44 protein-coding genes are annotated in these 44,632 nt (G+C 72.2%); 29 read left to right on the top strand and 15 right to left on the bottom strand.

Annotated features, from left to right (window positions below):
- Positions 1-76: 76 nt before the first annotated feature.
- The gene (locus ACFV9T_RS37730) at positions 77-901 is read right to left on the bottom strand and encodes an alpha/beta fold hydrolase (protein WP_385447197.1); all 825 of its coding nucleotides are present in this window, start codon (positions 899-901) and stop codon (positions 77-79) included.
- 160 nt (positions 902-1,061) lie between these two features.
- On the bottom strand, positions 1,062-1,694 hold the full coding sequence (locus tag ACFV9T_RS37735) for a lysophospholipid acyltransferase family protein (protein ID WP_385447199.1): 633 nt from the start codon (positions 1,692-1,694) through the stop codon (positions 1,062-1,064).
- Between the two features lie 303 nt (positions 1,695-1,997).
- Between ACFV9T_RS37735 and ACFV9T_RS37740 the strand changes: the two genes are divergently transcribed.
- From ACFV9T_RS37740 to ACFV9T_RS37750, 3 genes are all read left to right on the top strand, one after another.
- Complete coding sequence (locus tag ACFV9T_RS37740) at positions 1,998-3,155, top strand: glycerophosphodiester phosphodiesterase (protein WP_385447123.1); 1,158 nt, start codon at positions 1,998-2,000, stop codon at positions 3,153-3,155.
- A 118-nt stretch (positions 3,156-3,273) separates the two neighbouring features.
- Positions 3,274-3,795, top strand: a complete 522-nt coding sequence (locus ACFV9T_RS37745) for a sigma-70 family RNA polymerase sigma factor (protein ID WP_385447124.1) — start codon at positions 3,274-3,276, stop codon at positions 3,793-3,795.
- A 118-nt stretch (positions 3,796-3,913) separates the two neighbouring features.
- Complete coding sequence (locus tag ACFV9T_RS37750) at positions 3,914-4,420, top strand: GNAT family N-acetyltransferase (protein ID WP_385447126.1); 507 nt, start codon at positions 3,914-3,916, stop codon at positions 4,418-4,420.
- Between the two features lie 312 nt (positions 4,421-4,732).
- On the opposite strand, the gene ACFV9T_RS37755 is transcribed toward ACFV9T_RS37750, so the two are convergent.
- Together ACFV9T_RS37755 and ACFV9T_RS37760 are read right to left on the bottom strand one after the other, a co-directional pair.
- Positions 4,733-5,152, bottom strand: a complete 420-nt coding sequence (locus ACFV9T_RS37755; RefSeq protein WP_385447127.1) for a hypothetical protein — start codon at positions 5,150-5,152, stop codon at positions 4,733-4,735.
- On the bottom strand, positions 5,145-5,513 hold the full coding sequence (locus ACFV9T_RS37760) for a hypothetical protein (RefSeq protein ID WP_385447129.1): 369 nt from the start codon (positions 5,511-5,513) through the stop codon (positions 5,145-5,147). Before ACFV9T_RS37760 ends, ACFV9T_RS37755 begins: the two co-directional genes overlap by 8 nt.
- A gap of 121 nt (positions 5,514-5,634) precedes the next feature.
- Here ACFV9T_RS37760 and ACFV9T_RS37765 point away from each other — a divergent pair, with 121 nt between their 5' ends.
- From ACFV9T_RS37765 to ACFV9T_RS37810, 10 genes are all read left to right on the top strand, one after another.
- Entirely contained in the window at positions 5,635-6,279 is a 645-nt protein-coding gene (locus ACFV9T_RS37765) for an HAD-IA family hydrolase (RefSeq protein WP_385447131.1), read from the top strand.
- Between the two features lie 411 nt (positions 6,280-6,690).
- The gene (locus ACFV9T_RS37770) at positions 6,691-7,734 is read left to right on the top strand and encodes a methionine ABC transporter ATP-binding protein (RefSeq protein WP_385447133.1); all 1,044 of its coding nucleotides are present in this window, start codon (positions 6,691-6,693) and stop codon (positions 7,732-7,734) included.
- On the top strand, positions 7,731-8,525 hold the full coding sequence (locus ACFV9T_RS37775) for a methionine ABC transporter permease (protein ID WP_385447135.1): 795 nt from the start codon (positions 7,731-7,733) through the stop codon (positions 8,523-8,525). Before ACFV9T_RS37770 ends, ACFV9T_RS37775 begins: the two co-directional genes overlap by 4 nt.
- A gap of 28 nt (positions 8,526-8,553) precedes the next feature.
- Positions 8,554-9,381: a MetQ/NlpA family ABC transporter substrate-binding protein gene (locus tag ACFV9T_RS37780; RefSeq protein ID WP_385447137.1), complete on the top strand. Its 828-nt coding sequence runs from the start codon at positions 8,554-8,556 to the stop codon at positions 9,379-9,381.
- Positions 9,382-9,551: 170 nt separating this feature from the next.
- Positions 9,552-10,208, top strand: coding sequence for a GNAT family N-acetyltransferase (locus tag ACFV9T_RS37785; protein WP_385447139.1), 657 nt, complete (start codon positions 9,552-9,554; stop codon positions 10,206-10,208).
- Positions 10,209-10,357: 149 nt separating this feature from the next.
- Positions 10,358-11,611 carry a precorrin-6y C5,15-methyltransferase (decarboxylating) subunit CbiE gene (cbiE, locus tag ACFV9T_RS37790; protein ID WP_385447141.1) on the top strand — a complete coding sequence of 418 codons (1,254 nt, stop codon included), beginning with the start codon at positions 10,358-10,360 and terminating at the stop codon, positions 11,609-11,611.
- A 278-nt stretch (positions 11,612-11,889) separates the two neighbouring features.
- On the top strand, positions 11,890-17,142 hold the full coding sequence (cobT, locus tag ACFV9T_RS37795) for a nicotinate-nucleotide--dimethylbenzimidazole phosphoribosyltransferase (RefSeq protein WP_385447143.1): 5,253 nt from the start codon (positions 11,890-11,892) through the stop codon (positions 17,140-17,142).
- Positions 17,143-17,277: 135 nt separating this feature from the next.
- Entirely contained in the window at positions 17,278-18,489 is a 1,212-nt protein-coding gene (gene cobA, locus ACFV9T_RS37800; protein ID WP_385447145.1) for a uroporphyrinogen-III C-methyltransferase, read from the top strand.
- A 69-nt stretch (positions 18,490-18,558) separates the two neighbouring features.
- Positions 18,559-19,377 carry a TrmH family RNA methyltransferase gene (locus ACFV9T_RS37805; protein WP_385447146.1) on the top strand — a complete coding sequence of 273 codons (819 nt, stop codon included), beginning with the start codon at positions 18,559-18,561 and terminating at the stop codon, positions 19,375-19,377.
- Between the two features lie 735 nt (positions 19,378-20,112).
- Positions 20,113-21,813, top strand: coding sequence for a phospho-sugar mutase (locus ACFV9T_RS37810; protein ID WP_385447148.1), 1,701 nt, complete (start codon positions 20,113-20,115; stop codon positions 21,811-21,813).
- Between the two features lie 13 nt (positions 21,814-21,826).
- On the opposite strand, the gene ACFV9T_RS37815 is transcribed toward ACFV9T_RS37810, so the two are convergent.
- Positions 21,827-22,471 (bottom strand): PH domain-containing protein, encoded by a 645-nt coding sequence (locus ACFV9T_RS37815; RefSeq protein ID WP_385447149.1) that lies wholly within the window; start codon positions 22,469-22,471, stop codon positions 21,827-21,829.
- A gap of 174 nt (positions 22,472-22,645) precedes the next feature.
- Between ACFV9T_RS37815 and deoC the strand changes: the two genes are divergently transcribed.
- Genes deoC through ACFV9T_RS37830 form a run of 3 tightly spaced genes read left to right on the top strand, consistent with a single transcriptional unit; the run spans position 22,646 to position 25,940 of the window.
- Positions 22,646-23,647 carry a deoxyribose-phosphate aldolase gene (gene deoC / locus ACFV9T_RS37820; protein WP_385447151.1) on the top strand — a complete coding sequence of 334 codons (1,002 nt, stop codon included), beginning with the start codon at positions 22,646-22,648 and terminating at the stop codon, positions 23,645-23,647.
- Between the two features lie 6 nt (positions 23,648-23,653).
- Positions 23,654-25,087, top strand: coding sequence for an aldehyde dehydrogenase family protein (locus ACFV9T_RS37825; protein ID WP_385447153.1), 1,434 nt, complete (start codon positions 23,654-23,656; stop codon positions 25,085-25,087).
- A complete protein-coding gene (locus ACFV9T_RS37830; protein WP_385447155.1) occupies positions 25,080-25,940 on the top strand; it encodes an aldehyde dehydrogenase family protein in 861 nt (286 codons plus the stop codon). The genes ACFV9T_RS37825 and ACFV9T_RS37830 overlap by 8 nt, the downstream gene beginning before the upstream one ends.
- Positions 25,941-26,031: 91 nt before the next feature.
- On the opposite strand, the gene ACFV9T_RS37835 is transcribed toward ACFV9T_RS37830, so the two are convergent.
- The 5 genes from ACFV9T_RS37835 to ACFV9T_RS37855 form a co-directional block, all read right to left on the bottom strand.
- A complete protein-coding gene (locus ACFV9T_RS37835) occupies positions 26,032-26,424 on the bottom strand; it encodes a glyoxalase (protein ID WP_385447157.1) in 393 nt (130 codons plus the stop codon).
- Between the two features lie 137 nt (positions 26,425-26,561).
- A complete protein-coding gene (locus tag ACFV9T_RS37840) occupies positions 26,562-27,005 on the bottom strand; it encodes a PaaI family thioesterase (RefSeq protein WP_385447159.1) in 444 nt (147 codons plus the stop codon).
- A 29-nt stretch (positions 27,006-27,034) separates the two neighbouring features.
- Positions 27,035-27,706, bottom strand: coding sequence for an enoyl-CoA hydratase-related protein (locus ACFV9T_RS37845; RefSeq protein WP_385447161.1), 672 nt, complete (start codon positions 27,704-27,706; stop codon positions 27,035-27,037).
- Positions 27,707-27,717: 11 nt separating this feature from the next.
- The gene (locus tag ACFV9T_RS37850; RefSeq protein WP_385447163.1) at positions 27,718-27,873 is read right to left on the bottom strand and encodes a hypothetical protein; all 156 of its coding nucleotides are present in this window, start codon (positions 27,871-27,873) and stop codon (positions 27,718-27,720) included.
- An 82-nt stretch (positions 27,874-27,955) separates the two neighbouring features.
- Positions 27,956-28,888 (bottom strand): helix-turn-helix transcriptional regulator, encoded by a 933-nt coding sequence (locus ACFV9T_RS37855; RefSeq protein WP_385447165.1) that lies wholly within the window; start codon positions 28,886-28,888, stop codon positions 27,956-27,958.
- Between the two features lie 205 nt (positions 28,889-29,093).
- On the opposite strand from ACFV9T_RS37855, the gene ACFV9T_RS37860 reads away from it, so the two are divergent.
- A complete protein-coding gene (locus ACFV9T_RS37860) occupies positions 29,094-29,933 on the top strand; it encodes an SDR family NAD(P)-dependent oxidoreductase (RefSeq protein ID WP_385447167.1) in 840 nt (279 codons plus the stop codon).
- Between the two features lie 77 nt (positions 29,934-30,010).
- Here ACFV9T_RS37860 and ACFV9T_RS37865 read toward each other — a convergent pair whose 3' ends face one another.
- The gene (locus tag ACFV9T_RS37865) at positions 30,011-30,370 is read right to left on the bottom strand and encodes a GNAT family N-acetyltransferase (protein WP_385447169.1); all 360 of its coding nucleotides are present in this window, start codon (positions 30,368-30,370) and stop codon (positions 30,011-30,013) included.
- A gap of 271 nt (positions 30,371-30,641) precedes the next feature.
- Between ACFV9T_RS37865 and ACFV9T_RS37870 the strand changes: the two genes are divergently transcribed.
- The 5 genes from ACFV9T_RS37870 (at position 30,642) to ACFV9T_RS37890 (ending at position 34,926) form a co-directional block, all read left to right on the top strand.
- The gene (locus ACFV9T_RS37870) at positions 30,642-31,973 is read left to right on the top strand and encodes a tetratricopeptide repeat protein (protein WP_385447171.1); all 1,332 of its coding nucleotides are present in this window, start codon (positions 30,642-30,644) and stop codon (positions 31,971-31,973) included.
- 3 nt (positions 31,974-31,976) lie between these two features.
- Complete coding sequence (locus ACFV9T_RS37875) at positions 31,977-32,447, top strand: NUDIX hydrolase (RefSeq protein ID WP_385447173.1); 471 nt, start codon at positions 31,977-31,979, stop codon at positions 32,445-32,447.
- A 240-nt stretch (positions 32,448-32,687) separates the two neighbouring features.
- Complete coding sequence (locus tag ACFV9T_RS37880; RefSeq protein ID WP_385447175.1) at positions 32,688-33,536, top strand: oxidoreductase; 849 nt, start codon at positions 32,688-32,690, stop codon at positions 33,534-33,536.
- Positions 33,536-34,150 carry a TetR/AcrR family transcriptional regulator gene (locus ACFV9T_RS37885; RefSeq protein WP_385447177.1) on the top strand — a complete coding sequence of 205 codons (615 nt, stop codon included), beginning with the start codon at positions 33,536-33,538 and terminating at the stop codon, positions 34,148-34,150. The genes ACFV9T_RS37880 and ACFV9T_RS37885 overlap by 1 nt, the downstream gene beginning before the upstream one ends.
- A 143-nt stretch (positions 34,151-34,293) precedes the next feature.
- Positions 34,294-34,926 (top strand): uridine kinase, encoded by a 633-nt coding sequence (locus ACFV9T_RS37890; protein WP_385447179.1) that lies wholly within the window; start codon positions 34,294-34,296, stop codon positions 34,924-34,926.
- A gap of 13 nt (positions 34,927-34,939) precedes the next feature.
- On the opposite strand, the gene ACFV9T_RS37895 is transcribed toward ACFV9T_RS37890, so the two are convergent.
- Positions 34,940-35,245: an SCO4225 family membrane protein gene (locus ACFV9T_RS37895; RefSeq protein ID WP_385447181.1), complete on the bottom strand. Its 306-nt coding sequence runs from the start codon at positions 35,243-35,245 to the stop codon at positions 34,940-34,942.
- Between the two features lie 225 nt (positions 35,246-35,470).
- Positions 35,471-36,265, bottom strand: coding sequence for a SigE family RNA polymerase sigma factor (locus tag ACFV9T_RS37900; protein ID WP_385447183.1), 795 nt, complete (start codon positions 36,263-36,265; stop codon positions 35,471-35,473).
- Positions 36,266-36,462: 197 nt separating this feature from the next.
- On the opposite strand from ACFV9T_RS37900, the gene afsQ1 reads away from it, so the two are divergent.
- The 4 genes from afsQ1 to ACFV9T_RS37920 all read left to right on the top strand — a co-directional run bounded on the left by afsQ1 (position 36,463) and on the right by ACFV9T_RS37920 (position 40,195).
- The gene (gene afsQ1 / locus ACFV9T_RS37905; RefSeq protein WP_009717259.1) at positions 36,463-37,140 is read left to right on the top strand and encodes a two-component system response regulator AfsQ1; all 678 of its coding nucleotides are present in this window, start codon (positions 36,463-36,465) and stop codon (positions 37,138-37,140) included.
- Between the two features lie 145 nt (positions 37,141-37,285).
- Entirely contained in the window at positions 37,286-38,812 is a 1,527-nt protein-coding gene (locus ACFV9T_RS37910; RefSeq protein WP_385447201.1) for an ATP-binding protein, read from the top strand.
- Entirely contained in the window at positions 38,809-39,435 is a 627-nt protein-coding gene (locus tag ACFV9T_RS37915) for a hypothetical protein (protein WP_385447184.1), read from the top strand. The genes ACFV9T_RS37910 and ACFV9T_RS37915 overlap by 4 nt, the downstream gene beginning before the upstream one ends.
- 184 nt (positions 39,436-39,619) lie before the next feature.
- Positions 39,620-40,195: a VanZ family protein gene (locus tag ACFV9T_RS37920; protein ID WP_385447186.1), complete on the top strand. Its 576-nt coding sequence runs from the start codon at positions 39,620-39,622 to the stop codon at positions 40,193-40,195.
- Positions 40,196-40,262: 67 nt separating this feature from the next.
- Here ACFV9T_RS37920 and ACFV9T_RS37925 read toward each other — a convergent pair whose 3' ends face one another.
- Entirely contained in the window at positions 40,263-40,592 is a 330-nt protein-coding gene (locus tag ACFV9T_RS37925) for an ATP-binding protein (RefSeq protein WP_385447188.1), read from the bottom strand.
- Between the two features lie 138 nt (positions 40,593-40,730).
- Positions 40,731-41,897: an adenosine deaminase gene (locus ACFV9T_RS37930; RefSeq protein WP_385447189.1), complete on the bottom strand. Its 1,167-nt coding sequence runs from the start codon at positions 41,895-41,897 to the stop codon at positions 40,731-40,733.
- 115 nt (positions 41,898-42,012) lie between these two features.
- On the opposite strand from ACFV9T_RS37930, the gene ACFV9T_RS37935 reads away from it, so the two are divergent.
- From ACFV9T_RS37935 to ACFV9T_RS37945, 3 genes are all read left to right on the top strand, one after another.
- The gene (locus ACFV9T_RS37935; RefSeq protein WP_385447191.1) at positions 42,013-42,780 is read left to right on the top strand and encodes an alpha/beta hydrolase; all 768 of its coding nucleotides are present in this window, start codon (positions 42,013-42,015) and stop codon (positions 42,778-42,780) included.
- Positions 42,781-43,007: 227 nt separating this feature from the next.
- Positions 43,008-44,342, top strand: coding sequence for a S8 family serine peptidase (locus tag ACFV9T_RS37940; protein WP_385447193.1), 1,335 nt, complete (start codon positions 43,008-43,010; stop codon positions 44,340-44,342).
- A 17-nt stretch (positions 44,343-44,359) separates the two neighbouring features.
- Entirely contained in the window at positions 44,360-44,605 is a 246-nt protein-coding gene (locus ACFV9T_RS37945) for a hypothetical protein (protein ID WP_385447195.1), read from the top strand.
- Positions 44,606-44,632: the final 27 nt, after the last annotated feature.

The following is a 44,632-nucleotide window of genomic DNA, read 5'->3' on the forward strand; positions in this document are numbered from 1 at the left end:
GCCCCTCCCCGACCCCGGGGCAGCGCCCCGGTTCGGGAAGGGGCGGGGTGGGGACAAACCCCCGGTCAGGGATCCGCTACGCGTCGTCCGCCGCCAGCGAATCCAGGAAGCGCCCCACCGCCCACGCGTACTCCTTCGGCGCGTCATCGTGAATCCAATGCCCACACCCCGCGAACTCCCGCAACGTCGTACGCGGCCGCCGCCGAGCCATCTCCCGCGCATGCCCCTGCGGCAGCAGCGAAGAGTGCTCGCCGTGCATCAGCAGCGCAGGACACGCCGACCCCAGCCACTCCGCCCAGAAATCGCCCCGCATGGCCTCCTGCGAGGCCATCATGTGCGCGGGTTCGAACAGCAGGCGCCACCCACCCGTCGCCCGATCCCGCTCCGCGCTGTCGAGGAAGTACGACGCGTCGTGGATGCCACGGGACTCGATCTGGGCGCGCAGCCCCTCCCGGTCGGCGGCCCAGGTCGGCCAGCCGGAGACGTCGAGCACGGGGTGGGCGACCACCGGACGGTCCGTCACCGCGCCGATGTCCTCGACGACGAGGGCGCTCACCAGCTCCGGATGCCGCGCGGCGAGCGCGTACGCGGCGACCGCGCCCGTCGAGTGGGCGACGACCGGCACCGGACCCGGACGGCGCAGCTCGTCCAGCAGGGCGGCCGCGTCGGCGACGTACTCGTCCAGGGTGAACGGCCCGCCGCCCCCGGTCAGCCCGTGCCCCCGCTGGTCGAGCGCTATCACCCGGTACGCGGGGGCCAGGGCGGCGGCCAGCGGGGCGTACATCCGGCCGCGGCCGAAGTGCCCGTGCAGGGCGAGGACCGGGGTGCCCGGTCCGCCGAAGTCGGTGACGGCGAACCGACGACCGCGGAGGGACACGAAGTCGGGGGAGGGCACGGTCATTGTCGTCACCCGCGGCACGGTAGTGGCCGTCCCGGGCGCGAGACCAGTACATCGGGACGCCCTACCGACGGTGACAGGCCAATGACCGGAACAGACAGAAGAAGGGCAGAAGCTGACACTTCGATGTCAGCTTCCGCCCACCTCACACGCCCCGCCCGCTTCAGGCCGCCGCCTTCGCCTTCGTCGCGTAGATGTCCACGTACTCCTGCCCGGAGAGCCGCATGACCTCGCTCATGACCTCGTCGGTCACCGCCCGCAGCACGTACCGGTCGCGGTCCATGCCCTCGTAGCGGGTGAACTCCAGCGGTTCACCGAACCGCACCACCACCCGGCCGGGCCGCGGCAGCCCCTTGCCGCCCGGCTGGAGCCGGTCGGTGCCGATCATCGCGAACGGCACCACCGGCGCGCCGGTCATCAGGGTGAGCCGGGCGATACCGGTGCGGCCACGGTAGAGGCGGCCGTCGGGGGAGCGGGTGCCCTCGGGGTAGATGCCGAAGACCCGGCCCTCCTCCAGCACCCGGCGCCCGGTCATCAGCGCGGCGACGCCGCCGTGCCCGCCGTCCCGGTCGACCGGGATCATGCCGACGCCGGTGAAGAACCAGGCCATCAGGCGGCCCTTGAGGCCCTTGCCGGTCACGTACTCGTCCTTGCCGATGAAGAAGACCTGACGGTCACAGACGAGCGGCAGCACGAACGAGTCGATGAACGTGAGGTGGTTCCCGGCGAGGATCACCGGACCGGAGCCGGGAATGCGCTCCACGCCCTCGACCCGTGGACGGAACATCAGGCGCATCAGCGGACCGAGTACTGCCTTCAGGAACACGAAACGGGACAACGGGCCCTCCGGTCGGGGTCAAGGTCGGGGGCGTCCCGCCGTACGGTCCGTCAACCCGGTACCGCACAGAAACGCCGATGAGGACGATACTCGCCGGTCATGTCACCCCGCACACCGGGTTCACCCACCTGATACGCAGTGTTGACACCCGTTTCCCACGCGTTTCGCCGCAGGTCTCCCGTAGGAAAGGCCTACCCACCTACCATCAGCCCGTTCTCTGACAGGAATTGACGGTGCTGGACACCAGAGCGAGGAGTGCTCATGGAGCGCGAACAGCGCGAGCAAAAGCCCGGGCGGCGCGCCCTGCTGGGGGCCGCGGCCCTCGGCGCGGGAGCGGTGGCCCTGGGTGGCGCGGGCACGGCCGCCGCCGCGGAGGCGGGTGCCGGGGGGAAGCCCGGGCCGGTGCGCGGGCTGCCGGTGCCGACGGTGATCGGCCACCGGGGCGCCTCGGGCTACCGCCCCGAGCACACGCTCGGCTCGTACCAGCTCGCGCTGGACATGGGCGCGGACATCGTGGAGCAGGACCTCGTCCCCACCAAGGACGGGCATCTGGTGTGCCGTCACGAGAACGACATCACGGCCACCACCGACGTCTCCGCCCACCCGGAGTTCGCCGACCGCAAGACCACCAAGACGGTCGACGGCACCAAGCTGACCGGCTGGTTCACCGAGGACTTCACGCTCGCCGAGCTGAAGACGCTGCGCGCCAAGGAGCGCATCCCCGGCACCCGTCAGCGCAACACGCTCTACGACGGCCGCTGGGAGGTGCCCACCTTCGAAGAGGTGCTCCAGTGGGCCGAGCGCGAGGGCCGCAAGCGGGGCCGCAAGGTCTGGCTGTACGTCGAGACCAAGCACCCCACGTACTTCCGTAAGCTCGGCCTCGGGCTGGAGGATCGGGTCGCCAAGCTGCTCCGTAAGTACGGACGCCACAAGAAGGACGCGGCGCTCTTCCTCCAGTCCTTCGAGCCGAGCAGCATCCAGCGGCTGCGCAAGCTGGTCGACACGCCGTCCGTCGTGCTGCTGTCGACCATGACCAGCCGCCCGTGGGACTTCGTCGAGGCGAACGACCCGCGTACGGTCGCGGACCTCGTCAAGCCCGAGGGCCTGAAGTGGATCGCGAGCTTCGCCCAGGGCATCGGCCCCGACCTGTCGGTGATCATCCCGCGCACGCCCGACGGCAAGCTCGGCACGCCGACGAATGTGGTCAAGGACGCCCACGCGGCCGGGCTGATCCTGCACCCGTACACCATGCGCAACGAGAACACGTTCCTGCCGGTGGACTTCCGGCGCGGTAGCGACGTGAACGCGTACGGGGACGCCTTCGGCGTCTTCAAGGCGTACTTCGAGACCGGCATCGACGGGATCTTCTCCGACAACCCGGACACCGCGCTGCTCGCGGCGGCGGACTTCCGCAAGTAAGGGGTCCGGCGGGTTCGGCGGGCCGGGGACCGTCAATCCACGGCCCGCCGCCTCCCCGGACGGGTGACAGACCCGCGCCCCGGCAACCGGGTGCCGAGCGCGCCACGTCCCGCCCGGCATGGACCTTGTGGAGCAACTGCGTCCGCTGCTCGCCGCCGAGGCGGCGGCCGAGGCGTACGGCGCGGGGGTCGAGCCCGCCGAGCTGGAGCAGGCCGTCTGGCTGCGGCTGCTGGAGCGCACCCGGGACAGCGGCCCGCCGCCCCAGCCCGCGCGGTGGCTGCGCCGCGCGGTCCGCGCCGAGGTGCGCGGCGCCCGGCGCCGGGCGCGCCGTGAGGTCCCGTACGACCCGGTCGGCGACGGCCCGCCCAGCGGCCCCGAACCCCGCCCCGCCGAGGACGCCGCACTGACCGCCGTGAAGGGGCGCGCGCTGCGCGATGCGGTGCGCCGGTTACCGGGGCGCTGTCCGCGGGTGCTCGGGGTGATGCTGTCCCGGCCTGACCTGACATATCGCCAGATCGCAGGTGAGTTGGGTATCTCACAGGGCAGTCTGGGCCCGGTACGTTCCCGATGTCTGGGTTGCCTGCGCAGAATGCTCACGGCGGAGGTTGCGGCTCCTGAACCGTGGGGAAAGGAGCGTTAGACAATCGGCGCCCGGGAGGCGGCCACAACCAGGTGGCGCCTCCTATCCAGGCAATGAACCCCGGTCGCACCTACCCTCAGGCGGCCGGCGGACCGAGAAAAAGGGGAGGCATGCGCACATGGGCATGAGCGTGACCATCTCCGCGGCGACCGCGGACGACGCCGAGCAGATCCTCAAGCTGCAGTACCTGTGCTATCAGGGCGAGGCCGAGCTGTACGGCGACTACTCCATCGAGCCGCTGACGCAGACGCTCGACGACCTGCGCGCCGAACTGGGCAAGGGCTGTGTGCTGGTCGCCCGGCTCGGCGAGGAGGTCGTCGGCTCGGTCCGGGCCGCCGCAGTGGACGACACGGGCACGGCGGCCATCGGCAAGCTCATCGTCCACCCGCGGATGCAGCGCCACGGCCTCGGCGGGCGCCTGCTCGCGGCGATCGAGGCCCAGCTGGCCGAGGAGCGGGCCGCCAAGCGCTACCGCCTGGCCACCGGCCACCGCAGCGACGGCAACCTCCGGCTGTACCGCAAGTACGGCTACGCGCAGGTCGGCACGCAGGAGGTCAACCGCCGCCTGAGCCTGGTCACCCTGGAGAAGGACGCCACGGCCACGGCTTTCGCCGCCAGCGCGTAACGCCTGCGGCGAGCGCGGCACACACGGACGGGCTGGGCCCCATGGGCCAGCCCGTCCGCCGGATCAGCCCCCACCCCGCCCCTTCCCGAACCCGGAGCGGCGCCCCGGGCCCCGCCCGGGGGCTGCGCCCTGGGGTTTCGTTGCCGGGTGCGGCCCGGTGGCCGGGTTGTGCCCACCCGTCCCTCCCCCAGCTACCGCTGGGAGGTGCCCCCTCCGCGGGACGATTGCCCACAACTTTCCAGCCCCTCCGGCGTTTGAGGAGCGGGGGCCGGGGCGGAGCCCCGGCCCCGGGAAGGGGCGGGGTGGGGAAAGCTACGCGGCTCGGCGCGCGCGGCGGAGCCAGATCAGGCCCGTTACCGGGAGGAAGATCGGGATGAACAGGTAGCCCATGCCGTAGTCCGACCACACCGTCTGGTCGGGAAAGGCGGACGGGTCGGCGAGGGTCCAGGTGCCTACCGTCAGCACACCCAGCAGCTCCGCCCCACAGCACACCATCGCCGCCTTCCGCGCCCCCTCCCCACCCCGCACCAGCGAGACCGTGATGAAGGCGTACACCACGGCGGAGACCGCCGAGAGGACGTACGCCAGCGGCGCCTCGTCGAACTGGGCGATCAGCTGGTAGACCGAGCGCGACGCCGCGGCCACCGTGAACACCCCGTAGAGCATCACCAGCAGGCGACCGGGCCCCTGCCCGAGCCCGCCGCGTGACGAGGTTTCCGTTGACTCAGCCACCCACGCCTCCCCAGATGTCGTACAGCCGTACCTCCAGCACCGCCAGCACCACCGCCGCCGCCGCGACCGTCGCCGAGCCCCAGCGGGTCCGCTCGGCCAGCGACATGAACGCCGCGACGGGCACGGCGCACGCCGAGCCGACCAGATACGCGATGAAGATCGCCACGCCCTGATCGGGATCCGCGCCCTGCGCCAGCCGCACGATCCCGATGATCAGCTGGACGATCGCCAGCAGGGACACCACGGCCATGCCGATGAAGTGCCAGTCCTTGGTGGGCTGGTCACGGTAGGCGGCGAAGCCGCACCACGCGGCGAGCGCGAGGGCGGTCGCGCCCAGCACGGCGGTCAGCGCGTCGATCAACGGAACCTCCGCCAGCGAAACCGCCGCGCGGTGTGGTCCCGCACACAGGGGGTGACAAGCATGGGACGACTGTAATCGGCCCGAATGACCGCGTTGCGATCGGCCCCGTACGCTGCGCCCCATGAAGATCACCGCTGACGCGCTGCTGTTCGACAACGACGGAACCCTCGTCTCCTCCATGGAGTCCGTGGTCCGCTGCTGGACCCGCTGGGCCGAGGAGTACGGGGTGTCGGAGGAGTTCGCCCGGGTCGAGCTGCACGGCCGCCCGGCGGCCGACATCATCGGCGACCTGCTCCCCGCCGACCGCGTCGCGGAGGCCCGCCGCCGCATCGACGAGCTGGAGGTCGAGGACGTCCCGGGCGGGGTGCGGCTGCTGCCCGGCACCCTCGACCTGCTGTCCGGTCTGGAGCAGGACCGCTGGGCCGTGGTGACCTCCGCGGGCCGCGCGCTGGCCGAGGCCCGCCTCGCCGAGGCCGGGATACGCCCGGGGCTGCTGATCACCGCGGACGACATCACCCGCGGCAAGCCGGACCCCGAGCCCTTCCTGCTGGCCGCCGGGAAGCTGGGCGCGGACCCGGCCCGCTGCGTGGTCTTCGAGGACGCCCCGGCCGGGCTCGCCGCCGCCCGCGCCGCCGGGATGCGGACGGTGGCGTTGACCACAACGACCAGCCGGGACGAGCTGGACGCCGACGTCGTGGTGCCGGACCTGTCGGCCGTGTCGGCGCGGGCCGTCGACGGGGGAGTGGAGATCGTCGCGGGGGAGTGACGGAAGCCCCCGACCTCCTCCGGCAACCCGCCGACTGTCCACGGACTGGTCATCTAAGTCCACAATACGGACATGCTTGATCGGCCCGTCAGGGTCTCTGGTTTACTGGCGGCCATGACCACGACGAGCTGCCGCACCCCTGCGACCGAGGCGACGATGACGCCCGGTGCTCGTTGTCGGTGTCGAATGTGTGACCGCTGAGGGCCCCTGCCCGAGCCTCCCGCCCCGAAGGGAGACCGGCTACGCCTTACGTCCACGCGCCCGCGCGCGGACGTAGGCCTGCCCCGCGTCACCGGATCCCGAGCCCGCGCCCACACCGCGCACGCCCTCGGCCCGCCCACGCCGCTTCCGTAAGGAATGAACCGTGCCCGGCGGCACAACCGCCCTGCACTCAACAGTGACGGAAACCCTGTGATCACCACCACGGACCTGACAAAGGTCTACCGCTCACGAGGCCGCGAGGTTACCGCCCTCGACGGCGTCGATCTGCATGTCCGCGAGGGTGAGGTGTACGGCGTCGTCGGTCAGAGCGGCGCCGGTAAGTCCACCCTCATCCGCTGCGTCAACCTCCTGGAGCGCCCCTCGTCCGGCACGGTCACCGTGGCCGGTCAGGACCTGACCGCGCTCGCCGGACGGGGACAGCGGGCCGGGTCCGCGCTGCGCCAGGCGCGCAGCCGGATCGGCATGGTCTTCCAGCACTTCAACCTGCTCTCCTCGCGCACGGTGCGCGACAACGTCGAGCTGCCGCTGGAGATCCTCGGCGTCTCCGGCAAGGAGCGCACCCGCAAGGCCCTGGAGCTGCTGGACCTGGTCGGCCTCGCCGACAAGGCCAAGGCGTACCCCGCGCAGCTCTCCGGCGGCCAGAAGCAGCGCGTCGGCATCGCCCGCGCGCTCGCGGGCGACCCGAAGGTGCTGCTGTCCGACGAGGCGACCTCCGCGCTCGACCCCGAGACCACCCGCTCGATCCTCCAGCTGCTGCGCGACCTCAACCGGCAGCTGGGCCTCACCGTGCTGCTGATCACGCATGAGATGGACGTCGTCAAGACGATCTGCGACTCGGCCGCGCTGATGAGCGGCGGGCGGATCGTCGAGTCCGGCACGGTCACAGAGCTGCTCGCCACCCCCGGCTCCCAGCTGGCCCAGGAGCTGTTCCCGGTCGGCGGAGTCCCCTCGGGCGAGGACCGCACGGTCGTGGACGTGACGTTCCAGGGCGAGGCCGCGGCCAAGCCGGTGATCTCGCAGCTCTCCCGTACGTACAACATTGACATCTCGATCCTCGGCGCCGCGATGGACACCGTCGGCGGAGCCCAGGTCGGCCGGATGCGCATCGAGCTGCCCGGCCCGTTCGACGAGAACGTCGTACCGATCGGCTTCCTGCGGGAGCAGGGCCTCCAGGTCGACGTGGCCGATGTGGACGCGACGCAGACCGCCGTGCTCAAGGAGGGCGCCAAGTGACCTGGTCCGAGATGCAGCCCCTGTTGGAGCAGGCGTGTCTGGAGACGCTCTGGATGGTCGGCTGGTCGGCGGCCATCGCGATCGTCGGCGGCCTGCCGCTCGGCGTGCTGCTGGTGCTCACCGACCGGGGCGGCGTGCTGCCGAACGTGGTCGTGAACAAGGTCGTCGGGCAGGTCGTCAACATCGCCCGCTCGATGCCGTTCATCATCCTCATGGTCGCGCTGATCTCCTTCACCCGGATGATCGTGGGCACCACCATCGGCCCCGCCGCCGCGATCGTGCCGCTCGCGATCGGCGCCATCCCCTTCTACGCCCGGCTCGTGGAGACCGCGGTGCGCGAGGTCGACGGCGGGCTGGTGGAGGCCGTGCAGTCGATGGGCGGGTCCACCTGGACCGTCGTACGCAAGGTCCTGCTGCCCGAGTCGCTGCCGTCGCTGATCTCCAGCGCGACCACGACGATCGTCGCGCTCATCGGCTACTCGGCGATGGCCGGGACGGTCGGCGCGGGCGGCCTCGGCGACCTCGCCGTCCGCTACGGCTACCAGCGGTTCGAGACCCAGCTGATGTGGGTCACCGTGGCCATCCTCGCGGTGGTGATCTCCCTCATCCAGTTCGCCGGTGACGCCGCGGCCCGCGTTCTCTCGCACCGCAACCCCGCCTCGGCCGCGCCCCGGCTGGTGCTGCCGCGCCCCCGTACGGGCGAGAGCGCCGAGGCCCAGCCCGCAGAGACGACCGACGCGACCGGGTCCGCCGAGCCGAACGAGCCCGCCGGGCTGACCAAGACTCCCTGACACTTCCGTCCCCCGAAAGGCACTTTTCGTGCGTAACAGCATCAAGACCACCGCCGCCCTGCTCGCCGCCGCCGCGCTCACCGCCGGTGCGGCCGCCTGCTCCCCGCCGAGCAAGGGCGGCACCGACAAGAACGGCCCGCTGATCGTCGGCGCCAACCCCGTCCCGCACGCCGAGATACTCAACTACGTCAAGGACAACCTGGCGAAGAAGGAGGGTCTCAAGCTGGAGGTCAAGGAGTTCACCGACTACAACTCGCTGAACCCCGCCACCCAGGACGGCTCGGTCGACGCCAACTACTTCCAGAACAAGCCGTTCCTCGACGACTACAAGAAGAAGCGCGGCGGCGACATCGTGCCCGTGGTCACCGTGCACCTGGAGCCGCTCGGCCTCTTCTCGCACAAGGCGAAGAAGGCCGACGACCTCAAGAAGGGCGACACCGTCGCCGTCCCCAACGACGCGGTGAACGAGGCCCGGGCGCTCCAGCTGCTGGACACCCACGGCATCATCAAGCTCAAGAAGGGCGCGGGCACCGAGGCCACCCCCAAGGACATCGCGGAGAACCCCAAGGACCTGAAGTTCAAGGAGCTGGAGGCGCCGCAGCTGCCGAGGTCCCTGGACGACGTGGACGCCGCCGTCATCAACGGCAATTACGCCATCCAGGCCAAGCTCAACCCGGCCAAGGAGGCGCTGATCCTGGAGTCCCCGGACAACAGCCCCTACGGCAACTTCCTCGCCGTGAAGAAGGGCAACGAGGACGACCCGCGGATCAAGAAGCTGGCCAAGCTCCTCACCTCCCCGCAGGTGAAGAAGTTCATCAAGGACAAGTACGACGGATCCGTACTCGCGTCGTTCTAGACCCCCGTTGTTCTAGAAACCTACGACCGAACACGCAAGGCTCCGCATCCGGGCGACAATCGGATGCGGAGCCTTCCGTTTCCGCACCCCGTGCTGCATTTAGCAGGAGCGATGCTGCATGCTGGGCTCTTCGCCACGACCTTGAAACGACCCCGGTTACGGAGCGGCGCATGACATCCACTTTCCCGGACATCTCCATCAGCACGGAACGGCTGGTGCTGCGCCCGTTCGAGGAAGCGGACCTGCCCGCGCTCACGGACATGATGAACGACGAACTCGTCATCACCTGGAGCCGGGCCCCTCATCCGTACACCCACCGCGACGCACGCGACCAGGCGTTCCGGCTCGCCCCCGCCGAACGCACCACCGGGCGCGGAATCGTCTTCGCGGTCGCCGAATTCCTCACCCAGCGGCTCGTCGGAATCGTGCATCTGCGCAACACCGACTGGAAGGTCCTGGGCACCGAGATCAGCTATATCACCGCCCCCTGGGCGCGCGGCGAGGGCTATGCGGCGGAGTCGGTGCTGGCCGTCGCCCGCTGGCTGTTCCAGGACCAGAAGTTCGAGCGGCTGGAGCTGCGTACCGCCGCCGGGAACACCGCCGGGCAGCAGGTCGCGCAGAAGGTCGGCTGCATCAGCGAAGGCGTCCTCCGCAACGCGTACATAGCGCGCACCCAGATGGAGGACGGCGGCTGGACCGATCTGCGCACCGACCTCATCGTCTGGAGCCTGCTCCCGGAGGACCTGGAGGGCGCGCCCGAGCAACGGGACGAGTCCGAGGGCATCAGCGTCTTCCCCACGTACTCCGAGTACACCGACTGGCGCTGAACCCCGGCGCGCCGCGCCTCCGGTGCGCCCCCGGCGCACCACCTCCGCCCCTGCCCCCGGTCCGGTGGCCCGGACCCGGCGGGGTAATCTCTCCGGGCTGAGCACCCCCGGGGCGACTGACCTGCGACACATTTGGGAGACAGACGACGATGGCCGACCGCGTCACGGTGATCGGTTGGGACGGCTCCCCGCTCATGGACGTGGCCCGATCCGCCCTCGGCGCCGCCACCCTCGTGGCCGGTGCCGCCCACCACCTGGCGCTGCCCGAAGTCCCGCCCGGCGCCGAGCGCATCCGGCTCGGCAGCGTGGACCTCGCCGCCCGCCGCATCGCCCAGCACCGCGGCTCGGCCGTGGTGCTGGCCGACGGCGACCCCGGCTTCTTCGGCGTCGTACGCGCCCTGCGCGCCCCCGAGCACGGCCTGGAGGTCGAGGTCGTGCCCGCCGTCTCCTCCGTCGCCGCCGCGTTCGCCCGCGCCGGGATGCCCTGGGACGACGCCCAGGTCGTCGTCGCCCACAGCCGCGACCTGCGGCGCGCCGTCAACGTCTGCCGCGCCCACACCAAGGTCGCCGTCCTCACCTCGCCCGGCGCCGGTCCCGCCGAACTCGCCCTGCTCCTCGGCCCGGTGCACCGCACCTTCGTCATCTGCGAGGCCCTGGGCACAGAACGCGAGCAGGTCACCGTGCTGACCTCCGACAAGGCCGCCGATCACACCTGGCGCGACCCCAACGTCGTCATCGTCATCGGCGGCTCCGGCGCCGCCGGTGTCCGCACCGGCACCCCCACAGGACCCGCCCGCGGCGCCCTGCAGAGCGGCGGCTGGATCGCCGGGCGCGACCCCGGCTACCCCGGCTCCGTACGCGGCTGGGCGCTGCCCGCCCCCGCGTACGCGACCGTCCTCGGCGAGAACGAGTCGCAGCAGCTGCGCTCCTTCCAGCTCGCCCGCCTCGGTCCCCGCGTCGGCGACCTGGTCTGGGACATCGGCGCGGGCAGCGGCGCCGCCGCCGTCGAGACCGCCGGGTTCGGTGCCGCCGTCATCGCCGTGGACCGCGACCCGGAGGCCTGCGAGCGCGTCGACACCCTCGCCCGCCGCTTCGGCGTCCAGCTCCAGGTCGTCCAGGGCACCGCCCCCGAGGTCCTCGAAGACCTGCCCGAGCCGGACGTCGTCCGGGTCGGGGGAGGGGGCGCACCCGTCGTCGCCGCGTGCGCCGCGCGCCGACCCGAGCGCATCGTCACCCACGCCGTCACCCGCGACGAGGCGGAGGCCATCGGCGCCGCCCTGGAGGACGGCGGCTACGGGGTCGAGTGCCTCCTGCTGCAATCGGTCGAGTTGGACACCCGGGTGTGGGCCGAGCGCGAACGCGCGGTCGCCTTTCTCCTCTGCGGACACCGCCCGCACCAGTGATTTTGTCCCTGTGACGTTCGCCCCGAGCTTCGCCCCAGTGACCTTCTGGAAGCGTCGCGCGGGGTAGGCTGGCGGATCGTTGTACTGCCTGTGCCGCTGCCCGGTGTTCGGCGCTTTATCGGCCAAAGGCCGGAATGCGCCCCTTTCTTACCGGGCCGCGGTGGGCAAGCCTCGGGCGTGCCACGTGCCGCGCACGGCGCACGCTCGTTCTTGCTCACGGGGCTTGCTCCCGGCGGTAGGCGGTTGGAAGGAGCACTAGCGATGGGCGAGGGGTACGCATGACCGACACCGGCCAGGTCCCGGGCGAGGGACTGCCGGAGAACGCAGGCGGACGACTCGGACACCCGCACCCGGCGGATGTCCACTCCCCGCCTGCCGACGCCGGATACCCCTTCCTCGACGGCCCCGAAACCGGCACCGAGGAGGACGACCTGCTGCTGATGCCGGGTGCGCAGGGCGCCTGGAGCGAGCAGCAGGCGCAGCAGGCCCAGTACGAGCAGCAGGCCCAGTACGAGCACCAGCTCCCGTACCCCCCGCAGCAGCAGGGCCAGGGCCACGGGCTGTACGAGGGCGGAGTGCTGGACCCCGGCATGGCCGCGTACGCCGACGCGCAGATGCCCGAGCCGCAGCCGGTGGCCGAACCCGAGGCCGGTCCGGTTATCCACCCGGCGGCCGAGCAACCCGTCCAGCAGCCGTCCCAGGCCCCCGCCGCACCCCCCACGCCGCCCCGCCGCCCCCTGCACATGGGCCCGCCCGTGCCCGACCACACCTCCGGCAGCGGCATCGTCCGCTCCCTCGCCGACCGGGGCCCGGCCGCGGCCCGCAACACCGCCCCGCCCGTCCAGCAGCCCCAGCAGGCGCCCCCGCCCGAGCCGGTCGACTACGCCAGCGCCCCCGAGTACGCCGCCGGGCCCCAGTACTTCACCACCCAGCCCCAGCCCCAGCCCGAGGACCCCGGCCCGCTCCCGGGCCCGCAGCTCGGCGAAGCCCCGCCGCCCGGCGACGCCTGGGGCCCCCCACCCGCAGAAACGGTCGGTCTGGGCGAGCCGACGGCGATGGACCTGGGCTACGCGGACCCGACGTACGCCGACCCGGCGTACCCCGACCCCGCCGCCTACCCGGACCCGGGCTACGCCGACCCGGCGTACCCCGACCCCGCCGCCTACCCGGACCCGGGCTACGCCGACCCCGCCGCGACCATCCCGCCCCAGGGCGGGGCGCCCGTCATGGAACCCGGCCACCCGCCCCTCGACATCCCGGCCCAGATCCAGCCGGGCATCACCCCGGACCAGCTCTACGCGGGCCCCCAGGCCGTCATCCCGGCCCAGATCCCCCACCCCTACGCCGACCCTGACCACGCGATAGTCGCCGACCCGCACCCCGCGCCCCCCGAGACGCACTTCCCGGCTGACCCGGCTGCCGCCGACGCGCAGGCCCTGCCTGCCGATGCACAGTTCCCGGCGGACCCGGCCGCCCCGGGCCAGCCTCCGGCGCCGGAGGATGCCGAACCGGGCGAGGCCCCGGCCCTGCAGGCTGACGCGCAGGCCGTGCCCGCCGAGGCGCAGTTCCCTGCCGACCCGGCTGCCCCGGACGAGGCTCCCGCGCCGGAGGCCGTCGGGCTGGCTGCGCATGCCGATGCGCAGGCCCTTGCCGACCAGGCTGCCGCCGACGCGGCCTCGAGCCCGGAGGCCGAGGCGCAGTACCCGCTAGACCCGGCTGCTGCCGACGCGCAGGCTCCCGGCGACTCGGCCGCCGCCGATGCGCAGGCGCTGGCCGATCCGGCCGCCGCCGACGGGGCCTCGTCCGCAGGGGCGGCTGCGCAGCTCCCGGTCGACCCGGCTGCTCCGGGCGAGGTTCCGGTGCCGGAGGCTGACGCGCAGTCCGTGCCTGGCGAGGCTGCCGCCGACGCGGCCCCGGCCTCGGAGGCCGTCGGGCAGGCCCTGCCCGCCGAGGTGCAGACCCCGGCGGACCCGGCTGCCCCGGGTGAGGCTTCCGCGCCGGAGGCCGTCGGGCAGGTTGCGCCCGCCGATGCGCAGGCCTCGGGCGACCCGTCCGCCGCCGACGCGACCTCGGCCCCGGAGGCCGCCGCACAGACCGTGCCTGCCGAGGCCCAGTCCCCGGCTGCCCCGGGTGAGGCTCCGGTGTCGCAGGCCGCCGCCGACGCGGCTTCGGGGGCCGGGACGCAGGTTGCGGCCGATGCGGCTGCTCCGGGCGAGGTCCCGGCGTCGGAGGCCGACGCGCAGGCTGCGCCCGCTGACGCCGAGACCCCGGCCGACTCGGCCGCTGCCGAGGCGCAGACTCCGGCTGACCAGGCATCCGCTGAGGCGGCTTCGGGGGCCGGGGCGCAGGTTGCGGCCGATGCGGCTGCGCCGGGCGAGGTCCCGGTGCCGGGGGCTGACGCGCAGGCTGCGCCCGCCGATGCGGAGACCCCGGCTGACCAGGCTGCCGCCGACGCGCAGGCCCTGCCCGCCGAGGTGCAGACTCCGGCCGACCTGGCTGCCGCCGACGTGGCCTCGGAGGCTGGGGCGGAGGTTGCGGCCGATGCGGCTGCTCCGGGTGAGGTTCCGGCGTCGGGGGCCGATGCGCAGGCCGCGCCCGCCGACGTGGAGACCCCGGCCGACCCGCCTGCTGCCGATGCACAGGTTCCGGCTGACCAGGCCGCCGCTGACGTGGCCTCGGAGGCTGGGGCGGAGGTTGCGGCCGATGCGGCTGCTCCGGGTGAGGTTCCGGCGTCGGAGGCTGACGGGCAGGCTGCGCCCGCCGATGCGGAGACCCCGGCTGACCAGGCTGCCGCCGACGCGGCCCCGGCTTCGGATGCCGATGCGCAGACTCCGGTGGACCCGGCTGCTCCGGGTGAGGCTCCGGTGTCGCAGGCTGCCGCCGACGCGGCTTCGGAGGCTGGGGCGGAGGTTGCGGCCGATGCGGCTGCTCCGGGTGAGGTTCCGGTGCCGGGCGCCGATGCGCAGGCCGCGCCTGCCGAGGCTCAGGCTCCGGCGGACCCGGCTGCCCCGGGTGACGTTCCGGTGTCGGGGGCCGATGCGCAGGCCGCGCCCGCCGATGCACAGGTTCCGGCTGACCAGGCTGCCGCCGACGTGGCCTCGGAGGCTGGGGCGGAGGTTGCGGCCGATGCGGCTGCTCCGGGCGAGGTTCCGGTGTCGGGGGCCGATGCGCAGGCCGCGCCCGCCGACGCGGAGGCCCCGGCCGACCCGGCCGCTGCCGATGCACAGGCTCCGGCTGACCAGGCATCCGCTGAGGCGGCTTCGGGGGCTGAAGGGCAGGCCGCGTCCGCTGACGCGGCCACCCCGGGCGACTCGGCCACTGCCGACGCGCAGACCCTGGCTGACCCGGCTGCCGCCGATGCGGTCCCGGCCTCGGAAGCCGAGGCGCAGTCCCCGGTGGACCCGGCTGCCCCGGGTGAGGCTCCGGTGTCGCAGGCCGCGCCTGCCGATGCGGAGACCTCGGCCGACCCGGCCGCCCCCGACCCGGCCGCGGAGGCCGACGTACCGGACGCGGCTGCCGAGGCGCAGGCCCCGGCCGACGCGCAGGACGGGACGGCCGAGCCGCAGGCACCCGGGGCCGAGGCGGCTCCCGGGGAGAATCCCGAGGCGGTGGCGGCCGAGACCGACGACGCCGAGGGCTCCGAAGAAGGGGCGACCACAGCCGTGGGGCCGGACGATGACGAGACCGCACCCGACGGCGAATCGGCAGAAGGCGACGCCGAAACCGACCCGCAGGGCGAACAGGGCGAACAGGGCGAAGAGGACGAGCACGAGGACGACGCGCAGACGTCGTCCGAGCCCGCCGGGGCCGGATACGACGACGCCGAGCGCGCCGCCGTCCACCGCGTGATGCGCGAGCGCCGCGACATCCGCAACGGCTTCCGGCCCGACCCCATCCCGCACGAGGTGCTGCGCCGCGTACTGGAGGCCGCGCACACCGCGCCCAGCGTGGGGCAGTCCCAGCCGTGGGACTTCGTCGTCATCCGCTCCGAGGAGACCCGGCGCACCATGCACGAGCTGGCCGTGCGCCAGCGCGACGCGTACGCCAAGTCCCTCCCCAAGGGCCGGGCCAAGCAGTTCAAGGAACTGAAGATCGAGGCGATCCTCGAGACGCCGATCAACATCGTCGTCACCGCCGACCCCACCCGCGGCGGCCGCCACACCCTCGGGCGGCACACCCAGCCGCAGATGGCGCCGTACTCCTCCGCGCTCGCCGTGGAGAACCTGTGGCTCGCCGCCCGCGCCGAAGGGCTCGGCGTCGGCTGGGTCAGCTTCTTCGACGAGCGCGAGATGGTCAGTACGCTCGGCCTCCCGGACCACCTGGAGGCCGTGGCGTACCTGTGCGTCGGGTATGTGGACGAGTTCCCAGAGGAGCCGGAGCTGCTGCGTTCCGGCTGGTCCAAGCGCCGCCCGCTGTCGTGGGTCGTCCACGAGGAGTCGTACGGGCGGCGCGCGCTGCCCGGCGAGGACCCGCACAGCCTGCTGACGGAAACCCTCCAGGGCATCCGTCCGCTGGACGCCAAGGCGCTCGGCGAGGCGTGGGAGCGGCAGAAGCGGATGACCAAGCCGTCCGGCGCGCTCGGCATGCTGGAGATCATCTCCGCGCAGCTCAGCGGCCTGTCCCGGCAGTGCCCGCCGCCGATCCCGGAGCCCGCCGCGGTCGCGATCTTCGCGGGTGACCACGGGGTGCACGCCCAGGGCGTCACCGCGTGGCCGCAGGAGGTCACCGGCCAGATGGTCGCCAACTTCCTCGGCGGCGGCGCGGTCTGCAACGCCTTCGCGAGCCAGGTCGGCGCCGAGGTGTGCGTCGTGGACGTGGGCGTGGCCAGCGAACTCCCCTCCACCCCCGGTCTGCTGCCGCGCAAGATCCGGCCCGGGACCGGCGACTTCACCACCGGCCCCGCCCTCACCCGCGAAGAGGTGCTGCGCGCCCTCGAAGTGGGCATCGAGACCGCCCGCGACCTGGTCGCCGCCGGGAACAAGGCGCTGCTCACCGGCGAGATGGGCATCGCCAACACCACCACCTCGGCCGCCCTGGTCTCCGTCTACACCGGCGCCGACCCGGCCGAGGTGACCGGCCGCGGCACCGGCATCAACGACGAGATGCACGCCCGCAAGATCGACGTCGTACGGCGCGGTCTGGAGCTGCACCAGCCCGACCCGGCCGACCCCATCGGCGTCCTCACCGCCTTCGGCGGCCTGGAGCACGCCGCCATGGCCGGGCTGCTGCTGGGCGGCGCCTCGCTGCGTACGCCCGTCATCCTGGACGGGGTCAGCGCGGGCGCCGCCGCCCTCGTCGCCCGCGCCATCGCCCCCGAGGTGCTGGCCGCGTGCATCGCGGGCCACCGCAGCGCCGAGCCGGGCCACGTCGCGGCCCTCAACAAGCTGGGCCTGCGCCCCCTGGTCGACCTGGACCTGCGCCTCGGCGAGGGTACGGGCGCCCTGCTCGCCCTCCCCGTGGTGCAGAGCGCCGCGCGGGCGATGCACGAGGTGGCCACGTTCGACTCCGCCGGAGTCACGGAGAAGAACTGACGTGCGCCCCCGCCACGTAAGGTGTCGGCGGGGGCCACGCCCCACCACATGATCAGCACCACTTGATCAGCAAAACTTGAGCAGCCGCTCCAGCGCCGCAGCGGCAGGCATTCGCATGAGGAGAGCCGCACCGCCATGTCCGAGAATTTCGCATACCCGGTCGGACTGCGCCTCACGGGGCGGCGCGTCGTCGTCCTCGGGGCGGGCCAGGTCGCCCAGCGGCGGCTGCCCGCGCTGATCGCCGCGGGCGCGGACATCCTGCTGATCTCGCCCTCCGCGACCCCCTCCGTCGAGGCCATGGCCGAGGCGGGGGAGGTGCGCTGGGAGCGCCGCCGCTACCAGGACGGCGACTTCGAGGACGCCTGGTACGCGCTGATCACCACCGACGACCCGGCCGCCAACGCCGCCGCCTCCGCCGAGGCCGAGGCGCGCCGCGTCTGGTGCGTACGCAGCGACGACGCCGAGGCCGCCTCCGCGTGGACCCCGGCCACCGGGCGCAGCGAGGGCGTCACCGTCGCCGTGCTCACCGGGCAGGACCCGCGCCGCTCCGCCGCCGTGCGCGACGCCGTGGTGGAGGGCCTGCGCGACGGCACTCTCGCCGCCCCCCGCCACCGCACCCGAGGCCCGCACGTCGCCCTGGTGGGCGGCGGCCCCGGCGACCCGGACCTGATCACCGTGCGCGGCCGCCGCCTCCTCGCCGAGGCGGACGTGGTGGTCGCCGACCGGCTCGGCCCCCGCGACCTCCTGGACGAACTCCCGCCGCACGTCGAGGTCATCGACGCCGCGAAGATCCCGTACGGCCGCTTCATGGCCCAGGAGGCGATCAACAACGCGCTGATCGAACACGCCAAGGCGGGCAAGTCCGTCGTCCGGCTCAAGGGCGGCGACCCGTTCGTCTTCGGCCGTGGCATGGAGGAGGCCGAGGCGCTGGCCGAGGCCGGAATCCCGTGCACGGTCGTCCCCGGCATCTCCAGCTCCATCAGCGTCCCGGCCGCCGCCGGGATCCCGGTCACCCACCGCGGGGTCGCCCATGAGTTCACGGTGGTCAGCGGCCATGTCGCCCCCGACGACCCGCGCTCCCTCGTGGACTGGTCCGCGCTGGCCAGCCTGCGCGGCACGCTCGTCCTCATGATGGCCGTCGAGAAGATCGGCGCCATCGCCGCCGCCCTCGTCCAGCACGGCCGGGGCCCGGACACCCCCGTCGCCGTCATCCAGGAGGGCACCACCGCCGCCCAGCGCCGCGTGGACGCGACCCTGGCCACGGTGGGCGACACGGTCGCCGCCGAGGGCGTACGGCCCCCCGCGGTCATCGTCATCGGCGACGTGGTCGCCGTCGGCTCCCGCTGACGTAACCACCGGTAACTTCCTCACGTCGCCGCATTGGCACGGCATCCAGGACAAGGCAGTATCACTCAAGTGGCTGATCTCATCACCGTCGATGATCCCGACGACCCGCGGCTGCGCGACTACACGGGTCTGACCGATGTGGAGCTACGACGCAAGCGCGAACCCGCCGAAGGGCTGTTCATCGCCGAGGGCGAGAAGGTGATCCGGCGGGCCCGCCTCGCGGGTTACGAGATGCGCTCGATGCTGCTGTCGTCCAAGTGGGTCGACGTCATGCGCGACGTCATCGAGGACGTCCCCGCCCCCGTCTACGCCGTCAGCCCCGAACTGGCCGAACGCGTCACGGGCTACCACGTCCACCGGGGCGCCCTCGCCTCCATGCAGCGCAAACCGCTGCCCGAGGCCGAGGAACTCCTCGGGCACGCCCGACGCGTCGTGATCATGGAGTCCGTCAACGACCACACCAACATCGGCGCCATCTTCCGCAGCGCCGCCGCCCTCGGCATGGACGCCGTCCTCCTCTCCCCGGACTGCGCCGACCCCCTCTACCGCCGCTCCGTGAAGGTCTCCATGGGCGCCGTCTTCTCCGTCCCGTACGCCCGGCTGGAGACCTGGCCGCGCGGCCTCGAAGCGGTCCGGCACGCGGGCTTCAAGATCCTCGCCCTCACGCCCGACGAGAAGGCGACCTCGCTCGACGACGCCGCTCCCCACCGCCTCGACCGCGTCGCCCTGATGCTGGGCGCCGAGGGCGACGGCCTCTCCACCCAGGCCCTGATGGCCGCCGACGAATGGGTCCGCATCCCGATGGCGCACGGCGTCGACTCCCTCAACGTGGGCGCGGCCGCGGCCGTAGCGTTCTACGCGGTCACCACGGGCCGCCCCGAGTCATAGCGTCCCGCGCCGGGTGGGGGCTCCGCCCCCACACCCCCGCCGGGGCTCCGCCCCGGACCCCGCTCCTCAAGCGCCGGAGGGGCTGGATTGTGCGAATCCGGAACGGGGCGCGGGTGCGCGGACGGTGCGGTGGTGGGTGCCGGTGCGGGGCCTCCGGGGCAGGGTCCCGGACTCGTATATTTACGGCGCCGCTGACCAGGAGCGTGAAGTGACCGTCGAACGATCGGCGCCACAAATACACGGCGTCGTCCGAGACCCCACCCCTGCGACCCCACCCCTCCCGCCGGACGGCGGCTCCCCGCCGGTGGGGCCAGCCCCGGCCCGGCCCCGGTCCACCCGGTGGCGGCCACCGGGCAGGGGTGGGCGCGGCCAGCCGCCAGACGACGGGCCAACGACCTGTGACCGCCGACGATCCGAGGGGCACCCACCCCACCTGGGACCGGAACCGCACCCGGGGCTGGCCCCACAGGCGGGGAGCCGCTACTCGGCGGGAGGGGGCGGGGTCGCAGGGGTGGGGTCCTGGACGACGACGTGTATTTGTGGCGCCGTGGACTTCCGGCCCACCTCACGTTCCACGGCAGCGGCGCCGTAAATATACGAGTCCAGGGCCCCGCCCCGGAGGCGCCGCACCCGGCACCCACCACCCCAGCAACCGCGCACCCACCCCCACCCGCAGCCGCAGCCGCAGCCGCACAAGGCACTCGCACCCGCACCCCCACCCAGGAGGCCCACCACATGGCGCTCGACCTCATCGACCAGGCCCGCACCTGGCTGGCCGAGGACCCCGACCCCGAGACGCGCGCCGAGCTGCGCGCGCTGCTGGACGCGGCCGAGGAGGGGGACAACGACGCGGCGCGGCGCGCGCTCGCCGCGCGCTTCGACGGCACGCTGCAGTTCGGCACCGCGGGCCTCCGCGGTGAACTGGGCGCGGGGCCCATGCGGATGAACCGCGCCGTCGTCATCCGCGCCGCCGCCGGGCTGGCCGCGTACCTCGCGAAGCAGCCGCAGTACGACGCCACCGGCCTCGTCGTCATCGGCTACGACGCCCGCTACAAGAGCGCGGAGTTCGCGCGCGACACGGCGGCCGTCATGACTGGCGCCGGATTCCGCGCGGCGCTGCTGCCGCGTCCGCTGCCGACGCCGGTGCTCGCGTTCGCCATCCGGCATCTGGGGGCCGTCGCGGGGATCGAGGTCACGGCGAGCCACAACCCGCCGCGCGACAACGGGTACAAGGTCTACCTGGGCGACGGCTCGCAGATCGTTCCGCCCGCCGACGCGGAGATCGCGGCCGAGATCGCGGCGATCGGCGGCCTGGACGACGTACGCCGCCCGGAGGCCGGGTGGGAGACGCTGGACGACGCCGTCCTGGACGCGTATCTGGCCCGTACGGACGCCGTGCTGACGCCCGGCTCGCCGCGCGACGCCCGGGTGGTCTACACGCCGCTGCACGGCGTGGGCCGCGAGACGCTGAGCGCCGCGTTCGCGCGGGCGGGCTTCCCGGCGCCGACGGTGGTGGCCGAGCAGGCGGAGCCGGATCCGGCGTTCCCGACGGTGGCGTTCCCGAACCCGGAGGAGCCGGGGGCGATGGACCTGGCGTTCGCGACGGCGCGCGAGGCGGCGGGCGAGGCGGCGCCGGACATCGTCATCGCTAACGACCCGGACGCGGACCGCTGCGCGGTGGCGGTCCCGGCGCCCGGGACGGGCAGCGGCTGGCGGATGCTGCGCGGCGACGAGGTCGGCGCGCTGCTCGCCACCCACCTCGTCCACAGGCGGCGCGCCCGTGGCGCGTTCGCGACGACGATCGTCTCCTCGTCGCTCCTGTCCCGCATCGCGGCCGACGCGGGCGCGGCGTACGCGGAGACGCTGACGGGGTTCAAGTGGCTGGCCCGGGTGGACGGTCTGCGGTACGCGTACGAGGAGGCGCTCGGGTACTGCGTGGACCCGGAGGGCGTGCGCGACAAGGACGGGATCACGGCCGCGCTGCTGGTCGCGGAGCTGGCGTCGGAGCTGAAGGGGCAGGGGCGTACGCTCGCCGACCTGCTGGACGACATCGCCGTGGCGCACGGTCTGCACGCCACCGATCAGTTGTCCGTACGGGTCGAGGACCTGTCCCTGATCGCGGCGGCGATGCGGCGCCTGCGCGAGGAGCCCCCGGCCGAGCTGGCGGGCCTGGCGGTCGCCTCGGCCGAGGATCTGTCCCGGGGTACGGAGACCCTGCCCCCGACGGACGGGCTGCGGTATCTCCTGGCCGGGAAGGACGCCGTCCGCTCGGCGCGGGTCATCGTGCGGCCGAGCGGTACGGAGCCCAAGCTGAAGTGCTACCTGGAGGTGGTCGTGGACGTGCCCACGGCCGAGGACCTGCCCCGGGCCCGCGCCACGGCGGAAACGGTGCTGGCGGCCCTGAAGAAGGACCTCGCGGCGGCGGCCGGGATCTGAGCCGACGGTTGCCTCAGATCACCAGCATGATCACCAGCAGCACGGCCCCGGCCAGGGTCGGCGCGATGACCTCGAACGCCCAGCGCACCTCGGGCTCGCCCTGCGCGCCCTCGCGGGCCGCGTTGGACTCGGCCAGTTCGCGCAGATCGCCGATCGTCTGGTCGGCCTGGGCGCGCCGGTCCGCCGTGGCGCTCTGGCCGGGCGTACGGCCGAGGAACGTCGGCGACGCCGCGTCGCGGTTCTGCTGCCGGGCGGCGCGCTTGCGCTGGCGCAGCGAGACGGGGACGGCCCACAGCTGGTACGTCGCGCCGCCCGCCAGCACCTCGCTGGTGTAGCTCGCCCGCAGGGTGTCGACGGAGGCCCAGGGGAGGGTGATGGTGCGGAAGGGGTTGCGTACGAGCAGCCGGTCCGCGCCCGCGTACACCGCCGGGCGCACGGTGAAGGCGATCACCACCGGCACGGCGCACAGCAGCCCGGCGAGGGCCAGCCACGGGGTGCGGCCCTCGCCGCGCAGGATGGCGTCGATGCCGAGCCAGCCGCCGAGGGCGAGCAGCAGGACGCCGCCCGCGATGCCGCCCGGGGAGCGGTAGACGCGGTCGCCGTACGTGGGCTCCTCGTCGGGCTGCGGGGGGCGTGCGGGGTCGTCCGGGCTCGTCATGGGGCCGATTGTGCCGCACGGCCGGGCGCGTTGGGCCTCGGGATCAACACGGAACGAGCACGGATCGGGGACCGGAGCAGGGCCGGAGCGGGACCGGGTCGGGGTCGATCGGGGCCCGGTCCCGATCAAGGCCGGGGGGTGACATACCGCTACGCGCGTAGATATGCTCACCTGGTGACCATGCCCACCACAGTTCCCGCATACGGCACAGAGGCCGCGGAGCGACTGGCGTCGATGGCGGACGTGACCGCCACCGACAGCGCGCTGCGCCGCTTCCTGCACGGCCTGCCGGGCGTCGACGCGGTCGGCCTGCAGGCCCGTGCCGCGACCCTCGGCACCCGCTCGATCAAGACGACGGCGAAGGCGTACGCCATCGACCTGGCGATCTCGATGATCGACCTGACGACCCTGGAGGGCGCGGACACCCCGGGCAAGGTCCGGGCGCTGTGCGCGAAGGGGATCAGCCCCGACCCCACCGACCGCTCCGCCCCGCCCGTCGCGGCGATCTGCGTCTACGGCGACATGGTGGCGACCGCGAAGGAGGCCCTGCGGGGCAGCGCGATCCACGTGGCGGCCGTCGCGACCGCGTTCCCGTCCGGCCGCGCCGCCCGTTCCGTGAAGCTGGCCGACACCCGGGAGGCGGTGGCGGCAGGCGCGGACGAGATCGACATGGTGATCGACCGCGGGGCGTTCCTCTCCGGCCGCTACCTCGACGTCTTCGAGGAGATCCGGCAGGTCAAGGCGGCGTGCGTCCGCGAGGACGGGACCGCCGCGCACCTGAAGGTGATCTTCGAGACGGGCGAGCTGCAGACGTACGACAACGTGCGCCGCGCGTCCTGGCTGGCGATGCTCGCGGGCGCCGACTTCATCAAGACGTCGACCGGCAAGGTGTCCGTCAACGCGACGCCGCCCGTCACCCTGGTCCTCCTGGAGGCGGTACGGGACTTCCGCGCGGCCACCGGCGTCCAGGTGGGGGTGAAGCCCGCGGGCGGCATCCGTACGACCAAGGACGCGATCAAGTACCTGGTGATGGTCAACGAGACGCTGGGCGAGGAGTGGCTGTCCGCGGACTGGTTCCGCTTCGGCGCGTCGAGTCTGCTGAACGATCTGCTGATGCAGCGCCAGAAGCTGAGCACCGGCCGGTACTCCGGTCCCGACTACGTGACGGTGGACTGATACGCCATGCCCGTTTTCGAGTACGCCCCCGCTCCCGAGTCCCGCGCGGTCGTCGACATCGCCCCGTCGTACGGGCTGTTCATCGACGGCGAGTTCCGCGAGGCGGGCGACGGCAAGGTCTTCAAGACGCTGTCCCCGTCGTCGGAAGAGGTCCTGTCGGAGGTCGCCCAGGCCAACGCCGAGGACGTGGACCGCGCGGTGAAGGCGGCCCGTAAGGCGTTCGAGTCCTGGTCGGCGCTGCCCGGCGCCGAGCGCGCCAAGTACCTGTTCCGTATCGCGCGGATCATCCAGGAGCGCTCGCGCGAGCTGGCGGTGCTGGAGTCGCTGGACAACGGCAAGCCGATCCGCGAATCGCGGGACGCCGACCTGCCGCTGGTCGCGGCGCACTTCTTCTACTACGCGGGCTGGGCCGACAAGCTGGCGTACGCAGGCTACGGGGCGGATCCGCGGCCGCTGGGCGTGGCGGGCCAGGTCATCCCCTGGAACTTCCCCCTCCTGATGCTGGCCTGGAAGATCGCCCCGGCGCTGGCGACCGGCAACACGGTCGTGTTGAAGCCCGCCGAGACGACGCCGCTCAGCGCCCTCTTCTTCGCGGACATCTGCCGCCAGGCGGGCCTGCCCAAGGGCGTGGTCAACATCGTCACCGGGGACGGCTCGACCGGCGCCGAGCTGGTCGCCCACCCCGGCATCGACAAGGTGGCCTTCACCGGGTCGACCGAGGTCGGCAAGGCGATCGCCCGCACGGTGGCCGGTACGGAGAAGAAGGTCACCCTGGAGCTGGGCGGCAAGGCCGCGAACATCGTCTTCGACGACGCGCCGATCGATCAGGCGGTCGAGGGCATCATCAGTGGCATCTTCTTCAACCAGGGCCATGTCTGCTGCGCGGGCTCCCGCCTGCTGGTCCAGGAGTCCATCCAGGACGAGCTGCTGGACGCCCTCAAGCGCCGTATGCGCACCCTGCGGGTCGGCGACCCGCTGGACAAGAACACCGACATCGGCGCGATCAACTCCGCCGAGCAGCTGGCCCGTATCCGCGAGCTGGCCGACGCGGGCGAGACCGAGGGCGCCGAGCGCTGGGCCCCGGCGTGCGAACTGCCCAGCTCCGGCTACTGGTTCGCGCCCACCCTCTTCACCGGCGTCACCCAGGCGCACCGGATCGCCCGCGAGGAGATCTTCGGCCCGGTCCTGTCCGTGTTGACCTTCCGCACCCCCGACGAGGCCATCGCCAAGGCGAACAACACCCCGTACGGCCTGTCGGCGGGCATCTGGACGGAGAAGGGCTCGCGCATCCTGGAGATGGCGAGCAAGCTGCGCGCCGGGGTGATCTGGTCCAACACGTTCAACAAGTTCGACCCCGCCTCGCCGTTCGGCGGCTACAAGGAGTCGGGCTACGGCCGCGAGGGCGGCCGCCACGGCCTGGAGGCATACCTCAATGTCTGACCGTCTCAGCGTCTTCAAGACCTACAAGCTGTACGTCGGCGGGAAGTTCCCGCGTTCCGAGAGCGGCCGGGTGTACGAGGTGACCGACGCAAAGGGCCACTGGCTGGCCAACGCCCCCCAGGCCTCCCGCAAGGACGCCCGCGACGCGGTCGCCGCCGCGCGCAAGGCGTTCGGCGGCTGGTCGGGCGCCACCGCGTACAACCGGGGCCAGATCCTGTACCGCGTCGCCGAGATGCTGGAGGGCCGCCGCGACCAGTTCGTGGCGGAGGTCGCGTCCGCCGAGGGCCTGTCCAAGCCGAAGGCCACCGCTGTGGTCGACGCGGCGATCGACCGCTGGGTCTGGTACGCGGGCTGGTCCGACAAGATCGCCCAGATCGCGGGCTCAGCGAACCCCGTGGCCGGGCCGTACTTCAACCTCTCCACCCCCGAGCCGACGGGCGTGGTGGCCCTCATCGCCCCCCAGGACTCTTCCTTCCTGGGCTTGATCTCGGTCCTGGCCCCGGCGATCGTCACCGGCAACACGGCCGTCGTCGTGGCCGCCGAGCGCGCCCCGCTCCCCGCCCTCTCCCTCGCCGAGGTCCTGGCCACCTCCGACCTCCCGGGCGGCGTGGTCAACATCCTCTCCGGCCGCACCCCGGAACTCGCCACCCCGCTCGCCGCCCACCAGGACGTCAACGCGATCGACCTGGCAGGCGCGGCCAAGGATTTGGCGACCGAACTCGAAGCAGCGTCCGCCGACAACCTCAAACGCGTACTCCGTCCACACCCTGTGGACTGGCCCACCGACCCCGGCACCACCCGCCTCCTCGCCTTCCTGGAGACAAAAACGGTCTGGCACCCCATGGGCGTCTGACCCGACCCGGCGGGTAGTGGTTGCGCGGGCGATCAGGTTGCCCTGGTCGCCCAGCGCCTTGCCTTCGGCGGTCGCTGCGGTCATGCCTCCGTCAGCGATCGCGGACAGGTTCAAGGAACTCGAGCCGATTGCCCAGCTTGTCGAACGCGTAGAAGCGATCGTGTCCAGGGAAGTCGTCATCCCAGGTGACGCTCACCCCGTGGTCTTCCAATCGCACGGCGAGCGCTTGGAGCGAGGTCACAAGGATGCCCGGATGTGCCTTCCTGTTCGGACGGAAGTCCTCTTCAACCCCCAAGTGGACCTCCAGGCCACCGCCTCGAAACCAGCACCCCCCACGAGCCGCTAGCGCTGGCGGCTTCTTGAGCTCCGCCATCCCGAGAATGCCTCCCCAGAAATCGCGGCAGAGCTCTTCACTTCCTGGAGGGATGGCAAGCTGCACGTGATGCAGGCCGCCCAAGACGTATTCACGCGCCTCCTGAGCCATCTCCGCTCCTCACCCTCTGCCCAGAAATCTTGACGTCAAGATAGTTAGGGTCATGCGGGCCTGACAAGGGCGTGCGCCCAGAACGAGCACTTCCCGACCGTTTTCACAGGAACCTCTGGGCCGCCGGAGACGGAGCACTAAAGGATCATGCACGTGGTGGTGGCGTGGGCGATCAGGTTGCCCTGGTCGTCCAGCACCTTGCCCTCGGCGGTCGCGGTGCGGCGGCCCGCGTGGATGACGGTGCCTTCGGCGGTGAGGGTCTGTCCGTCGGTGCGGGCGGCGCGGATGTAGTTGACCTTGAGTTCGAGGGTCGTGTAGCTGGCACCGGCGGGCAGGGTGGTGTGGACGGCGCAGGCCATGGCGGAGTCCAGGAGGGTGGCGGCGATGCCGCCGTGGACGGTGCCGAGGGGGTTGGCGAAGTCGGGGCGGGTGTCGAGGGAGATGACGAGGCGGCCGTGCTCGACCTCGTCGAAGCGCATGCCGAGCAGGCGGCCGATGGACGGGATGTCGGTGGGGCGTTCGGTCTGCACCCAGCGCATCAGTTCCAGGCCGGACATGGCCGCGAGGTCGGTGGTGGTCATGGTCGTTCTCCTAGGTTGCTTGGTACTGGTCAGCCGAGCGGGTTGGTGGTGTCGCGGAGGGTGGCCAGGGCCGGGGCGTACATGCGGGCCTTGATGGCGCCGAGGGTGTCGCCGGTCTTGTTCACCTGCGCCTGGGCGATCTCGATGGCGGTGGAGCGTACGGCGTCCTCGGGGACCGCCTGGTCGACGATGCCGACGGCCGCGGCGTCGGCCCCGCCGTAGCGGCGGGCGGTGACCATGGCCTCGTGCGCCGTCTGCGGTGTCAGCCGGGACTGGATGAGGGCGGACATGCCGGGTGTGAAGGGGATGTTGATGTCCGCTTCGGGCAGGCACCAGAAGCCGCGGTCGGCGCGCATGACGCGGAAGTCGTGGGCCAGGGAGAACATCGCGCCCGCGGCGAACGTGTGCCCCTGCAGCGCGGCCACCGTGACGACCGGCAGCGACAGCATCCGCGCGAACAGCTGGTGGACGGAGACGACGTAGTCCTGGTGCTGATCAGAGTGGGCGAACAGCCAGTCCAGGTCGAGGCCGTTGGAGTAGAACTTGCCCGTGGCGGCGGTGACCAGCGCGCGGGGTCCTTCCGCCTTCTCCACCTCGTCGAGCGCGGCGCCGACGGCGGCGATCCAGTCGGGGTGGAAGCGGTTCTCGCCGTCTCCCAGATCGAGGACGAAGACGTTTTCCTGACGGTCGAGCGAGGGCATTGACGACTCCTTCAAGGCCGGGGTCCGGCCTCAGGCCGTTGGGGCAGGGCGTGGAGCAGCAGGTCGTGGATCTCGGCAGCGGCGGCACGGGCCAGCTGGGGCGCGTCGTCGTTGGTCTCCACGGCGACGGCCACGATCGGGCAGCCCGCCCGGAAGCCGCTCTCCACCGGGAAAGCACCACCTCCTAAGCTACCTGTCAGTAACTTATGGGGCATGGCATGAAACATGCAAGAGGGAGATCGGCTTTTGTCAGCGCCTGCGGTTTCCGGTGTTCCGTAGAGCGGTGGAGTCGTGCTCCGGCGCTGCCTGCGGTGCCGTGGGTCCGGGTCCGGGTGCGTTCCAGGAGGCCAGCAGCCGCAGTGAGGTTTCTGATGGACTGCCTTGTTCGGCGCGATAGATGAACACGATCTGGTCGGGATCGTCGCCAGGGGTCAGGGCCTGGTAGGAGATGGTGAGGTCGCCGACGAGGGGGTGGTGGTACTCCTTGGTGCCGGTGGTGCGCCGGTGAACCTTGTTGTCGGACCAGTAGCGGCGGAATTCCTGGCTGTGCAGGGACAGATCACCGACGAGAGCGCTGAGGGCGGGGTCGTCGGGGTGACGGCCCGCGTCGAGGCGGAGCATGGCGGCCGTGTCGGCGGCGACGGCGGCCCAGTGGGTGTACAGCTCGCGGGCGTGGGGGTCGAGAAAGACGAAGCGTGCCTGGTTGCGCCGCGCGGCGGGCAGGGCGCGGAAGTCGGTGATGAGCCGCCCCGCGAGGCGGTTGTGGGCAAGGACGTCGAGGCGCCTGCCGAGGACGAAGGCCGGTCGGCAGGCGTCCTCCAGGGTGTCCAGCAGGTCCCAGGTGCCGGGATGGACGCGCTGCGGCCGGGATCGGCGCTTGCGCTGGACCGAGGCGGGGCGGGCGACGGTGTGCAGATGGGCGCGTTCGGCGTCGTCGAGGCGCAGGGCGGTGGCGAGCGCGTCGAGGACTTCTGCCGAGGCGCTGGGGCTGCGGCCTTGTTCCAGGCGGGTGTAGTAATCCACGCTCACGCCCGCCAGGCGGGCGAGTTCTTCCCGCCGTAGTCCGGGCACACGGCGGCGGCCGAAGCCTTCCTCCTCCAGTCCGGCCTCCTGCGGGCCGAGGCGCGCGCGGGCCGAGCGCAGGAACTCCGCCAGGCGGGAGCTTGTCTCCTCACGGGTCATGCCACCAAGTCTGCGCGTGCGCACCCTGCGTGCGGCGAGCGAGGGTGGCCCAGTTTGTCCCCCGATGATCCGGGCCCTTTTCGCGCCTCTTTTCCCTGCTCAGGGCTGGTTCAGTGGAGTCACAGGGGCAGATGACGGGGCCACGGCCCCGTCCCCCGCCCCGCCCCCCGTTTCCGTACCGCCACTGATTGAGAGAAGGAGTCTCATGTCCACCTGGTTCATCACCGGAGCCTCCCGTGGGTTCGGCCTGCAGATCGCCCGAGCCGCGCTGGCGGGCGGTGACGCGGTCGTGGTCGCGGCCCGTAACCCGGACCGCCTGCCGGATGACCTGAAGCGGTCCGACCGCGTGCTCGGCCTCGCGCTGGATGTCACCCGCGGCGAGGACATCACGCGGGCCGTCGAAGCGGCCGTCGACCGGTTCGGCGGTATCGACGTGCTCGTCAACAACGCCGGGCGCGGGCTGCTCGGCGCGCTGGAGGAGGTCACGGACGCCGAGGCGCGCTCCCTGTTCGACCTCAACGTCTTCGGCCTGATCAATGTCACCCGTGCCGTCCTTCCCGTGATGCGCGAGGCGGGCCACGGGAAGATCGTCCACATCGGATCGCGGTCCGGATTCGAGGGCGAGCCCGGCGTCAGCCTGTACAGCGCCTCGAAGTTCGCCGTCGCCGGGGTAAGCGAAGCCCTCTCCGTGGAACTCGCGCCGTTCGGCATCCAGAGCATGGTCGTCGAACCCGGCGTCTTCCGCACCGACTTCCTGGACGGCAGCTCACTGTCCACCGCCGCCCACCGCATTCCCGCCTACGACGGCACCCCGGCCCACGACACCCTCGACTGGATCGGCCAGGCCAACCACACCCAGCTCGGCGACCCCGTCAAGGGAGCCGCGCTGATCTACGAAGTGACCTGCCAGGACAAGCTGCCCACCCACCTGGCGCTCGGCCGTGACGCCATCGAGCGCCAGCAGGTCAAGATCGGCCAGCTCCGGGACGACCTCACCGCATGGCAGGCGAAGTCCACCGCCACCGCCCACGACGACGCTGCCTGACCTGGCCATCGGAACACCAGCGGTGCCGATGACCGCACGCGCGGTCGTCGGCACCGCGCGGGACGCGTGGGCCGCGTTCACGGGCGTACGTCTCGCCGGTACGTCAGGCCGGGGCGGCCGTCGAGCCTCGTCTCGCCGACGACGGTGAACCCGGTGCGGGCGAGCGCGGCGCGGGAGGCCACGTTGTCGAGGATGGTCTCGGCCTGCAGCGCGCTCAGCCCGTAGCTGTCGGCGGCCAGGTCGCACATGGTCCGCACGGCCCCGGTGACCCGCCCCAGCACCTCGCCCTCGGCGCCGACCAGCAGGTGGAAGTAGCGACGACCGGCCTCCTCGCCCGCACGCTCGCGGGCGAGGAGGCTCGTTTCAATACCGCTCCCGCCCACCGCGATAGCGAACCGCCGCCCGGCACCCCGGCGCATCCCCAGGCACCGGCTCACCGTCAAGCGCGTAGCAAAGCGCCGCGTGCAGTTGCTCCGCCTCCAGCGTCGTCAGCACCAGCGTGGCGGGAGTGGCGGTCTCGGACCGAACACCCCGAAGCGGCAGCTCAAAGCGCCCGTCCCGGCCACGCCGCAGACCGCGCCCCGGTACGGGAGCAACCTCGCTCATTGCCGGTCGCGTGGTCTTCTTGACCTGCAAGCGTCACCGTTCATACGGCCGGGCGTTAGCCCATGATGGGTAGACCCACCGTGGGCGGGAGGAGAGCATCACGTGACGCCACCCACCGCATTACCGCCCCGCGTACTCGAACGCGACGACGTACGGAGCGCACTCGCCGTACGGGACTTCGGCACGGTCTTTCGGCTGGCCCGAAAGTGGGGCGGCATCAGCTACAACCAGATCGGCGAAGCGTGCGGCATCAAGTCCGAACGCGTCGGGACCGTCGCCCGTGGCGATGCGCGCATCACCTCGCTGGCCAAAATCGAGGAGATCGCGGACGCCTTGCGCATTCCCGGCGCGATGATCGGGCTGGCGGCTCGCCCCTGGGAGACGTCCCCCGCGCCGAGCGCCGCTCCTCCGGCGTTGAGGCACCCCGACGCCTCGGGCATGCTGGCCCCAGAGCCCACACTGTGGGAGGTCGCAGAATTGGCACGCCGCACGCACGCCACCGATGTGGGACCGGCCGACCTGGAAATGATCGCGGAGGCGATCGACCAGTTGTGCCGCGCCTATCCGTTCACGTCCGCCGATCAACTCCACCACCAGACGCGGGCGGGCATCCGCCATGTCACCGACATACTCCAGGGCCGCACCACCCTGACCCAGCACCGTGAACTCCTCGTCGCCACGGGCTGGTTGTTCCTGCTCGGCGGCTGCCTGGAGTACGACATGGGTCAGCGCCAGGCCGCGGAGCTGAGCCGCGCCGCGGCGCTGCGCATCGGGCAGGAGGCCGGGCACGGCGAGATCACGGCGTGGTCGTGGGAACTCGGGGCGTGGTTCGCCCTGACTCAGGGGCGGTACGCGGACGTGATCGACTGCGTGAGCGCGGGGCACTGTTCCGACTCGACGCACAGCATCGGGGTGCAGCTCTACGCCCAGAGCGCCAAGGCGTACGCCCGGATGGGCGACGCACGCCAGGTCCGTGCCACGCTCGACGCGGGCCGGGCCCGCCTGGAGCGGCTGCCCCGGCCAGAACACCGCGAGCACCACTTCGTCATCGACCCCGACAAGTGGGACTTCTACGAGATGGACGCGTACCGGCTGCTCGGCGACGACGAGCGCGCGGCCGTCCACGCGCGGGAGGTCGTCCGCCTCGGCACCGCACCGGACGGCACCGAGATCTCGCCCATGCGCATCGCCGAGGCCCGCCTCACGCTCGGCGTGACCGCCATCCGCTCCGGTGAGCTGGAGGAAGCCGTCTCGATCGGCGGCCGCGCGTTGGAGACGCCTCGGAAGTCGCTTCCGTCGCTGCTGATGGTCGCCGGAGAACTCACCGGCGAACTGGAGCGGCGCTACCCTCACGAGCCGCTGTCCCGGGACTTCCGCGAACAGGTGACCCACATCTCCGGAAACGGTCCGCAACCGCCCCTTGAGGCCCCGTAGGCCGTGCCCCGGACCGAGTACTACGACGACCCGAACGCCCCCGAGCCGAACAGCCTGGTCGTCGCCGCGTCCGCCGTCGTCGCCGACGACGCAGGGCGCGTCCTGCTCCAGCGCCGCCGGGACAGCGGGCTGTGGGCCCTGCCCGGCGGGGGCATGGAGATGACCGACTCGCTGCCGGGGGCGGCGGTGCGGGAGGTCAAGGAGGAGACCGGGCTGGACGTGGAGATCACGGGGCTCGTCGGGACGTACACCGATCCGCGCCACGTCATCGCCTACTCGGACGGCGAGGTCCGGCGGCAGTTCAACGTCTGCTTCACCGCCCGCATCACCGGCGGGCGGCTCGCGATCTCCGACGAGTCCACCGAGCTGCGCTTCGTCGCGCCGGAAGAGCTGGCCGACCTCCCCATGCACCACACCCAACGGCTGCGGATCCGCCACTTCCTCGACCACCGCGACCGCCCCCACCTCGGCTGACCTGAGCGGCGCACTAAAGGATCATGCAGGTGGTCGCGTGGGCGATCAGGTTGCCCTGGTCGTCCAGCACCTTGCCCTCGGCGGTCGCGGTGCGGCGGCCATCCAGCAGGCGCCGCCCCGCGCCGGGTCGGTGCCGGGAAGCACTGCCAGAATCTACACAGCGACGGAAAAAATCGACGTTGTGTAGAGTTTGAGGTGAGGGAGCGGTCCCGCTCCCTTCGAGTCTTCTCTGGAGGAGCAGTGCAGAAGCAGACGTGGCTCATCACCGGCGTCAGCACGGGCCTTGGACGTGCCTTCGCCCAAGCCGCTCTGGCCGCCGGGCACACCGTCGTTGGAACGGTCCGCTCCGAGGAGGACCTGCATGCCTTCGAAGGGCTCAAACCCGGGCGCGCTCACGGCCGCATCCTGGATGTGACGGACGGCGACGCCGTCGCGGGTGTGATCGCGGAGGTGGAGCAGAGCGTCGGCCCTTTGGATGTCGTCGTCGCCAACGCCGGCTATGGCCTGGAGGGCACCTTCGAGGAGACCCCGCTGGCCGAGGTGCGGCGGCAGTTCGAGGTCAACGTATTCGGGACGGTGTCCACCCTGCAGGCGGCGCTGCCCCACATGCGCCGGCGCCGCCGCGGGCACCTGATGGCCGTCACCTCTATGGGCGGGCTCATGGCCGTGCCCGGCATGTCCGCCTACTGCGGCAGCAAGTTCGCCCTGGAAGGCATCCTCGAGGCGCTGGGCAAGGAGGTCGCACAGTTCGGGATCCACGTGACGGCGATCGAGCCCGGCTCCTTCCGCACCGACTGGGCCGGACGGTCCATGACACGCGCCGCGCAGTCCATCGACGACTACGACGAGCTGTTCACCCCCATCCGTGAAGCGCGGCAGAAGGCAAGCGGGAACCAGCTGGGCGATCCGGCCAAGGCCGGGGAGGCCGTCGTGCACATCACGTCAGTCGACCAGCCGCCGGCCCACCTCGTCCTGGGCTCGGACGCGCTGCGCCTGGTCGCCGCCGCGCGCACGGCCGTGGACGAGGACATCCGCGCATGGGAGACGCTCTCCCGTACGACCGACTTCGCCGAGGGTGCTCAGCTCTGATGCCCGGCCACCACCCCGCGCGGAGCCGGCGCACCACCGAACGCAAGGGCGATGTCCGGGAGCGGGTCATTCTGGACACCTGCGAAGCCCTGCTGGCGCGGAAGGGCTATGACGCCATGACCGTCGGCGACATCGCCCAGGGCGCCGGCATCACACGCGGTGCCCTGTACTTCTACTTCGGCTCCAAGCAAGAAGTGGTCACGGCACTCGTGGCCCGGACCGTGGAGCACCTGTGGGAGCGGTCCCGGGCCACTGCGCAGACCGACGAGCCGCGCCAGGCCATCGCAGCGGCCATGCGGCGCACGGTCGAACTGTGGAACGAGCACGGCCTGGTCATGCGCACGGCGATCGACCTGTCGTTGTCGGTGCCGGAGATCGGCGAGCTGTGGAGCCGTACAGCTGACTTGTTCATCACCGCCATCACCGCCGTCCTGGAACGAGCCGGCGTTCAGCCCGGCACCGAACCAGAACACGCGTCCGCGATGGCACGAGCCCTGTGCTGGATGATCGAGCGGACCTTCTACCACGCCTCACAAGAATCCCGCGAGACGCTGCAAAACGCATCTTCGACCTGCGAACACATCTGGCTGATCAGCGCCGGCCTGACCACCTGACGCATCTGGCATGGACGGCGGGGGCGTGGAACCGAACCTCGTGATTCCGCGCCCCCGCCGTGCAAGAGCGCGGTGCGCACCTTGGCCACAGCGGGGCCCCAAGGGTTCATGCGGGGGTGGGGGATGGTTCACACTGGTGTTCCGTGACCCTTCCTCCCGCCTCCGCGCGCGTCGTCCTGCTCACCGGGCCCTCCGGTTCGGGTAAGTCCTCCCTCGCGGCCCGCACCGGGCTGCCCGTGTTGAACCTCGACGACTTCTACAAGGAGGGGGACGACCCGACGCTCCCGCAGCTCGCCGGGGGTGAAGGGGCCGACTGGGACTCGCCGTTGTCGTGGGACGCGGACGCGGCGGTGGGGGCGGTCGAGGCGTTGTGCCGTACGGGGCGGGCGACGGTGCCGGTGTACGACATCGCGTCCAGCTCCCGGGTGGGCGAGGAGCCGGTGGACATCGGGCGGGCGCCGCTGTTCGTGGCGGAGGGGATCTTCGCGGCGGACATCATCGACCGGTGCCGGGCGCTGGGGGTGCTGGCGGACGCGATCTGTCTGCGGGGGCGGCCCTCGACGACGTTCCGGCGGCGACTGGCCCGCGATCTGCGGGAGGGGCGCAAGTCGGCGCCGTATCTGGTGCGCAGGGGCTGGCGGCTGATGCGGTCGGAGCGCGGCATCGTGGAGCGGCAGACGGCGCTGGGCGCCTACGCGTGCGGCCGGGACGCGGCGATGGAGCGGATAGCGGCGGCGGCAGCGGCGGACCGCGACGCCGAGGGTGTACGGACCTAGGAGGGGCCCGTGGTCAGGCGTTGCGGGCCGCGCGGGCCAGGAAGTTGATCGCGGTGGCGTTGAGCACGGCCGCCACCGTGACCAGGCCGAAGTAGGAGCCCTCGGTGCCCTCCGGGAGGAGGACGAAGAGCAGGCTGGCCGGGGCCGTGAACAGGGCGGGCACGACCGCCGCGAACGAGGCGTCGTCGTACGGGAAGAAGCTGGCGTCCGCCCAGGCCCAGGCCAACAGGGCACAGACCACGGCGAGATAGCCGCGGGAGAGCCAGTCACCCGCGACCACGTCGAGGACGCGTCGCAGGACGTCGCGTGTTTTCAGCATGCGGATCACACTGCCGAAACGGGCGATACGGGGGCATGAGTATCCGTACTCAAACCGCTCCGTACGACCACGCACACGAGCGGGCCCGGACAGACCCCCCGGCCGTCCGGACCCGCTCGCCCCCGTTGGGATCCCCCGATCCCGTTTCCCCCGATTTTCCCCGTTTCTCCCTATTCCCCGCTTTCCCCCGTTTCCCCTGTTTCCCCGTTTTCCCTTCCCCTGCCCTCAGGCGACGAGTTCGCCGAAGGACTCTTCCTCGTCACGGCCGAAGCTGAGGGTGTCGTCCTCGCGCATCCGGCGCAGCGAGCGCCAGATGCTGCTCTTGACCGTTCCGACACTTATGTTGAGTATGTCCGCGATCTCCGGGTCCGTCCGGCCCTCGTAGTACCGCAGCACCAGCATCGTGCGCTGCAGTTCGGGGAGCCGGGCCAGGGCCTGCCAGAGCACGGCGCGCAGTTCGGTACCGCGCATCGCGTCCTGGTCGCCCGCCGTCTCCGGCAGTTCCTCGGTCGGGTACTCGTTGAGCTTGCGCCGACGCCAGGCGCTGATGTGCAGGTTGGTCATGGTGCGGCGCAGGTAGCCGCCGACCGCGGCCTTGTCGCTGATCCGGTCCCAGGCCCGGTACGTCGAGAACAGCGCGCTCTGCAGCAGGTCCTCGGCCTCGAACCGGTCGCCGGTCAGGTGGTAGGCGGTTGCGTACAGGGAGGCGCGGCGCTCCTGGACGTAGGCGGTGAACTCCGCCTCCGCCAGGCTCTGCGCGCGCCGCTCCCCCTCTGCCTCCCCGTACGAGCTGCCCCCGTTGGTGCCCCCGTGGTCCCCCCCGGGACCCCCGTGCCCCCCGAGGCCCTCCCCGGCCCCCGGGTTCGCGTCAATGGCCACCATGTACGGCGGCCGCTGACGCCCGGTGCCGCGAGCGCACCCCCGCCCGCTCACGGCACCGGACTTCTCCGCACCCCGGCCGGCGTCGTGGAGGCGCGTGCGAATGACTGCGCTGTTGTGGGTGTAGTGCAGTGTGCTCATGTCGCGCCCCCCGTCGGTGGAGCTTGCTCGGTCGTCTGCTGGCTGCCCGGCCGCTCGTTCCGGCCGGTGCACAGAAGACTTTGCCGAACCAGTTTCATGGCGTTGTCTGCCGACTGTCACAGGCTCGTCACAGGGGATCAGGCTCGGTGGACCCCGACGGTCGAACTACAGGCCCCTTGTAGGCCAGAATGACCAACGTGCCTTTCCTGTTGCTGATCGAGGACGACGACGCCATCCGCACGGCCCTCGAACTCTCCCTGTCCCGCCAGGGCCACCGTGTGGCGACGGCGGCGACGGGTGAGGACGGCCTGAAACTGCTGCGCGAGCAGCGGCCGGACCTGATCGTGCTGGATGTGATGCTGCCCGGGATCGACGGCTTCGAGGTGTGCCGCCGTATCCGCCGTACCGACCAGTTGCCGATCATTTTGCTGACCGCGCGCAACGACGACATCGACGTGGTCGTGGGGCTGGAGTCGGGTGCGGACGACTATGTGGTCAAACCCGTGCAGGGGCGGGTGCTGGACGCCCGTATCCGCGCGGTGCTGCGCCGTGGCGAGCGGGAGGCGAACGACGCGGCGTCGTTCGGCAGCCTGGTGATCGACCGGGCCGCGATGACGGTGACCAAGAACGGTGAGGATCTTCAGCTCACCCCCACCGAGCTGCGGCTTCTGCTGGAGCTGAGCCGTCGCCCCGGGCAGGCGCTGTCGCGGCAGCAGCTGTTGCGGCTGGTGTGGGAACACGACTATCTGGGTGACTCCCGGCTGGTGGACGCGTGCGTTCAGCGGCTGCGCGCCAAGGTGGAGGACGTGCCGTCGTCGCCGACGCTGATCCGCACCGTGCGTGGGGTCGGGTACCGGCTGGACGCGCCGGCGTGAGAGACGCTGTGGCGTACGCGGGTGCGCGCGGCTGGGACGGCTGGGGCGGAGACGTACGGAATTGAGCGGCGTGAGCGAGGATCCCGGGCGGGCCCGGGGCTGGGCGGCGGGGATTCTGCGGTGGCTGAGCCTGCGACTGCGGCTGATGCTGGTCTTCGGCCTGGTGGCGCTGGCGGCCGCGGTGTCCGCGTCGGCGATCGCGTACTGGCTGAACCGTGACGCGGTGCTGACCCGCACCCAGGACGCGGCGCTGGACGAGTTCCGCAAGGCGCTGAAGGACGACACCGATCCGCTGCCGGTCACCCCGACGTGTCCCGAATTGCAGGACGCGGCGGACCGCATGGCGGACAACACGCAGAAGTACGAGGTGCTGCTGGTCACCCGGACCCGGGGCAGCGGCGCCTGCACGGCGGCCTCGGCGGCGGATCTGTTCACGATGAAGGCCGTGCCGAAGGTGCTGCGGCGCGCGGTGGACGAGCGGCGCGCGGCCGAGGGGTCGCAGGCCGCCCCGTACCACCTCTACTGGCAGCGGATCACGCTGGACGGCACCCCGTACCTGGTGGGCGGGGCGAAGGTGAACGGGGGCGGGCCGACCGGCTACATGCTCAAGTCCCTGGACACCGAGCGCCAGGACCTGAACTCGCTCGCCTGGTCGCTGGGCATCGCCACCGCGCTGGCCCTGGTCGGCTCGGCGCTGCTCGCGCAGGCGGCCGCGGCGACCGTGCTGCGGCCGGTGCAGCGGCTGGGCGAGGCGGCGAACCGGCTGGGCGAGGGGCATCTCGACACCCGGCTCGAGGTCTCGGGCTCGGACGAGCTGGCCAACCTCTCGCACACCTTCAACCGGGCCGCGGAGCGGCTGCAGAAGCGGGTGGACGAGCTGAGCGCGCGGGAGGCGTCGAGCCGTCGTTTCGTCGCGGACATGTCGCATGAGCTACGGACTCCGCTCACCGCGATCACGGCCGTCAGCGAGGTGCTGGAGGAGGAGGCCGACTCGCTCGACCCGATGATCGCCCCGGCGGTGCAGCTGGTGGTCAGCGAGACGCGGCGGCTGAACGACCTGGTGGAGAACCTGATGGAGGTGACCCGCTTCGACGCGGGCACCGCCCGGCTGGTGCTCGACGACGTCGACGTCGCGGACCAGGTGACGGCCTGCATCGACGCGCGGGCCTGGCTGGACGCGGTGGAGCTGGACGCGGCGCGCGGGATCGTGGCCCGGCTGGATCCGCGGCGGCTGGACGTCATCCTGGCCAACCTGATCGGGAACGCGCTCAAGCACGGCGGCTCCCCCGTACGGGTGGCGGTGCTGCCCGAAGGTGCTGAGGACGGGGACCTGGTGATCAAGGTGCGGGACCACGGTCCGGGCATCCCGGAGGACGTGCTGCCGCATGTCTTCGACCGCTTCTACAAGGCCAGCGCCTCCCGCCCCCGCTCCGAGGGCAGCGGGCTCGGGCTGTCGATCGCCATGGAGAACGCGCACATCCACGGCGGCGACATCAGCGCGGCGAACTCGCCGGAGGGCGGCGCCGTCTTCACGCTGCGGCTGCCCATGGACGCCTCGCGCCTCGCCTCGATCGAGGACCGGAAGGCCGGGGAGCGGAAGGGCGACGAGGGCCGCAAGGGCGAGGGCCGTAAGCGCGACGAGGGCCGTACGAATGAAGGGGGCGCGCCATGAGCCCGCGAGCGACCCGGCGGCCCGCCGCCCCGCTGCTGACGCTGCTGACCGTCGTGGTCGCGCTGCTGGCGGCCGGTTGCGGCATACGCGGCACCTCGGTGCCGGTGGACGCGGGGGCCGCGCCCTCGCGCGCCTCGTGCCAGGCGCCGGAGACGGGGCGGGCGGCCGAGGGGGCTGGCCGGGTCTCCGTACGGATCTATCTGCTGTGCACCTCGCGCATCCTGTCGGTGAACCGGAACGCGCAGCTGTCGGAGCGGAAGGCGCCGATCGAGCGGGTGGAGGTGGCCCGGGCGCTGCTGGATCAGCTGCGGCAGCCGCCCTCGGCGACCGAGTCCTCGGCCGGGTTCTCCACGGCGGTCGAGGACTGGGTCTCGGTCGACGGTCCGGCGAAGGGCGACCCGGACGGGGCGCTGCGGCTGAACCGGCCGCCGGAGGAGCTGCAGTCCTACGCGCTCGCGCAGATCATCTGCACGCTGGCGGGCACGGCGGCGGCGGACGATGACCACAAGGTGGTGCTCGGCGGCCCGGACAGTGACCGGGATCCGCTGAAGCGGTACGAGTGCACGGAGGAGATGCGCAGCCGCCCGGAGGTCGCGGTGAACTCCGGCGTGCTGGTGTCCTGACGGGGAGCGGTGCCCCGGCGGGGCGCCGGTAGGGTGATCGGCGGAGTGACCGATTCCCTGTGGTTCGCCGCCCGTTCCCGGCCCGTTTGCCGTGACGATCCGGTGACCGACCAGTCGGTAACCCGTTACTGACCAGCGGGGTGCGTACGGAACCGGGAGCCGGGCCGACCGCGTCCTGAGATACGTGCAGGGTCGTTTCGGCCGCCGGGCCGCCTTCCGCTACCGCGCCGCGGGTCTCGTCCTCCTCGTCGCTCACCTCGCATTCGTCTGCTGGCTGACCCTGCGCCCGCTGACCGTGCCGTGGGTGACGGCCGAGACCCTGGAACCGCTCGGCGCGATCCGCGCCGATCTGGCGCTCACCCCGTGGGCCGCGGCCCGTTCGATCGGCGGGGGGCTGCTGCTGCTCGCGCCGCTGGGGGTGCTGCTGCCGCTGGCCGGGGGCCGGGTGGACGCGTACCCGCTCGCCTCGTTCGTCCGGACGACCTTCACCGGGGCGATGACGGCCATGGGGATCGCGCTGCTGCGCAGCGAGGTGACCGGCCAGATCGTGAGCGTGGACGCGCTGCTGCTGAACACCCTCGGGGTCGCGCTCGCGCATCTGCTGGTGGTGCCCGCCGTACGGGCGCTGCTCCGCCGCCGGGCCGACCGGACCCGGGGCGGCGCCCTCCCCCGGGATGAGGGCGCCAGGGCCGTGACCCCCACGATCACCAGGGTCGGCCTCGCACCGTGGAGCGACGCCTCGCACGGCTCACGGACCTAGCGTCCTGTGACGCGGCCGGGCCGCACACCCGCGGGGGTGTGCGGCCCGGATGCGCCAGACGGGGGGATCAGCCCAGCCGCATGATGCCGTTGGTCGGCAGGCTGTTCTTGAGCCCGCCGAGTCCGCCGAGGCTGCCGAGCAGGCCCTGCGCGTCGGGCTGGCTGGGCCGGTTGGCGGCGGGGCGGCCGGTGTTCTTGCCGGGAGCCGCCTTGCCGGGGGCCGCCTGGCCGGGGAGTGACGCTTGCGGGGCGGAGACGCCGATGCCCTGGCCACCGCCGAGACCGGCGGAGGGACCGTGCGGGCCCGGGGCGGCTGCGGAGGCGACACCGCCTCCGGCCACGAGGGCGGCAGCGCCGAGGGCCATCACGCCGAGGGTCTTGAGGGTTCCCTGCTTCATCAGAAATATGTCCTTGCAGACGGGGGGCTTGACCGATACGGAAACGTAGCCCTGGCTTTCGGACGCCCGCAAACAGGGAAAAGGGGCGGACGAAGCGCCGCCCGCCCCTTTCTCCGACCTTTTCTTCCGTCCGTACGATCAGCTGCCCTCGACCATAGATCCCCTGGTCACAGCGGTGGTAGAGCCCACCTGCCGGAACAGCCATTCGGACTTCAATTCAGCATACCCAGGCTTGATCACGTCACTGATCATCGCCAGACGTTCACCGAAAGGAATGAAGGCCGACTTCATCGCATTAACGGTGAACCACTGCATGTCGTCCAGCGTGTACTGGAACGTCGAGACCAGGTGCTGGAATTCGGTACTCATGCTCGTACCGCTCATCAGACGATTATCCGTATTCACGGTCGCCCGGAAATGCAGTCGGCGCAGCAGCCCGATGGGGTGGTCGGCGTACGAGGTGGCCGCGCCCGTCTGGAGGTTGGAGGTCGGGCACAGCTCCAGCGGGATGCGCTTGTCCCGGACATACGAGGCGAGGCGGCCCAGCGTGATGGAGCCGTCGTCGGCCACCTCGATGTCGTCGATGATGCGCACCCCGTGGCCCAGCCGGTCGGCGCCGCACCACTGGAGCGCCTGCCAGATGGAGGGCAGCCCGAACGCCTCGCCCGCGTGGATCGTGAAGTGGTTGTTCTCCCGCTTCAGGTACTCGAAGGCGTCCAGGTGGCGGGTGGGCGGGAAGCCCGCCTCGGCGCCCGCGATGTCGAAGCCGACGACGCCGAGGTCGCGGTAGCGGTTGGCGAGTTCGGCGATCTCCAGGGCGCGGGCCGCGTGGCGCATCGCGGTGAGGAGGGCGCCGACGCGGATGCGGTGACCGTTGTCGCGGGCCCGCCGCTCACCCTCGCGGAAGCCCTCGTTCACCGCCTCGACCACCTGCTCCAGGGTGAGCCCCTGGGTGAGGTGCTGCTCGGGGGCGTAGCGGATCTCGGCGTAGACGACGCCGTCCTCGGCCAGGTCCTCGACGCATTCGGCGGCGACCCGGACCAGCGCGTCCCGGGTCTGCATGACGGCGCAGGTGTGGGCGAAGGTCTCCAGGTAGCGCTCCAGCGAGCCGGAGTCGGCCGCCTCGCGGAACCAGAGGCCGAGCTTGTCCGGTTCGCTCTCCGGCAGCGCCTCGTACCCGGTCTCCCGGGCGAGGTCGATGATCGTGCCGGGGCGCAGCCCGCCGTCGAGGTGGTCGTGCAGCAGCACCTTGGGGGCGCGGCGGATCTGTTCGGGGGTGGGCAGGTGGGTGTGCTCGCTCGTCATCTGCGCACCATAGCCCCTACGCGCGTAGACAGCGCGAGGTGCGTCGCGGGATAGATACGGAACAGTGACCCGCACGGGTAGTGGACTCCACCCGCCGTTCTGCGATCGTTTTGCCATGGCTCAGCAAGCGTTGCCCGAACGGGGCGCCCGGCTGGGGCGGCCGATGGGCGCGGCCGCCTCGCGGAGGACCGTGCACGGTGTGGTGTTGCTGCTTCCGGACAGTGATCCGGACGGCGGCACCCGGCGGCCGACCCGGATGTCCGCCGCGGCCGTGCTGCCGCTGGCCCGGCGACTGGTCCGGGCAGGGCAGGAGGAAGGCCTCGCCGCCCATGTCGTCCACTACCGCTGCCGGGGCTGGAACGGGCCCGACGCCGCGGCGGCCGCCGACGCCGAATGGGCCACCCAGGAGGTCGTACGGCGCTACGGCGACGTACCGGTGTGCCTCGCGGGCCACGGCATGGGCGCCCGCGCCGCGCTGCGCGCCGCCGGACACCCGGCCGTCAGCTCGGTGGTGGCCCTGGCGCCCTGGCTCCCGGAGGTGGACACCGAGCTGGAGCCCGAACCGGTGAAGCACCTGGTGGGACGGCAGGTGCTGATCGCCCACGGGACGAACGACGAACGCGTCGACCCCGAGCTGTCGTACCGGCTCGCCGAGCGGGCCAAGAAGGTCAACCGCGATGTGTGCCGCTTCGAGGTGCACACCGACGGCCATCGGCTGCACCAGCACCGCGCCGAGGTCCAGGCGCTGGCCATCGACTTCCTCCTCGGCACCCTCTTCGCCACCGGCTTCTCCCGCCCGGTCGCCGACGCCCTGGCCGCGCCGCCCCCGCTGGGTCTGCGGATGCCGCTGGCGGCGGGCTTCGGGTCCACGCTGCGGCGCTGAGCCGTCGTACGGCCTGAGTTGCGGTGGCCCGTCAGCGGCGTGACGGTGGATGAGGGGGGGCGCCCACGAGGCGACCGTGGCACGACCGTGAGACGACCGCCTCGATGTGGGCGATGGCACCGCGCCGGTACGCGGCGGACCGCCCCGTCGGCCTTGGCGCCCGACACTCCGCGCATCGGCGCGCGCCTCCGAAGCCGGGGGAAGCGCACAGAAAGCGGAGAATCCCCATGACGAACGGACCCATGGGCAGGCAGCCCAACGGCGAACATCCCGAGCGGGCCGACATGCCGCTCATGCCCCACGCCACCGAGTACACGGGCCGGTACGTGGTACTGCTCGACCAGCGGGAGACGGAACGCGGACTGGACGCGCTGCGCTCGTCCGCGGGCATCGCCTCCGTCGAACGCGTCCGCGGGACCGAGGCGAGCGGCGCCGCCGAGCTGCTCCAACGCCCCGATGTCTCGGTGCTGTTCGACGAACTCGGCGCCGCCGTCGTCGAAGTGCAGCCTGACCAGCGGCACACGCTGGTGACCACGGCGCAGACCGAGCCCACGATCATCGCCGCCGAGCCCGAACGGGTGGTGTACGCCTCGGTGATCACCGAGCCGCAGCGCACGCTGACCGGCTTCTTCCCGACCTACCGCAGCGACGAGGACGAGGTATCCCGGCACACCCGGGCCGAACTCGCCTCCTCGCTGGGCCCGGCCTGGGACGAGCACCAGACGACCTGGGGGCTGCAGGCGATCCGGGCCAATCTCTCGCATCTGACCGGGCGCGGGGTGAAGGTCGCCGTCCTGGACACCGGAGTGGCCACCGCGCACGCGGATCTGGCCGGGTGCATAGAGCTGGCGGCGTCCTTCGTGCCCGGTGAGAGCGTGGAGGACGGCCACGGCCACGGCACCCACTGCATCGGCACAATCGCCGGACCGGCCAAGCCCGATCACGCGCCCCGCTACGGCGTGGCGGGCGAGGCGAAGATCCTCGCGGCCAAGGTGCTCAACAACCAGGGCGTCGGCACGGACGGGCGGATCCTGGCGGCCATCGCCTGGGCCGTCGCGCATGGCGCGCGGGTGGTCTCGATGTCGCTCGGCGCCCAGGTCCAGCCGGGCGAACTCTTCCCGCAGACCTACGAGAACGTGGCCCGGCGCGCGCTCCAGCGCGGGACGGTCATCATCGCCGCGGCGGGCAACGAGAGCCGTCGGCCGGGGTTCGTCGCCCCCGTCGGACGGCCCGCCAACTGCCCGTCCGTGCTGGCGGTCGCCGCGCTCGGCAAGGACCTGGGGACGGCGTTCTTCTCGTGCGGCGCCATCAACGGCGAGGGCGGCGAGGTGAACATCGCGGCGCCCGGCGTCGATGTGTTCTCGGCCGCGCCTGGCGATACGTACCAGACGATGAGCGGCACCAGCATGGCGTGCCCGCACGCCGCCGGTGTCCTCGCGCTGATCGCCCAGGCGTCGCCGGAGGCGTCGGCGTCCGGGCTGCGGTCCCGGCTGCTCTCCGGGGCGTATCCGCTGCCGCTGCCCGCCGCGGATGTCGGCTCGGGCCTGCTGCAGGCACCGTGACAGGCCCCGTGGACCCCGTGGATCCGGCGTCCGGACCGGTCGGGGTGATCGTCTCGGTCGACCCCGACCGGTTCGCGGAGGTCGTACGAGCCGCCCGCGCCGCCGGTCTCGACGTCACCGCGGAACAGCCCCTGCTCGGCTCACTGTCCGGCACCATCGCCGAGGAGCGGATCGCGGTGCTGGAGGCGGTGGACGGGGTGGAGGCCGTAGACCGGGAGCGGGGGGGGCGGGGGTGGCCCCCCGGGCCAGGGCGGCCCGGGTAGGGGTAGCCCGCGGGGCGGGGGGTTGTT

The sequence above is a fragment of the Streptomyces sp. NPDC059850 genome (assembly GCF_042731515.1).
Lineage (GTDB): Bacteria > Actinomycetota > Actinomycetes > Streptomycetales > Streptomycetaceae > Streptomyces.

Bases quoted from the DNA above. Each gene is read 5' to 3' on its own strand.
- ACFV9T_RS37730 (WP_385447197.1), bottom strand. From the start codon at position 901: ATGACCGTGCCCTCCCCCGACTTCGTGTCCCTCCGCGGTCGTCGGTTC.
- ACFV9T_RS37735 (WP_385447199.1), bottom strand. From the start codon at position 1,694: ATGCGCCTGATGTTCCGTCCACGGGTCGAGGGCGTGGAGCGCATTCCC.
- ACFV9T_RS37740 (WP_385447123.1), top strand. From the start codon at position 1,998: ATGGAGCGCGAACAGCGCGAGCAAAAGCCCGGGCGGCGCGCCCTGCTG.
- ACFV9T_RS37745 (WP_385447124.1), top strand. From the start codon at position 3,274: ATGGACCTTGTGGAGCAACTGCGTCCGCTGCTCGCCGCCGAGGCGGCG.
- ACFV9T_RS37750 (WP_385447126.1), top strand. From the start codon at position 3,914: ATGGGCATGAGCGTGACCATCTCCGCGGCGACCGCGGACGACGCCGAG.
- ACFV9T_RS37765 (WP_385447131.1), top strand. From the start codon at position 5,635: ATGAAGATCACCGCTGACGCGCTGCTGTTCGACAACGACGGAACCCTC.
- ACFV9T_RS37785 (WP_385447139.1), top strand. From the start codon at position 9,552: ATGACATCCACTTTCCCGGACATCTCCATCAGCACGGAACGGCTGGTG.
- cbiE (WP_385447141.1), top strand. From the start codon at position 10,358: ATGGCCGACCGCGTCACGGTGATCGGTTGGGACGGCTCCCCGCTCATG.
- cobT (WP_385447143.1), top strand. From the start codon at position 11,890: ATGACCGACACCGGCCAGGTCCCGGGCGAGGGACTGCCGGAGAACGCA.
- cobA (WP_385447145.1), top strand. From the start codon at position 17,278: ATGTCCGAGAATTTCGCATACCCGGTCGGACTGCGCCTCACGGGGCGG.
- ACFV9T_RS37810 (WP_385447148.1), top strand. From the start codon at position 20,113: ATGGCGCTCGACCTCATCGACCAGGCCCGCACCTGGCTGGCCGAGGAC.
- ACFV9T_RS37815 (WP_385447149.1), bottom strand. From the start codon at position 22,471: ATGACGAGCCCGGACGACCCCGCACGCCCCCCGCAGCCCGACGAGGAG.
- ACFV9T_RS37825 (WP_385447153.1), top strand. From the start codon at position 23,654: ATGCCCGTTTTCGAGTACGCCCCCGCTCCCGAGTCCCGCGCGGTCGTC.
- ACFV9T_RS37830 (WP_385447155.1), top strand. From the start codon at position 25,080: ATGTCTGACCGTCTCAGCGTCTTCAAGACCTACAAGCTGTACGTCGGC.
- ACFV9T_RS37835 (WP_385447157.1), bottom strand. From the start codon at position 26,424: ATGGCTCAGGAGGCGCGTGAATACGTCTTGGGCGGCCTGCATCACGTG.
- ACFV9T_RS37840 (WP_385447159.1), bottom strand. From the start codon at position 27,005: ATGACCACCACCGACCTCGCGGCCATGTCCGGCCTGGAACTGATGCGC.
- ACFV9T_RS37845 (WP_385447161.1), bottom strand. From the start codon at position 27,706: ATGCCCTCGCTCGACCGTCAGGAAAACGTCTTCGTCCTCGATCTGGGA.
- ACFV9T_RS37855 (WP_385447165.1), bottom strand. From the start codon at position 28,888: ATGACCCGTGAGGAGACAAGCTCCCGCCTGGCGGAGTTCCTGCGCTCG.
- ACFV9T_RS37860 (WP_385447167.1), top strand. From the start codon at position 29,094: ATGTCCACCTGGTTCATCACCGGAGCCTCCCGTGGGTTCGGCCTGCAG.
- ACFV9T_RS37885 (WP_385447177.1), top strand. From the start codon at position 33,536: ATGCCCGGCCACCACCCCGCGCGGAGCCGGCGCACCACCGAACGCAAG.
- ACFV9T_RS37895 (WP_385447181.1), bottom strand. From the start codon at position 35,245: ATGCTGAAAACACGCGACGTCCTGCGACGCGTCCTCGACGTGGTCGCG.
- ACFV9T_RS37900 (WP_385447183.1), bottom strand. From the start codon at position 36,265: ATGAGCACACTGCACTACACCCACAACAGCGCAGTCATTCGCACGCGC.
- ACFV9T_RS37910 (WP_385447201.1), top strand. From the start codon at position 37,286: ATGCTGGTCTTCGGCCTGGTGGCGCTGGCGGCCGCGGTGTCCGCGTCG.
- ACFV9T_RS37915 (WP_385447184.1), top strand. From the start codon at position 38,809: ATGAGCCCGCGAGCGACCCGGCGGCCCGCCGCCCCGCTGCTGACGCTG.
- ACFV9T_RS37925 (WP_385447188.1), bottom strand. From the start codon at position 40,592: ATGAAGCAGGGAACCCTCAAGACCCTCGGCGTGATGGCCCTCGGCGCT.
- ACFV9T_RS37930 (WP_385447189.1), bottom strand. From the start codon at position 41,897: ATGACGAGCGAGCACACCCACCTGCCCACCCCCGAACAGATCCGCCGC.
- ACFV9T_RS37935 (WP_385447191.1), top strand. From the start codon at position 42,013: ATGGCTCAGCAAGCGTTGCCCGAACGGGGCGCCCGGCTGGGGCGGCCG.
- ACFV9T_RS37940 (WP_385447193.1), top strand. From the start codon at position 43,008: ATGACGAACGGACCCATGGGCAGGCAGCCCAACGGCGAACATCCCGAG.